Source organism: Halalkalibacter flavus (assembly GCF_036663575.1).
In the GTDB taxonomy this organism is placed as follows: domain Bacteria; phylum Bacillota; class Bacilli; order Bacillales; family Bacillaceae_D; genus Halalkalibacter; species Halalkalibacter flavus.
Map to the genome: position 1 here is coordinate 1 of NZ_JAWRVK010000004.1, position 57,671 is coordinate 57,671.

The 57,671-nt window shown below is 37.6% G+C and carries 57 protein-coding genes (1 of these 57 running past the window's edge); 41 read left to right on the plus strand and 16 right to left on the minus strand.

The window, feature by feature from the left end; genetic code table 11:
• Positions 1-188: 188 nt before the first annotated feature.
• The 4 genes from deoD to SAY88_RS03660 all read right to left on the minus strand — a co-directional run bounded on the left by deoD (position 189) and on the right by SAY88_RS03660 (position 3,229).
• Positions 189-893, minus strand: coding sequence for a purine-nucleoside phosphorylase (gene deoD, locus SAY88_RS03645; protein WP_332629388.1), 705 nt, complete (start codon positions 891-893; stop codon positions 189-191).
• 262 nt (positions 894-1,155) lie between these two features.
• The gene (locus SAY88_RS03650; protein ID WP_332629390.1) at positions 1,156-1,686 is read right to left on the minus strand and encodes a carbonic anhydrase; all 531 of its coding nucleotides are present in this window, start codon (positions 1,684-1,686) and stop codon (positions 1,156-1,158) included.
• Between the two features lie 18 nt (positions 1,687-1,704).
• Entirely contained in the window at positions 1,705-2,715 is a 1,011-nt protein-coding gene (locus SAY88_RS03655; RefSeq protein WP_332629391.1) for a sodium-dependent bicarbonate transport family permease, read from the minus strand.
• Positions 2,716-2,863: 148 nt separating this feature from the next.
• The gene (locus SAY88_RS03660; protein WP_332629392.1) at positions 2,864-3,229 is read right to left on the minus strand and encodes a Na-translocating system protein MpsC family protein; all 366 of its coding nucleotides are present in this window, start codon (positions 3,227-3,229) and stop codon (positions 2,864-2,866) included.
• 443 nt (positions 3,230-3,672) lie between these two features.
• On the opposite strand from SAY88_RS03660, the gene SAY88_RS03665 reads away from it, so the two are divergent.
• The 5 genes from SAY88_RS03665 to SAY88_RS03685 are packed head-to-tail and all read left to right on the plus strand — an operon-like array spanning position 3,673 to position 7,608.
• Positions 3,673-4,752 carry an iron-containing alcohol dehydrogenase family protein gene (locus SAY88_RS03665; protein WP_332629393.1) on the plus strand — a complete coding sequence of 360 codons (1,080 nt, stop codon included), beginning with the start codon at positions 3,673-3,675 and terminating at the stop codon, positions 4,750-4,752.
• 30 nt (positions 4,753-4,782) lie between these two features.
• Positions 4,783-5,598 (plus strand): MetQ/NlpA family ABC transporter substrate-binding protein, encoded by an 816-nt coding sequence (locus SAY88_RS03670; protein ID WP_332629395.1) that lies wholly within the window; start codon positions 4,783-4,785, stop codon positions 5,596-5,598.
• 59 nt (positions 5,599-5,657) lie between these two features.
• Complete coding sequence (locus tag SAY88_RS03675; RefSeq protein WP_332629397.1) at positions 5,658-6,671, plus strand: methionine ABC transporter ATP-binding protein; 1,014 nt, start codon at positions 5,658-5,660, stop codon at positions 6,669-6,671.
• A gap of 1 nt (position 6,672) precedes the next feature.
• Entirely contained in the window at positions 6,673-7,344 is a 672-nt protein-coding gene (locus tag SAY88_RS03680) for a methionine ABC transporter permease (RefSeq protein ID WP_332629399.1), read from the plus strand.
• An 18-nt stretch (positions 7,345-7,362) separates the two neighbouring features.
• Positions 7,363-7,608: an alpha-hydroxy-acid oxidizing protein gene (locus SAY88_RS03685; protein ID WP_332629400.1), complete on the plus strand. Its 246-nt coding sequence runs from the start codon at positions 7,363-7,365 to the stop codon at positions 7,606-7,608.
• Positions 7,609-8,113: 505 nt separating this feature from the next.
• Here the strand turns inward: SAY88_RS03685 and SAY88_RS03690 are convergent.
• The gene (locus SAY88_RS03690; protein ID WP_332629401.1) at positions 8,114-9,265 is read right to left on the minus strand and encodes an acyl-CoA dehydrogenase family protein; all 1,152 of its coding nucleotides are present in this window, start codon (positions 9,263-9,265) and stop codon (positions 8,114-8,116) included.
• A 127-nt stretch (positions 9,266-9,392) separates the two neighbouring features.
• Positions 9,393-9,887, minus strand: coding sequence for a L,D-transpeptidase family protein (locus tag SAY88_RS03695; RefSeq protein ID WP_332629403.1), 495 nt, complete (start codon positions 9,885-9,887; stop codon positions 9,393-9,395).
• A gap of 152 nt (positions 9,888-10,039) precedes the next feature.
• On the opposite strand from SAY88_RS03695, the gene SAY88_RS03700 reads away from it, so the two are divergent.
• A complete protein-coding gene (locus SAY88_RS03700) occupies positions 10,040-10,186 on the plus strand; it encodes a YycC family protein (RefSeq protein WP_070808098.1) in 147 nt (48 codons plus the stop codon).
• Positions 10,187-10,291: 105 nt separating this feature from the next.
• On the opposite strand, the gene SAY88_RS03705 is transcribed toward SAY88_RS03700, so the two are convergent.
• The 3 genes from SAY88_RS03705 to SAY88_RS03715 form a co-directional block, all read right to left on the minus strand.
• Positions 10,292-12,124: a dihydroorotate dehydrogenase gene (locus SAY88_RS03705; RefSeq protein ID WP_332629405.1), complete on the minus strand. Its 1,833-nt coding sequence runs from the start codon at positions 12,122-12,124 to the stop codon at positions 10,292-10,294.
• Positions 12,125-12,265: 141 nt separating this feature from the next.
• On the minus strand, positions 12,266-13,231 hold the full coding sequence (locus SAY88_RS03710) for a D-2-hydroxyacid dehydrogenase (RefSeq protein WP_332629406.1): 966 nt from the start codon (positions 13,229-13,231) through the stop codon (positions 12,266-12,268).
• A gap of 161 nt (positions 13,232-13,392) precedes the next feature.
• Positions 13,393-14,253 (minus strand): MBL fold metallo-hydrolase, encoded by an 861-nt coding sequence (locus tag SAY88_RS03715; RefSeq protein ID WP_332629407.1) that lies wholly within the window; start codon positions 14,251-14,253, stop codon positions 13,393-13,395.
• Between the two features lie 132 nt (positions 14,254-14,385).
• On the opposite strand from SAY88_RS03715, the gene gloA2 reads away from it, so the two are divergent.
• Both gloA2 and SAY88_RS03725 read left to right on the plus strand, forming a co-directional pair.
• Positions 14,386-14,778 carry an SMU1112c/YaeR family gloxylase I-like metalloprotein gene (gene gloA2 / locus SAY88_RS03720; RefSeq protein ID WP_332629408.1) on the plus strand — a complete coding sequence of 131 codons (393 nt, stop codon included), beginning with the start codon at positions 14,386-14,388 and terminating at the stop codon, positions 14,776-14,778.
• Between the two features lie 88 nt (positions 14,779-14,866).
• Positions 14,867-15,070 (plus strand): alpha/beta-type small acid-soluble spore protein, encoded by a 204-nt coding sequence (locus SAY88_RS03725; RefSeq protein WP_034628840.1) that lies wholly within the window; start codon positions 14,867-14,869, stop codon positions 15,068-15,070.
• Between the two features lie 66 nt (positions 15,071-15,136).
• Here SAY88_RS03725 and SAY88_RS03730 read toward each other — a convergent pair whose 3' ends face one another.
• Together SAY88_RS03730 and SAY88_RS03735 are read right to left on the minus strand one after the other, a co-directional pair.
• A complete protein-coding gene (locus SAY88_RS03730) occupies positions 15,137-15,910 on the minus strand; it encodes an alpha/beta hydrolase family protein (RefSeq protein ID WP_332629410.1) in 774 nt (257 codons plus the stop codon).
• Between the two features lie 150 nt (positions 15,911-16,060).
• On the minus strand, positions 16,061-16,831 hold the full coding sequence (locus tag SAY88_RS03735) for a hypothetical protein (protein WP_332629412.1): 771 nt from the start codon (positions 16,829-16,831) through the stop codon (positions 16,061-16,063).
• Positions 16,832-17,383: 552 nt separating this feature from the next.
• Between SAY88_RS03735 and SAY88_RS03740 the strand changes: the two genes are divergently transcribed.
• The 11 genes from SAY88_RS03740 to lysA all read left to right on the plus strand — a co-directional run bounded on the left by SAY88_RS03740 (position 17,384) and on the right by lysA (position 28,145).
• A complete protein-coding gene (locus tag SAY88_RS03740; RefSeq protein ID WP_332629413.1) occupies positions 17,384-18,547 on the plus strand; it encodes a D-alanyl-D-alanine carboxypeptidase family protein in 1,164 nt (387 codons plus the stop codon).
• Between the two features lie 163 nt (positions 18,548-18,710).
• Positions 18,711-19,061, plus strand: a complete 351-nt coding sequence (spoIIAA, locus tag SAY88_RS03745; RefSeq protein WP_250097112.1) for an anti-sigma F factor antagonist — start codon at positions 18,711-18,713, stop codon at positions 19,059-19,061.
• Between the two features lie 3 nt (positions 19,062-19,064).
• Positions 19,065-19,505: an anti-sigma F factor gene (gene spoIIAB / locus SAY88_RS03750; RefSeq protein WP_250097113.1), complete on the plus strand. Its 441-nt coding sequence runs from the start codon at positions 19,065-19,067 to the stop codon at positions 19,503-19,505.
• A 12-nt stretch (positions 19,506-19,517) separates the two neighbouring features.
• Entirely contained in the window at positions 19,518-20,282 is a 765-nt protein-coding gene (sigF, locus tag SAY88_RS03755) for an RNA polymerase sporulation sigma factor SigF (protein WP_332629415.1), read from the plus strand.
• Between the two features lie 256 nt (positions 20,283-20,538).
• Positions 20,539-22,437, plus strand: coding sequence for an asparagine synthase (glutamine-hydrolyzing) (gene asnB, locus SAY88_RS03760; RefSeq protein ID WP_332629416.1), 1,899 nt, complete (start codon positions 20,539-20,541; stop codon positions 22,435-22,437).
• A 210-nt stretch (positions 22,438-22,647) separates the two neighbouring features.
• Positions 22,648-23,112 carry a stage V sporulation protein AC gene (gene spoVAC, locus SAY88_RS03765; RefSeq protein WP_332629417.1) on the plus strand — a complete coding sequence of 155 codons (465 nt, stop codon included), beginning with the start codon at positions 22,648-22,650 and terminating at the stop codon, positions 23,110-23,112.
• A gap of 14 nt (positions 23,113-23,126) precedes the next feature.
• Positions 23,127-24,131, plus strand: coding sequence for a stage V sporulation protein AD (gene spoVAD, locus SAY88_RS03770; protein ID WP_332629418.1), 1,005 nt, complete (start codon positions 23,127-23,129; stop codon positions 24,129-24,131).
• A 2-nt stretch (positions 24,132-24,133) separates the two neighbouring features.
• Entirely contained in the window at positions 24,134-24,487 is a 354-nt protein-coding gene (spoVAE, locus tag SAY88_RS03775) for a stage V sporulation protein AE (RefSeq protein ID WP_250097118.1), read from the plus strand.
• A gap of 7 nt (positions 24,488-24,494) precedes the next feature.
• On the plus strand, positions 24,495-25,070 hold the full coding sequence (spoVAEA, locus tag SAY88_RS03780) for a stage V sporulation protein SpoVABEA (protein ID WP_332629420.1): 576 nt from the start codon (positions 24,495-24,497) through the stop codon (positions 25,068-25,070).
• Positions 25,054-26,541 carry a spore germination protein gene (locus SAY88_RS03785; RefSeq protein WP_332629422.1) on the plus strand — a complete coding sequence of 496 codons (1,488 nt, stop codon included), beginning with the start codon at positions 25,054-25,056 and terminating at the stop codon, positions 26,539-26,541. Before spoVAEA ends, SAY88_RS03785 begins: the two co-directional genes overlap by 17 nt.
• Positions 26,542-26,825: 284 nt before the next feature.
• Complete coding sequence (gene lysA / locus SAY88_RS03790; protein WP_332629423.1) at positions 26,826-28,145, plus strand: diaminopimelate decarboxylase; 1,320 nt, start codon at positions 26,826-26,828, stop codon at positions 28,143-28,145.
• Positions 28,146-28,357: 212 nt separating this feature from the next.
• Here the strand turns inward: lysA and SAY88_RS03795 are convergent, their stop codons facing one another.
• The gene (locus tag SAY88_RS03795; protein ID WP_332629424.1) at positions 28,358-29,353 is read right to left on the minus strand and encodes a LacI family DNA-binding transcriptional regulator; all 996 of its coding nucleotides are present in this window, start codon (positions 29,351-29,353) and stop codon (positions 28,358-28,360) included.
• Between the two features lie 114 nt (positions 29,354-29,467).
• On the opposite strand from SAY88_RS03795, the gene SAY88_RS03800 reads away from it, so the two are divergent.
• From SAY88_RS03800 to SAY88_RS03845, 10 genes are all read left to right on the plus strand, one after another.
• Positions 29,468-30,436, plus strand: coding sequence for a bile acid:sodium symporter family protein (locus SAY88_RS03800; protein WP_332629426.1), 969 nt, complete (start codon positions 29,468-29,470; stop codon positions 30,434-30,436).
• A 100-nt stretch (positions 30,437-30,536) separates the two neighbouring features.
• Entirely contained in the window at positions 30,537-32,033 is a 1,497-nt protein-coding gene (locus tag SAY88_RS03805) for a UxaA family hydrolase (RefSeq protein WP_332629428.1), read from the plus strand.
• Between the two features lie 37 nt (positions 32,034-32,070).
• A complete protein-coding gene (locus SAY88_RS03810; RefSeq protein ID WP_332629429.1) occupies positions 32,071-33,597 on the plus strand; it encodes a tagaturonate reductase in 1,527 nt (508 codons plus the stop codon).
• Between the two features lie 59 nt (positions 33,598-33,656).
• Positions 33,657-34,292 carry a bifunctional 4-hydroxy-2-oxoglutarate aldolase/2-dehydro-3-deoxy-phosphogluconate aldolase gene (locus tag SAY88_RS03815; protein WP_332629431.1) on the plus strand — a complete coding sequence of 212 codons (636 nt, stop codon included), beginning with the start codon at positions 33,657-33,659 and terminating at the stop codon, positions 34,290-34,292.
• Positions 34,293-34,467: 175 nt separating this feature from the next.
• A complete protein-coding gene (locus tag SAY88_RS03820) occupies positions 34,468-34,905 on the plus strand; it encodes a peptidylprolyl isomerase (RefSeq protein ID WP_332629432.1) in 438 nt (145 codons plus the stop codon).
• A 274-nt stretch (positions 34,906-35,179) separates the two neighbouring features.
• A complete protein-coding gene (locus SAY88_RS03825) occupies positions 35,180-36,097 on the plus strand; it encodes an NAD(P)/FAD-dependent oxidoreductase (protein WP_332629433.1) in 918 nt (305 codons plus the stop codon).
• A gap of 120 nt (positions 36,098-36,217) precedes the next feature.
• Positions 36,218-36,928, plus strand: coding sequence for a gamma-glutamyl-gamma-aminobutyrate hydrolase family protein (locus SAY88_RS03830; RefSeq protein ID WP_332629434.1), 711 nt, complete (start codon positions 36,218-36,220; stop codon positions 36,926-36,928).
• Positions 36,929-37,273: 345 nt separating this feature from the next.
• Positions 37,274-37,942: a hypothetical protein gene (locus SAY88_RS03835; protein WP_332629435.1), complete on the plus strand. Its 669-nt coding sequence runs from the start codon at positions 37,274-37,276 to the stop codon at positions 37,940-37,942.
• A gap of 110 nt (positions 37,943-38,052) precedes the next feature.
• On the plus strand, positions 38,053-38,385 hold the full coding sequence (locus SAY88_RS03840) for a hypothetical protein (RefSeq protein ID WP_332629436.1): 333 nt from the start codon (positions 38,053-38,055) through the stop codon (positions 38,383-38,385).
• A gap of 255 nt (positions 38,386-38,640) precedes the next feature.
• Positions 38,641-38,739 carry a YjcZ family sporulation protein gene (locus tag SAY88_RS03845; protein WP_332629437.1) on the plus strand — a complete coding sequence of 33 codons (99 nt, stop codon included), beginning with the start codon at positions 38,641-38,643 and terminating at the stop codon, positions 38,737-38,739.
• A 519-nt stretch (positions 38,740-39,258) separates the two neighbouring features.
• Here the strand turns inward: SAY88_RS03845 and SAY88_RS03850 are convergent.
• Positions 39,259-39,588: a hypothetical protein gene (locus SAY88_RS03850; RefSeq protein ID WP_332629439.1), complete on the minus strand. Its 330-nt coding sequence runs from the start codon at positions 39,586-39,588 to the stop codon at positions 39,259-39,261.
• Positions 39,589-39,885: 297 nt separating this feature from the next.
• Here SAY88_RS03850 and SAY88_RS03855 point away from each other — a divergent pair, with 297 nt between their 5' ends.
• From SAY88_RS03855 to SAY88_RS03870, 4 genes are all read left to right on the plus strand, one after another.
• Positions 39,886-41,640: a sensor histidine kinase gene (locus SAY88_RS03855; protein WP_332629440.1), complete on the plus strand. Its 1,755-nt coding sequence runs from the start codon at positions 39,886-39,888 to the stop codon at positions 41,638-41,640.
• A complete protein-coding gene (locus tag SAY88_RS03860) occupies positions 41,637-42,371 on the plus strand; it encodes a LytR/AlgR family response regulator transcription factor (protein ID WP_332629442.1) in 735 nt (244 codons plus the stop codon). Before SAY88_RS03855 ends, SAY88_RS03860 begins: the two co-directional genes overlap by 4 nt.
• A gap of 190 nt (positions 42,372-42,561) precedes the next feature.
• Positions 42,562-44,004, plus strand: coding sequence for a carbon starvation CstA family protein (locus tag SAY88_RS03865; RefSeq protein WP_332629443.1), 1,443 nt, complete (start codon positions 42,562-42,564; stop codon positions 44,002-44,004).
• A gap of 235 nt (positions 44,005-44,239) precedes the next feature.
• Positions 44,240-46,936 (plus strand): GTP-binding protein, encoded by a 2,697-nt coding sequence (locus tag SAY88_RS03870; RefSeq protein WP_332629444.1) that lies wholly within the window; start codon positions 44,240-44,242, stop codon positions 46,934-46,936.
• A gap of 86 nt (positions 46,937-47,022) precedes the next feature.
• On the opposite strand, the gene SAY88_RS03875 is transcribed toward SAY88_RS03870, so the two are convergent.
• On the minus strand, positions 47,023-47,373 hold the full coding sequence (locus SAY88_RS03875) for a hypothetical protein (RefSeq protein ID WP_332629445.1): 351 nt from the start codon (positions 47,371-47,373) through the stop codon (positions 47,023-47,025).
• Positions 47,374-47,604: 231 nt separating this feature from the next.
• Between SAY88_RS03875 and SAY88_RS03880 the strand changes: the two genes are divergently transcribed.
• The 5 genes from SAY88_RS03880 to SAY88_RS03900 all read left to right on the plus strand — a co-directional run bounded on the left by SAY88_RS03880 (position 47,605) and on the right by SAY88_RS03900 (position 53,920).
• Positions 47,605-47,832, plus strand: a complete 228-nt coding sequence (locus tag SAY88_RS03880) for a hypothetical protein (protein ID WP_332629447.1) — start codon at positions 47,605-47,607, stop codon at positions 47,830-47,832.
• Positions 47,833-47,882: 50 nt separating this feature from the next.
• The gene (adhE, locus tag SAY88_RS03885; protein WP_332629448.1) at positions 47,883-50,486 is read left to right on the plus strand and encodes a bifunctional acetaldehyde-CoA/alcohol dehydrogenase; all 2,604 of its coding nucleotides are present in this window, start codon (positions 47,883-47,885) and stop codon (positions 50,484-50,486) included.
• A gap of 201 nt (positions 50,487-50,687) precedes the next feature.
• The gene (locus tag SAY88_RS03890) at positions 50,688-52,007 is read left to right on the plus strand and encodes a S8 family peptidase (RefSeq protein ID WP_332629449.1); all 1,320 of its coding nucleotides are present in this window, start codon (positions 50,688-50,690) and stop codon (positions 52,005-52,007) included.
• A gap of 223 nt (positions 52,008-52,230) precedes the next feature.
• A complete protein-coding gene (locus SAY88_RS03895) occupies positions 52,231-53,577 on the plus strand; it encodes a flavin monoamine oxidase family protein (RefSeq protein ID WP_332629451.1) in 1,347 nt (448 codons plus the stop codon).
• 94 nt (positions 53,578-53,671) lie between these two features.
• Positions 53,672-53,920: a hypothetical protein gene (locus tag SAY88_RS03900; protein ID WP_332629452.1), complete on the plus strand. Its 249-nt coding sequence runs from the start codon at positions 53,672-53,674 to the stop codon at positions 53,918-53,920.
• A 67-nt stretch (positions 53,921-53,987) separates the two neighbouring features.
• On the opposite strand, the gene SAY88_RS03905 is transcribed toward SAY88_RS03900, so the two are convergent.
• Positions 53,988-54,233: an HPr family phosphocarrier protein gene (locus tag SAY88_RS03905; protein WP_332629454.1), complete on the minus strand. Its 246-nt coding sequence runs from the start codon at positions 54,231-54,233 to the stop codon at positions 53,988-53,990.
• A 273-nt stretch (positions 54,234-54,506) separates the two neighbouring features.
• On the opposite strand from SAY88_RS03905, the gene SAY88_RS03910 reads away from it, so the two are divergent.
• Together SAY88_RS03910 and SAY88_RS03915 are read left to right on the plus strand one after the other, a co-directional pair.
• Entirely contained in the window at positions 54,507-55,253 is a 747-nt protein-coding gene (locus tag SAY88_RS03910; RefSeq protein ID WP_332629455.1) for a Cof-type HAD-IIB family hydrolase, read from the plus strand.
• 198 nt (positions 55,254-55,451) lie between these two features.
• A complete protein-coding gene (locus SAY88_RS03915; protein WP_332629456.1) occupies positions 55,452-56,144 on the plus strand; it encodes a hypothetical protein in 693 nt (230 codons plus the stop codon).
• 89 nt (positions 56,145-56,233) lie between these two features.
• Here SAY88_RS03915 and SAY88_RS03920 read toward each other — a convergent pair whose 3' ends face one another.
• On the minus strand, positions 56,234-57,010 hold the full coding sequence (locus SAY88_RS03920; protein WP_332629457.1) for a LysM peptidoglycan-binding and 3D domain-containing protein: 777 nt from the start codon (positions 57,008-57,010) through the stop codon (positions 56,234-56,236).
• A 482-nt stretch (positions 57,011-57,492) separates the two neighbouring features.
• Between SAY88_RS03920 and SAY88_RS03925 the strand changes: the two genes are divergently transcribed.
• A protein-coding gene (locus tag SAY88_RS03925) for a hypothetical protein (protein ID WP_250097170.1) crosses the window boundary here: on the plus strand, positions 57,493-57,671 show its 5' portion. It continues 10 nt past the right edge of the window; the window shows 179 of its 189 coding nt (coding positions 1-179); it begins with the start codon at positions 57,493-57,495; its stop codon lies beyond the right edge, outside the window.

A 57,671-nucleotide genomic window follows, 5' to 3' on the forward strand; every position in this document is an offset into this window, starting at 1 on the left:
ACCGCCGTATACGGAACCGTATGTACGGTGGTGTGAGAGGGGCGGAAAGTTACTTAACTTTCCCCTCTACTCGATTGCAGGAAGTAAATCTAGCTTTATGACGTGTAGGAAGAGAGTTACGGCGAGTAACCTTCATAATAATCAAATAGGCATAAAGAGGGAAGCCTGCTTCATGCCTAAGAAATAGATTATTTTTTAGTGACAGCTTCAAGTGCAACTTCCATCATGTCACTAAATGTTGTTTGGCGTTCTTCAGAAGTAGTTTCTTCACCAGTTAAGATATGATCACTTACTGTAAGGACGGAAAGTGCTCTTCTGCCAAATTTAGCAGCAAGGGTGTAAAGAGCAGCCGATTCCATCTCAACAGCTAAAATGCCGTATTTCGCCCACTTCTCTAACTCTGCATTGTCATTATAAAACATATCTGCAGTGAAGACATTCCCTACTTTTAAATTTAACCCTTTTTCAAGACCGGCATCATACGCTTGTTTAAGTAAATCAAAATTAGCAGTAGGTGCGAAGTCTACTCCACCAAATGTTAAACGATTCATTTGCGAATCGGTCGAAGCGCTCATTGCTAAAATGACATCCCTTACTTTAACATCCTTTTGAATCGCTCCACAAGTTCCAACACGAACTAAGTTTTGAACATTGTATTCTTGCATTAGTTCATTAATGTATATAGAAATGGAAGGAACACCCATTCCTGTTCCTTGAACCGAGATACGCTCACCTTTATATGTACCGGTAAATCCTAACATGCCTCTTACTTCATTATAGCAAACAGCATCTTCTAAAAATGTTTCAGCTATATATTTCGCTCGTAGTGGATCCCCTGGAAGGAGAATCGTTTCTGCTATTTCACCTTGTTTTGCTCCGATATGTACGCTCATTTATATGCCTCCTATGACCTCTGGAAGGTAGGTTAGTTTCCTCATTACTATAACATAAACAAGCTCCATCTCAAATTTTAAAGTTGATGGAAGCACTTCATTTATGTTGGGAACAAGAAGGAGGTGTCTCAAAAGGTCTGTTATTGACCTTTTGAGACACCCCCTAAGACGAATGGAGCCATCGCCACCTCTGTTTAGGACTTTTGGGATTAGCCTCACAAAAAATCCTGCAACTGTACACCTATTTTAGGCTTAGCTAGCTTTAACAAATATCTTCTTCTGTCTTCTTAGAAGAAATGGAAGTGAAGTGCCCAGTAATTGTATTTACTGTAAAAGCTTCTATTATCACACGTTTTGGAATGAGAGGGTGATTCTCTAATAAGGTAACACTTGATTTTAATACGTCGTCGACGTCTCCATCAGGTCCTTTCAGCCAAGTAAGAACATCTTTATTTATAATACGGCTATACTCAAGGGTATCTATGAGTTCTTGATCAATTCCATCATTTTCAAACTTGTTAAGTAAAATTTGTTGATTAAACGTAGGACTTGCCTGTTCTTCGGGAGCAATCAGGTAAATTTGATCAATCCCTTTCTCATAGATAGCTAATATAATATTCCGTACCAAACAACCATAAGGCTGTGTTACAGAAGCGTTAGTGCTTGAAAGTACGAGCAATTGGTTTGATTCAATGTTAAGCCACTGTGGAAGTCGTTGAGTGAAATCATGTTCACAATCAGCAATAACGAGTACTTTGTTGGCTGTAATTGGCTGATTCAGTCGTTTTAACATTTGAATTCCTCCTTAAAATTAGATAAACCATTGAGCTAGTTGGTAATATAGTGGAATTCCAATGATCAGATTAAACGGAAACGTAATACCAAGTGCAAGGCCTAAATAGACGGATGGATTAGCATCAGGTACAGAAGTACGTAAGGCTGCAGGTGCGGCAATATAAGATGCACTCCCAGCAAGAACTCCCATTAAAGTCATTCCACCAAGAGAAAGTCCGATGACATTTCCTACTAGAACCCCTAAGATTCCACCTATGACCGGCATGATAATCCCAAAAAGAAATAGCTGTATACCATGCTTACGTACTTCGGGCAATCGTGCACCAGCAGTTAATCCCATGCTTAGGAGAAATAAAATAAGTACACTGCCATATAGATCAATAAACAATGGCTGGACTGTTGGAAGTGCCTGCTCCCCAGCAATGAGACCAATGATAAGGGCACCGAGTAATAGCAAAATACTTTTTCCAAATAAAGCTTCTTTTAATACTTCTTTATCTATCCAAGCTGTTGCAGGTGATGCAAAAGCAACAGTTTTTGGTGAATAGGTCTGTGCTTCTGATTTCTTTTGTTCCATCACTTTCAAGAGAATTAATGACACGATAATAGCTGGACTTTCCATTAAGACAACCATGGCATTCATGAATCCTTCATATGTCGTCCCGATTTGATCAAGGAAGGAAATGGCAGCTCCATATGTGACAATACTTACTGAGCCATATGTCGCAGCAAGAGCAATGGCATTCTTTTTATCAATTTTGATTGTTTTCAATAGAAGTAACGTCACAATAGGCAAAGTAGAACCTAGGAATAATGTGCCAATTACAGGAGAGATGACCTCTTCTAATGAATATTTGGATAACTCAATCCCTCCTTTTAACCCAATCGCAACAAGTAAAAATATGCTAAGTGTTTCACTGAGTGCACTTGGGAACTTTAAGTCAGACTTAACGAGAGCGGCGAATAAGCCTAGGACAAAGAACAAAACAACAGGTGACAATATGTTTTGAATCATAATTTCATACATCGTTTGAATCCTCCTTTATGACTATTTAAATATAAAAAAACCGCCGATTAGGAAGTCAGTTTCATCCGATGTAGACGCTACTGATTTCATAATTGGCGGTTTATCTTTAACGAGCCATTAACGCTTTTTAAAGATCTCCCTTTTTCATTTAAGTTAAAGTTTTCTCTAAGTCGGTTGCTAATTTAAAAACCATTAATCGTTCGCCTGTTTTTGTACTAATATCTGTATGAAGCGTAATGACTTCAATCCCTACAATTTCTTGGATTAGCTCACCTAATGCATCACGACCAGACTCTACAAGTTCACAGCGGACTTTTTTGATCGATATTCGGCCTTCATCTTTTTGACAAAGTGCATATTCAGCAGGGGTTAACACCCCTTTAAGTGTCACGATAATCATGTCACGTAGGATATCGGTTTTTACAGAAACGGATCCTCGTCCTAAGAAATCCTTTTCCCATTGGGTTAGGGATTTTGAGATTGACGCTTCTAATGATCCTTTTGTTCGTATCATTTAAGATACCTCCTAAAATGTGTAGACGAGAATGATACAAAAAAGGCATATTTCTTCAAGTGATAGGAAGAAATACGCCGATTTACCATAAATGTTTAAGTTAGAAGTTGTTTCAACTTTTTCATCTTATCGATTTACATCAATAAGACGCTAAAGAGAACAAGACTTCTTCACTTCTCCATTTGATCTCTCGGAATCTAATGTTACTTAAATAATAGCTTGATATTAATAAGGTGTCAATGCTTTTTTCTTAGAAAGGCAGATTTTTCAGAATGTTATGAGGAAAGATTGACATAATTTCTTTTTGTGAAATATTTTTTTCAAAAAACAATTGTCTAAATAGTAAATATTCATTATAATGATGAACAATGAGTTAAAACCAACTTGTTTTCTTGGTTTTTCCTGCTAAAGAAACTGAATGAATGGATAGGGGGAATCCAACGGTGAAGCAAATTAAAGTACAAGCCTCTCCTAGTTACTATGCTTGTGAAATAGGAGTATACGACCGCTTACCATCTCTCATGGTTGGGGGAAAAGTAGGGAGAGCTTTGTTGGTTCATGGACAAAGATCACTTGAAGCTGCTAAAAGTTTCTTACCTTCTTTTGATCAGATAGATGTTTATTTCGAACAATACGTTGGTGAATGTTCACTGATGGAAATTGAACGTTTAACAAAGCTTGGAAACGAAAAAGGCTGTGATGTCATTATCGGGTTAGGCGGCGGAAAAGTGATGGACTTAGCCAAAGCCGTTGCAAATGAGATGAATGTGCCAGTCGTTTTGCTTCCGACGCTTGCCTCACAGTGTGCAGCATGGACACCGTTAAGTGTGATCTATTCCGATGCAGGAGATTATTTAAAATATACTACTTTTTTGAAGAATCCGTGGGTTGTCCTCATTGAGCCAACGATTATTGCTTCCTCGCCTCTCTCGTACCTACGTGCGGGAATAGGAGATACATTGGCGAAATGGTACGAAGCTAAGTCCTTAACAAAAGAATTAGATAATATGCGAGTACCTGTGAAATTATCACTTCTAACAGCAAATCTTTGCCAAGAGCTGATCCTTAAGGAGAGCGAACAAGCTTTGGTTGCTCTAACGCAAAAAGAAGTAACATCATCCTTGTTAACTATTATTGAAACGAATATAATGGCAGGTGGTCTTGTTGGCGGATTGGGCGATGAGTTTGGTAGAATAGCTGCGGCGCATTCTATTCATAATGCTTTAACACAATTTGAAGAAACTCATCATTTTCTTCATGGTGAAAAAGTAGCTTATGGTATACTTGTTCAACTTGCACTTGAAGGTGAGCTGGAGGAGATAGAAAAGTTGCTTCCTTTCTATCAAAAAGTTGGCTTGCCAGTTTCCTTAAAGGAATTAGGCTTAAAACAAAATGGTGAAGTCTTTGAAGCAATAGCAAAAAAAGCATTGCTTCCAAATGAATCGATTCATTTTATGAGTCAGTCATTCACAACAACTCAGGTTGTTCACGGAATTCAAACCGTTGAAACATATAAAAAATAAATAGATAAAAAAAGGGTAGGAGAGAGAAAAATGAAAAAAGTATTAATTTCTACGTTAACAGCTTTATCGATGATCGGTCTTGCAGCTTGCGGTGGCGGTGGAGACACTGGTACTGGTGAATTAGCTGAAGATCAGCTAAAAGTAGGGGTAACTGCTGGTCCTCACGAACAAATTATGGAAAAAGTAATTGAATTAGCAGCTGAAGAAGGTCTTGAGATTGATATGACCGTTTTTACAGAGTATGTAATGCCAAATGTAGCGCTTGATGAAGGTGAATTGGATCTGAACAGCTTTCAACATAAGCCATATTTAGATAACTTTAAGGAAGAGCGTAACCTTGATTTAATTGATGTTGCCACAACAGTTAACTTCCCAATGGGAATCTACTCTATTGCAGTAACTGATGTAGCAGAATTGCAAGAAGGAGATAAAGTTGGATTACCGAATGACCCAACAAATGGAGCTCGTGCGTTAATCTTATTTGAACAAGCTGGTCTACTTACACTTGACCCTGATGCTGGAGTTACTGCAACAGTAAATGATATTACAGATAACCCACATAATTTAGAGTTTATTGAGCTTGAAGCATCACAAATCCCAAGACAATTAGATGAGTTAGCTGCAGCTGCTATTAATACAAACTTTGCAATTGAGCACGGGTATGTACCGACAGAAGATTCTATCTTTATTGAGCCTAGTGATTCACCTTGGGTGAACGTACTTGCCGTTCGTACAGAAAATGAAAATGATGCTGTGATTCAAAAATTTATTGAAATTTACCAATCTGAAGAAGTGAAACAATTTATTGAGGAAGAATTTGCCGGTTCAGTTGTAGCTTCATGGTAAGGTAATATGAGAGTGGGTGACAATTGTCACCCTCTTTTTCTATTAAGGAGTTGACGAATATGATCGAATTAAAGCGTGTGTCAAAAACATTTGCGTCAAAGAAAACAACGGTTAAGGCACTAGATGACGTTTCTATTCATGTGAAAAAAGGTGAAATATATGGAGTAATTGGATATAGTGGTGCTGGTAAGAGTACACTCATTCGGTGTGTGAATATGCTTGAAAAGCCGAGTGAGGGAGAAATCGTCGTTAATGGGGTGTCAATGACTAATTTATCGACAAATAAACTTCGTGAAGCAAGACAAAACATTGGGATGATCTTTCAAGGATTTAACCTTTTAAAAACAGCTACTGTCTATGATAATATTGCGATTCCATTAAAGTTAACAGGGATACCTAAAGCTGAAATTGATGAAAGAGTAAATAGATACTTAGCTGTAGTTGGCCTAGAGGCGAAAGCTGATTCTTATCCTAGTCAGTTATCTGGTGGTCAGAAGCAACGTGTCGCAATTGCACGAGCTTTGTCTCATGAACCAGATGTATTGTTAAGTGACGAAGCAACAAGCGCTCTAGACCCAGAAACGACTGAATCAATTTTATCTTTACTATTAAAGATTAATAAAGAATTTGGAATTACAATTTTGTTAATTACTCACGAAATGCATGTCGTTCAAAAAATTTGTGATCGAGTAGCTGTAATGGAGAATGGAAAAGTTATTGAAGAAGGAAAGGTCATTGATATCTTTTCTAAATCGACTACAGACACAACGAAGAAATTCATTAATAGTCTGTTTCCAGAAGATATTCCAGCTGAAGTTATTAATTCATTTAGTGAACAAGGTCCTGTCATTCGTTTGTCCTTTGTTGGGCAATCAACTGGTAAACCAGCTCTTGCTGAAGTATCTAAGAAGTTTGAAGTGTACACAAATATTTTATCTGGAAACATCGTTCAATTGAAAAATGAGCCTTATGGCCGAATGGTCATTCACCTACAAGGAACAAAAGAACAAACAGAGGCGGCCATTACGTATTTAGAAGCAGAGGGTGTACATGTAGAAAGGGTGAATTTGTAGCATGTTTCAAGTAACTGAATTTTTAGATCGTTGGGGAGACCCGATTTGGAAAGCGACCATTGAAACATTTCAGATGGTATCCATCTCTTTATTAATATCAATTATCATTGCTTTGCCTTTAGGAACACTACTTGTATTAACAAGACCAAATAAAAGTTTAGAAAATAAATATGTTTATCAAGTGTTAAATATTGTAATCAATATTACACGCTCAATTCCATTCATTATCTTACTGTTCTTTATTTTACCTTTTACAAAATTTCTTGTTGGAACGTCAATGGGTGTTAAAGGGGTAATTGTGCCACTAGTTGTTTACACTGCTCCTTACATTGCAAGATTAATGGAATCCGCTCTACTTGAAGTCGATAAAGGGGTACTAGAAGCTTATGAAGCAATGGGAATCAAGACAAGACATATCATTTGGCATGTTATGGTACGAGAAGCGCGTCCTTCTCTTATTTTAGGTCTGACCATTGCAACAATCGGGTTGATTGGTGCAACTGCAATGGCAGGGCTAGTTGGTGCTGGTGGTCTAGGAGACTTAGCATATCGTTTCGGTCATTTACGTTATGAACCAGAAGTTATGTACGCAACAGTCATTATCCTAATTATTCTTGTACAAGGTATTCAATCAATAGGAAACCGCGTTGCAGCTAGATTGAAGAAAGATTAAGAGAGGAAGGGGGCAATTATGTCACAAACTATCGGGTTTAGATCTCCCGAGGAGTGGGAGCAAGTTGCAAAAAACAGTTTAGATAAAGGTGCCTTTGAATACATTCAAAGTGGCGCTGGTGTGGAAGAAACCCTTCAGGCAAATATTGAAGGATTTAGGAGATTGAAAATTGTTCCTCGTGTTCTACGTGACGTGTCAAAAGTTGACGTGACAAAAACCATTTTGGGAACTTCTGCTCCGGTACCATTTGCTCTAGCTCAGTAGGATTTCAAACGATCGTCCATCAAGAAGGGGAGCTAGCTGCAGCAAAAGCCGCTGCTGCCCACCAACTTCTTTTTCTTCTTTTGAAGGGATCTTCGCCTTCTCTATAAAGACAGAATCTGTTAAATAATTTCCTAGACCTTGCCCATTTCTTAATGGAAAGTATTGATTTTCTTTGTCCTGCTCTACAACAGATAAAATTGATAAAAGTATAAATACAAAAAAAGAGTGCCTTTTTATTAATCAATTAATGATGTGTTGTAAGAGTCATGGTTGAATAGTAAACAGGCACTTTTTTTGTGGAAATATGAAAATATTATAATTGTCTAGATTGGTAGTATAATAATATTTCTAGGGAATAATAAAAAGAGAGTCGAGCCTCACCGAAGTACGGAAAGAAGCTATTTATTGAGGGGGGCGCGTAGCGAACGGAGCCATTGCCTCCTCAGTTCCGGACTTTTGGGACAGCCCCCTCTTTTTAGTTTGAAATCCACCTCTTAACATGCTTTTATTCAGGACGTTCAAAAGCTTCTGAAGCAAGTGAGACTAGCGTTCGATCATCCATTGGCGGATTATGTAGCCCAGCACGAACATCGCGATAGTAGCGCTGGATCGGATTTTCTTTAAATAAACTTTGAGCGCCAACTACTCGCATTGCTCGGTCGACAATGTTTACCGCACTGTTAACAACATGATATTTTACCGAACTTAATTCAGATTGCATCGCGAGGCGTTCATTTTGAGAACTTGTATCCCATTTTTTTGCTACACCATAAAGGAAATAACGCGCCTGAATTAAATCCGCCTCATTTTCTCCTATTTTGACTTGAACGTTGGGGAGATCTTTTATAGACGTTGATAAGCTATTTGGAGAATAGTTCTTTGCGAATTCAACAGCAAAGTTTTGAGCAGCTTGGGCTATCCCTAAATAACAAGCCGGAATATGTAAGAGCCAGCCAGCTGGACTTTTTTTTCCAGGATGAATGATTTCGAGAAAATGATCTGCTGGTATACGAACATTTTTTAAATAGAGATCGTGACTAGCTGTTCCTCTCATGGCAATGGAATTCCATGTTTCTTCAATTTTTACTCCTGGGGCTGTACGATGAATTAAAAAATTTCCTACCTGACCGTCTTCCATCGTTGCTGAAACGACAAAATAATCAAGCGCTGGTGCCATAGATGTAAAGCTCTTTCTACCGTTAATAACCCAGCTATCTTTTTCGTTTTTGGCAGTGGTCGTAGGCTTTCCACCGCGAGTAGGACTGCCTGTTTCAGGCTCTGAAGCTGCGGCATTTAATAACTTACCTTCATGTAACACCTCATAAAGGACGCGATCTAGAATATTTTCAGGCCATGATCTATTTTCAATAATCTGAGTAATGATTCCCATATGCCAGCCAATTGATAAGGAAGTTGAACCGTCATATGTAGCAATCACTTCTTGTAAAGAAAGCCAGTCAGTTAATGGGAGACCTGCTCCTCCAAATTCTTTTGGAATCGTTAGGGTCGTATAGCCAATTTCTTTAAGTTCTTGAATGTTTTCCATTGGAAATGTATTTTCTTCATCATGTTTTTGTGCACGAGACAAAAAGGCTTGAGCAGTTTGATGAACGATAAGCTTTCTCTCTTCGTTTGTATTTACTGTTTGTAGTTTCATAAATCCTCCTCCGTTCACTCGGTTTTTACCAGTTTATCACAAAGGAGGGGAGATTAAGAATGAATTGCACGCAATGGAAATTGTCCAAAAAATAAGAGTCAAGTACAAAAGATCAATCTTTGCGATGTTAAGGCCTGATAAATACAGACGTACCTATTGGAACGGTGTGAGCTAATTCTTCAACATCGTGATTAAACATTCGAATACAGCCCCGTGAGACATAATGTCCAATTGATTGAGGATCGTTTGTACCATGAATTCCATAGTGTTTCTTTGACAAACTCATCCACATTGTACCAAAAGGTCCTCCTGGGTTTGGTGCTTTATTAATGATAATAAAATCCCCGACGGGTGTTTCGTGAAGAACTCGACCTACACCAACAGGGTAAACCTTTTGAATCTGATCTTGAACCATTAAGGTCAACGTTCGATTGGTAAGTGAGACATGGATAGAGAAGGGGATCGTTAGGGGAGAGGGAAGGCCTGGTATATTTAGCCTTTGCCCAACAAGAATAAGATCTGGATTTATCCCGGGATTGGCTGCAACTAACTCTTGGAAAGGAATTCGATAGTCTTCTGAAATTGAAAACAATGTCTCGCCTGCTTGAACGGTATGAATCATGCACATCCTCCTTTTTACTTTGTATCAACCTATGTAAACTTTCAGTGAATAGAACGTTATAGAAAAGATTACAGAAATAAGGTGATCATTGTATCTCTTTCTATTCATATGGTTTAATAAAGGTAACATGGAAAGGAAAGGGAGGTTATATTATGAGACCATTGCAAATTTCAGCAGAAACTGCACAGAAGCTTTCAGAGTCATTAAATGTGCCCATTGAACAAATTATGCATATGCCTCAGCACATTTTGTTAGCGAAACTTGCTGAGTTACAAGAAAGCGAGAAGAAGGATAAATAACCCAAATTTTAAAAAACAGCTTGTATGAACATTGCACATTTAAAATTGAAACAAGCTTATTGAAGGGCACTGAAAAAGGTTGATTTTAACCTTTTCGTGCCCTTCCTAGTTGAATTCCCTTTTTGAATGGAAAAAGCGATAAGAAAAGATGAGTCCAATGAGGTAGAGAACGAGAGCAAAGTATGCTGGTAGCAAGTGAATGAAGGTTGTATAACCAATTGCAAAATGAACAGAGATTCCACTAAAAAATGCCGGGAATCCTCCAATCAATAACATCCACCAAACCCAGCGGCTACCTTGATGATACCCCCATAATGCAACCATTAATACAAGAAGACCAACACTTAAGAGTGCACTGCCAAAACCGGCTCGATCATGAGCAATGACAGGGATGAGTCTTTCATTAAACGATTGTAGCATATCAGCTGGCATACATAGGTATTGTAAATCTGTTTGAACAAATACACTCGTAATCCCAATATAGGAAATGATGATACCACCGATGACGAAAGAAAAGCCGAGTATGACAAAACAAAATTGCCCGTATAAACTATTTTTCCAATGGTGATCGTTGTCTCGATTCGAAGACGAGGGTGTTCCTCTTAGTTTATTTGTTTGATGATAGCCGATGCAATAAAATGGCAGCAACACGAGCCAAAATAGCATGTGAAGCCAATCAAAATATCCGTAGCCAATAAAGAGAAAAATACCTAAAAATCCAATAATAGCGGCAATGTCCGTTGCCTGTTTCGCCCAAAGCATTCCATTACGAATACCATATCTAGCTAAAAACATATAAATGGTCCCGCCGGAAATCATTGTTCCCGCAAGTGTCATTCGATCGTGAGCCATAAAAAATAGGATGCGTTCGTTGAAATAATAAATCGATTCACGAGGCATGCCTAAGAAATACTCATCATAGGGAAGGATAATTGTCGTCATACTAAGAATTAGAGCAAGTAACCCTCCAACCATAATAAATAACCCAAAAAGCCAATACCACCCCCAGCCTTGATAAGATACAGGAGCTACGTTAATCTCATCAAGCTGCGCCTCTTTAATTCTCTTTGGCAGTCCCGGACCAGCAAAGACGTAACCGTGAGATAAAAGAAGCATGTCCGAACCCGCATGTAATAGCTTTAATGCATCCCTAGGTTGTAAAATCCCTCCAACAGTGATGATTGGCAATGAAAAGTGATGTTCTCGCAAAAATTTTAACGTTTTTACGTGTGAAGAAAGAGTTTCCTCATTTTCTTGCTGATTTCCCTCTTCTAGAACCAGACCTGAAAAATTTTCTACAATCTCATGCAACGGTAGGTCTTCAACTTGATTTTCTCCGATAGCAAGTAAGGTTGGTTTGCTCGTAGCATGAGATAGTGATAGTGAATGAATGTCAGTGTCGATTAGAGAGTGATTTGTCATATCAATAATAAAACCATCAGTAAATGGCGCTAAGCGCTTAGTGATTTCTTCTAAATGCTGATCGTTTTCAGTTAACCGAATAAAAATAGGCTTATTTACATTGTACTTTCTTAATTTCGTTATAGCTTGCTCTACACTTAACGTTGGAGTGGATTCACTGAAATCAATTCGTTGTTCTAAATGGTGAATGATTAGATTCTTTTGACTTGGGATAGACTTTTTGCCTACTGGGCCAACTTCGATAAAGCCAAAGCCTAGATTGGCAAAAGCTTGCGTTCCTGATAAGTTGGGGTCTATTTTACAGGACAGGCCGATAGAATTCTCAAGTTCTATTTGCTGAATGTTTTTCTTAAGGAGGTGGGAAGATTCTTCTCTCCCTAAAAAGTGAATCACCTGTTTCCCACCAGGCGTAGTAGCAATTCGGTTCATCGTTTTATGAATAAATTCCCGCGATATCTTTGCCGGAAGTTTTGATAATACTGGTTTAAATAAAACATGATAGGACCAATCCGGCATTCTCGATTCCTCCCATATAAACAGTATTATCATTGTAGCATCTTACTAGATAAAAGAGTGACATCTAATAAAATCAATGTAATAAAATGTTTCATATAAAAAAAGAAGTGCCCTCTTTAAGCACTTCTACACTCGATTATTTTAGTAGCCTTTTTTGTAATCAACGAGGTTGACAGAAAACGGTTGATGTCTTACATAATTGTTTAGATTTGGAATGAGAATTTCATCCATTACACGTTTATCGTAATACTCGGTTGAACCAGCTGTATGCGGAGTAATAATAACATTGTCATGATCCCAAAGCTTCGATTCTTCAGAAAGAGGCTCCTGTTCAAATACATCTAAGCCAGCCCCGGCAATCTCTTCGTTCTCAAGGGCAGCTAGTAAATCAGCTTCAACAACAATTTCCCCACGGCCAATATTAATCAAAAATGCGCTCCGCTTCATCAATCTAAATTGCTCAGCAGCAAATAGATGTTGCGTGTCTGTTGTAAGTGGTAGTGTGATGACGACATAGTCGCATCTAGGCAGAATGTCGTTTAACTGACTTGATGTATAAATTTCATCTACATTAGGGGATGGCTGTCCTGAATGTCGAATGCCAATGACATGCATGCCGAAAGCTTTGGCAATCTTTGCTGTTTCTTGACCAATCGCACCTACCCCAATAATACCAATTGTTTTCCTATGAATTTCAAGCTTCATATGCTCATGGTGCCATGTTTTAGATTGTTGATTTTTTACATAGGTATGTATTTTTCTCGTTAGGCTAAGCATTAATGCAAATATCGTTTCTGAAATAGGATAAGCATGAACGCCGTTTGCGCTGGTGATGTGAACTCCTCTCAATTGTAATTCAGAAAGAGGAAGGTGATTTACACCAGCAGACCAAGTTTGGATCCACTTAAGGGGTGTTTGGTCTTCTTGGAAAAGGAGGTCCTCCATTTCGGCTTTCCACCCTGCTATGATTTCAGCATCTTTAATATGTCCTCCCCAAACCGAACGATCTCTTCCAATAATTATTTCCCATTCAGGTAGGATTACATTTAATTGTTGTACATAAGTGTCTTCAATATTTTGTGTGATAACTAATTTTCTTTTTGTCATCTCATAACCTCCTGAAAATGTTGTTTCCCTTATATTATCAGAAGTTTACATATAAAGAGACGAATGTTCGCTAAAACATTGATGATAAATTTAATAAAAAGGGTGACAGGCTATTAATTTCTCAGAAATTCTTTGAGCCACCCTTTTTATATTTCATTAAATTAATGAATGTTTGGATCGACATAGCGCCCATAGTCAGGAATCGCTATCTTATCAAAATCTGCTGCAAGTTTATCGAGGCTTTTAGTTAGTTCTTCTCCGTACATCGGTAGGCCATGTCCGGTAATAGCAACAGTAGGCTCGAGATGTTTTAAAATACCAACTGACTCCCATGCTGCTTCCCAATCAGTCGTTAAATACCTAGGAGGACCATTCATCTCTTTTTCTTGTGCTAGTACTTTATAAAGTGAGTCTTGTTTGACAGTCACAAAGGCATCGCCGGCAATTAGCGCGTTGTCTTCAATTCTGATGAATGAGCAATGGCCAGGAGTATGACCAGGAGTGTGGATCCAACGCCAGCCAGGCATTTCTGGAATGCGGTGATCTTTAGGTAATTCCTTTAGACGGTTTCCAAGTTGTATCGGACCATTCGGGAATATGGACGACATTTTTGCAATTAGTCCGCCTTCCACGCTCGTATCTGGCTCAGGATAACTTCTTTCACCTGTTAAGTACGGAAATTCTGCTGAATGGGCATAGATTGGGACATCCCATTCCTCAGCTAATTCAACAATTGCTCCAACGTGGTCAAAATGACCGTGAGTTAAAACAATTGCGCGAGGGGGCTGTACTGAACCAAATTTTTCTGTTAAAGCATTTTGAATGTTATCTGCAGATTTTGGCATGCCCGCATCGACTAATACCCACGCATTGGCTTTCGTTGGGTCTCCTACAAAACAAACATTTACTACTTGAACAGGCAAACAATAGATTTGTGGAGCTACTTCTTGAATGACACCATCAGTAACAGATGTAATCGGAATAAATTTATTATCTTCGCTATAATGCATTTCCTGATCCACGTAAAGATCCCTCCTAAATGTTCAGTTTGACCGCTTTTAGTTTTTAACCTATTTAAAGTTTTATGTAACGGACAATAAAAAAGCTTGTAAGAAATGCTATAATGGAGAATATTTTTCTAGGAGGACGTTACAGTGTTGAAACACATCCATCATGTAGCTATCATTTGTTCAGATTATGTGACATCGAAGCATTTCTATGTGAATATTTTAGGATTGAAAATAATTAACGAAACGTATCGAAGCGAGCGAAACTCATATAAATTAGACCTTCAAATTGGAAACAGTCAAATTGAATTATTTTCATTTCCGGAGTCTCCGGAAAGACCGAGTTATCCTGAGGCAAGGGGATTACGGCACCTTGCTTTTAAAGTAGATGATGTCCAAGAGTATAAAAAATGGTTAGAGGAGCAGGGGATAGAAGTAGAGTCAATTCGAATCGATGAAACAACCGGAAAGAAATTTACCTTTTTTTCTGATCCAGATGGATTGCCTCTAGAGCTCTATGAAGCCAATAGCAATCAATAAGTAAACTTTTCCAACAATAAAGTTGCATAAGCTGATACGTTTCTCACACAATAGTTACTGAAAACGAACAAAGCGAGGTGAACTAAAAATGGCAAGCAACAACAGTAGTAACCAACTATTAGTACCTGGGGTTGAACAAGCTCTAGATCAAATGAAGTATGAAATCGCTTCTGAATTTGGTGTACAACTAGGTGCAGATGCAACTGCACGTGCGAACGGTTCTGTTGGCGGCGAGATCACCAAGCGTCTAGTTCAACAAGCTGAGCAACAACTTGGCGGTTCACAGTTTTAATTAAAACTTTACCCTAGCCCACAAATGTTATCATTTTGAAACCCCGTCATCATGACGGGGTTCTTTTCACCTTACTGTCTGAAGCCAATCAAAGGACTTATTAAAAAGTTCATTTTCCCATTTCGTATTGGAGAATGTATGATCAGCCTCATTGATAAAGCTATATCCGAACTTTTGATGCTCTGTTTCAGGAAGGGCTTGTATATAGCTTTCTGCATGTTGGCAAGGAATATCTTCATCGCTTGTTCCATGAACAACAAAAACGGATCCAGGAAACGATTGTATCGTTTTTAGGGGCTGATGATTTTTTAAATCATTAAAAAAAGACTTGCTTAATAAGAACCCTTTATAATCGGAATAACCTTGTATTTGAGCAGTATGTTCCGCTTCTTTCCCTGTAATCGAAGTAATATCAGTATAAGGATTGGCAACAGGTGACCATAGAATAATGTCTTTGATAAGTGGAAATTGATAGGCAGTTAGTGCAGTAAGTGCCCCGCCAAGACTATGTCCAATAATAATGATGTTATTAGGATCTACTTCTATCATTTGTGATACGTAATGAATAGCGGATTTCAATTCATCAATTTGCTTGGAAACCGTGACATCTTTATAATCTCCTTCACTTTCCCCGCAACCACTAAAGTCAAATCGAAAGCAAACAAAGCCTTTATTAGAGAAGTAATTAGCTGCTTTCACGAACATTCGATGTTCTCCGACTTTGCTTCCGATAAACCCATGAACAAAGATAATAGCCGGAGAAGGTTGTTGTTGATGATCTGGTTTATGAAGAACAGCCGATAATGTATTTGAATGGAAACGAATTGCTTTAGTCGTCATTTCTGGCACCTCTTTAAAGTCTTATAATTAGTAAGTATAAAGGAAGAGGGGGCTGATCTCAATTAAAATATACTAAAAAGATCGGATTTCTATGTATTATTTCATAAAAAAAAGTTTGCCTCAAAAAAATTGAGACAAACCGGTAACTACCTAATCTTCAAATTGAACTTCTCCATCTATCGTATACGTGATATCGTTATAACTTGCTTCTAGTGATTTACTTGTATAGTCCATTTTATCCTTTGGCAAAAAGTAATTAGACGACTGACCGGTGAGTAACAATACATCTTTAAAGACATAGTAAGACTGAAGCCTGTTTGGATCAGCTATAACTGTTTCGTCTAACTGAATAGTAAAATGGCTGTCATTTTTACAAATTGTTACCTCGATGTGTTCGACGCATTCATTCTCCTCTAGCATGTTGAAATGAGAGTGGAGAGGATATGCATTATAGAGAGCATGTAAAGCCTTTTCAACATGTTCTTTATGTTCTGTTTCGACTTGCTGTTCGAGGGTCGAAAATTCATCCAGCTTCTCGGCACTTGGCAAAAATTCAGTACGGAAAAAACGGTCAAAGTAACTTTCTTCTGTGTAGAAAAGCAACATTTCTGTTTCGAGTGTCGAATAAGTCCGATCCCATGTAAATAGCCACGATGAATCCTCTACTTCTGACTCTGGGATGTCTGCAGCTGCCTCGGTGTATGTATGATAAGCGTTTTTTATATCATCAAGAGAACGAACAAATGGATCGGGAAGTAACGAGACATATATATAGATGTATATGATCCCGATTAAGAGAACAGACACATATTTAAGACGATTTTCCTTTTTGCTAATGAAAAACAAACCGATATAGGCAATTACTGATAACAGCAAGCTAACAAGAAACATAGGGTATGAAAGATAGGCTTCAAAGAACATGCCTAGCCCTCCAAGAGTAAGCATTGCTAAAAAAATAGCAAACTTCCACAATTTTTTGGTAATCGTCACATACCAGAAAATGAGTAAGGCAATTATGATAAAACCAATTTGTAAGTAATGTAAGATAATGAATCAGTCCTTTAATGTAATGTTATAGCCTCTTAATGGAAGAGCCGTTTTCTATTATAAATGTATCTCCATCATATTCCCATGATAAAAACTCTAAGCTATATCTTTATTAGACCATAAGGTACATAGTAATCATCTTCGCCATTATGTATAAAAAATTATTCTGATAATAAAGCAGAGGAGCTTATCTAAAAAGTAATCATTTACTAAATCTATTCCTTTTTTGGGGGTTTCTCTTATCCTCTCATACGCTTTAGTAGTTCACTGGTTTTCAGAAAGTGTCAAGAAAACTTCCAGAAGTTGTATAAATACAACGAGATTGGGAAAAATGGGGGGTAGCCAACTTGGGTGGGGTTTCCTCTTTTGGAAATGGTAAATTACGCCTGAGGACGACTATGAATATGAGATGGAGGTCGGATGGAGATGAGGAAAGTTCTATCCAGTATTTTAAGCGTATGCCTTGTTTTAAGTTTGATAGTACCTATGGCAAGCGCTGCAGAAAAACAAGCAAAGTTAGCGGAGAATGCCTCTTCAGCGATTGTCATTGAACGTGATACGGGAGAAGTTATTTTTGACAAAAATAGTCATGAGAAGCTTCCTCCTGCAAGTATGACGAAAATAATGACGATGCTCTTAATTATGGAAGCCATTGATAAGGAAGCGATTGCTTATGAAGATATGGTTCGTACAAGTGAGTATGCAGCTTCCATGGGAGGTTCTCAAATCTTCTTAGAACCTGGCGAGGAAATGAGTGTAGAAGATATGCTAAAGGCAATTGCCGTCGCTTCTGCAAACGATGCATCCGTTGCAATGGCTGAACATTTAGCTGGAACCGAAGAAGAATTTGTTGCCATGATGAATGACAAAGCGAAAGAGTTAGGACTTGAGAATACAAATTTCATTAATACAAATGGTCTTCCGGCAGAAAATCATTATACAACTGCTTATGATTTAGCGATGATTTCAAAAGAACTCCTAAAGTATGATGAGATAACGAAATTCACAGGCATTTATGAAGATTATTTACGGGCTGATTCAGAAGAAGATAAATTCTGGCTTGTTAATACAAATAAATTAGTTAAGTTCTATCCTGGTGTAGATGGATTAAAAACAGGATATACGAGAGAAGCCATGTATTGTTTAACGGCAACCGCTGAGAAAAATGGGATGCGAGTCATTACGGTTATTATGGGTGCACCATCTCCGAAAGAACGAAATGCTCAAATTACGTCGATGCTTGATTATGCATTTAGTCAGTTTCAAGCACATAAGCTTTATGATCGTGAGCACGTATTAGCTGATGTTGAAGTAAGCAAAGGGGATAAAGACCAAATACCTGTCGTTACGTCTGAATCTGTTTCAATCCTAACGAAAAAAGGAGTGAAAATAGACGATGTGACAGAACGTCTAGAAATTGAGGCTAATTTACGTGCACCTGTCAAAAAAGGAGACGAAGTTGGAAAGCTCTTCATTGAGAAAGAAGGGGATATATTAAGTGAAACGCCTTTAGTTGCGGGCGATGATGTTCTTGAAGCCTCTTGGTGGAAATTGTTTAAACGAACGCTAGCGAAATTTGGAGCAGCATAACTTGTTTTGACAACTTTTTACGAATACAGACTAGTTTTGTCACCTTGCAGGAAGCGCAAAGGGAAAAGGCGAAATTCTCTCTAGCAAAGACCTATAGTGAACTGTAAAAGAACATTCACTATGATAACTCATACTTGTGAGCGAACTAGAGGGAGTGATTGAAATGAGTTTACAAATTGATTTAGAACAAAAAGGTAGTGTGTTACTCGTAAGGTTGCAGGGCGAACTTGACCACCATACGGCAGAGGAATTACGAGGTCAAGTTGAACAAGTACTCGCTGATGGTCAGGTAAAGCATATTGTCTTAAACTTAGAGTTATTATCGTTCATGGATAGTTCTGGTTTAGGTGTTATTTTAGGTAGATATAAACAAGTAAAAGCAAATAGTGGGGAAATGGTTGTTTGTGCAATCTCTCCATCTGTGAAACGCTTGTTTGAAATGTCAGGATTGTTTAAAATTATCCGCTTAGAAGACAGTGAACAATTTGCTTTACAAACTTTGGGGGTGGCTTAAGCGATGCAAAATGTAATGGATTTAAAGTTTTCAGCCCAGAGCCAAAACGAGTCGTTTGCACGTGTGACAGTGGGAGCGTTTATTGCTCAGCTAGATCCTACTATGGATGAGATGACGGAGATTAAGACGGTTGTATCTGAAGCTGTCACAAACGCGATCATTCATGGATATCATAATCAGCCGGACGGAATGGTCTATATTCATTGTACGCTTAACAATGGAACGATAGAACTCACAATTCGTGATGAGGGGATGGGCATTCAAGATATTGAGGAAGCGCGCCAGCCTCTCTTTACAACAAAGCCAGAGCTTGAACGTTCAGGCATGGGCTTTACAATCATGGAAAATTTCATGGATGAACTGCAAGTGGTATCTGAACCGATGATTGGTACAACTGTCTTTGTAAAAAAAACACTTACAAATAGCAAAGCTATGTGTAATTAAGGAGTTTTGCCTATGGATGTCGAGGTAAAACAACAAAAGAAGAAACAGGCACATTTTTCTGATTCCGAAGTAAAGGCGCTCATTGCTAGGAGTCAGGAAGGGGACCAAGATGCTAGGGATTTAATTGTTAATCGTAACACGAGACTTGTTTGGTCTGTTGTTCAACGTTTTATGAATCGGGGCTATGAAGCTGATGATTTGTTTCAAATTGGCTGCATAGGGCTCATCAAATCAGTTGATAAATTTGATTTGTCCTATGACGTAAAATTCTCAACCTACGCTGTTCCTATGATCATTGGTGAAATTCAACGTTTCCTTCGTGATGATGGAACTGTTAAAGTAAGTCGTTCCATTAAAGAGTTAGGAAATAAAATCCGCAAAATGAAGGATGAAATGACGAAATCATTAGGACGAACACCGACAGTGAACGAAATTGCTGAGGCATTAGAAATTACACCAGAAGAAGTTGTGTTTGCAGGGGAGGCGAGCAGATCCCTTTCTTCTATTCATGAAACTGTCTATGAAAATGATGGAGATCCAATTACGTTGTTAGACCAAATAGCTGATCAAACGGAGACAAAATGGTTTGATAAGATTGCATTAAAAGAGGCCATTCGTGACCTTGATGAGAGGGAGCGGCTGATCGTTTATCTTCGTTATTACAAAGATCAAACACAATCAGAAGTGGCAACAAGGTTAGGAATATCCCAAGTTCAAGTATCAAGGCTTGAGAAGAAAATTCTTGAGCAAATGAAGCTTGAAATGGGAGATATGTAGATAGAAAGAGTACTTATAGGGCACAAAAAGGTAAAAATCTTTTCTGTGCCCTTTTTTTGTATTGCATTTGTTGCCTTTAAGTGATGATGTGCAGTTTATTTTAATTGTTAAAATATAGCCTGTATTTCCAAGTGAAAAAAATTTATACATATATGAATCCTCTCTACGAAAACCTACGTCTAATGAATGAATACGAGTTGTAGTTACTCCTCATACTACGAAAAGTATATTTTAGAAGAAAAGTAGGTGCAAGTTTATGTGTGGCTTTGTAGCCTGTATTTTTAATGAACCTCAAAAAAGTGTTTATAAACTTAAAGAAATGAACAAAATGATTCCTCATCGTGGTCCGGACCAGGAAGGGTATATGAATGGAGACCATGTTCAATTAGGATTTAGCCGCTTAAGTATTATTGATTTAGAAGGTGGCTATCAGCCTCTTTCCTATATGAATGGGCGATATTGGATCGTTTTTAATGGAGAGATTTATAATTATGTTGAATTAAGACAAGATCTTTTAGCTAAAGGCAAGCACTTTGAAACGGATTCGGATACAGAAGTGATTCTTGCTCTATATAGTGAAGTAGGGGAACAAGTTATACAGTATTTACGAGGAATGTTTGCTTTTGTTATATGGGATAGTCATGAAAAGAAGGCGTTTGCTGCGCGTGATCATTTTGGAATCAAACCTTTCTTCTATAAAGAAGGTAAAGACAGTTTCATCTGTGCTTCTGAAAAGAAAAGCTTAGAAATTGACGAAAATTCAGAAGTTAATTCACAGGCTCTTCATCATTATTTGTCCTTTCAGTATGTGCCTGAACCATACTCACTTACTAAAGATATTTTTAAGCTAGAACCTGGACATTATCTTGTTAAGAAAATAGGGCAGGAAGCAATTATAAAATCATATTTTAAACCGATGTTTAGCCCCGTTAATAAAACGGAGGAAGACTGGGTATCGCAAATTAGAGAGAAGATGTATGAGTCTGTCGAAAAACATATGCGTAGTGATGTAACAGTTGGATCATTCCTTTCAGGAGGAATTGATTCCACAATCATCGCTTCCATTGCTAAAGATATTAAACCGGATCTAGAAACATATTCGGTTGGGTTCAGCCAAGATGGCTATAGTGAATTAGATGTGGCAAAAGAAAGTGCAGAAAAGCTTAATATTAAAAATTATAGCAAAGTGATTACAGCGCAAGAGTATTGGCAGGAGTTACCTAAGATCATGTGGCACATGGATGATCCCTTAGCTGATCCGGCTTGTGTTCCACTTTACTTTGTTGCCAAGGAAGCAAGTGAAAGGGTGAAAGTCGTCCTTTCTGGTGAAGGAGCAGACGAACTTTTCGGTGGGTATAATATTTATCGAGAACCGCAAAGTCTAGCTTGTTTTCAGTACGTTCCAACAGTACTAAAGAAAAAGCTGCGGAAACTAGCAGCAATTTTGCCAGAAGGTATGAAAGGTAAGAGTTTTCTTGAACGTGGGACAACCCCACTGGAAGAACGATATATTGGCAATGCAAAGATGTTCACAGAATTAGAAAAGGAAAAGCTCCTTATTTCTTACAATGCGGGGTTTTCAAATGAATTAATAACGAAAAAAATCTATGAACATTCTAGTCAGCAGCATTCTGTCAATCGCATGCAGCATTTAGATCTATACACTTGGTTACGTGGAGATATATTAGTAAAAGCTGATAAAATGACAATGGCTCATTCGCTCGAATTACGCGTGCCATTTTTGGATAAAGAGGTGTTTGAGCTAGCCTCTCACATTCCCGTTGAGTGGAAAACGACAAATGGGACAACAAAATATATTTTACGGAAAGCTTTTGAAGGAATTGTACCAGACCATGTATTTATGCGTAAGAAGCTAGGCTTTCCAGTACCTCTTCGTCATTGGTTAAAAAACGAATGGTATGACTATGCCAAGAAGTTAATTTCAGACAGTGAGACAGATGCTTACCTAGATAAAACGTATGTTCATCATCTCCTTGAAGAACATTGCTTAGATAAAGCAGATCGCAGTCGGAAAATTTGGACTGTCTTATCCTTTATGATTTGGCATCAAGTCTATATAGAACAGAAATATGATTACACAAGTTGGTTAAAAGAGCGAAATATGGAAGATAAAATGGTGAAGGTCAGTATTTAAATGTATGGACCGAACAAGGAACATAATGTTCCTTGTTCGGTTTTTTTATTCCATTTCTTAAAAAAGGACCCATTGCTAGAATGATATGTCGATGCAATAGTCATACTAACGTTACAGCAACCATCTATATTATTTATACCTCACTAAGATTACTGATTTTTTCGTGTGGTAAGTAAGGGAAAGGTTGTAATTAGGAGGCGGGATAGGAAAATGGCAGTCGATGAGCAACAAAAGAAATTGTATCAAAAAAATATAAAGCTTTATCAACCAAAGAGTCATGTTATAAAAAATGGCTTAAAAGCTTTTTTAATAGGTGGCTTAATTTGTACGATTGGACAAGGAATTAGCCGAATATATATGACTTTTTTGCCTATTACACAAGAAGAAGCAATGAGTCCGACTTTGGCAACGTTGATTTTATTGGCCGCTTTAGCAACAGGGTTCGGAATTTACGACAAGCTTGGTCAGTTTGCTGGGGCTGGTTCGTTGGTTCCTGTGACTGGATTTTCGAATGCAATGACGAGTGCTGCTCTAGAGCATAAAAGTGAAGGATTAGTGTTTGGGATTGGTGCGAATATGTTCAAATTAACTGGAGCCGTAATTGCATTTGGTGTGCTTTCTGCTTATTTAGTAGGGCTAACTAGGATGCTTGTTGAAATGTTGATTAATTCGTAAAGGACGTGTTTGAGTTGGAGAGACGAGGGAAGCAAACATGGCATTTTGATCAACCTGTATACATACAGGGGGCTGGAACTGCAGTTGGCCCAGAAGAGTTAAAAGGTCCCCTCGGAAGCTGTTTTGATGTGAGCTACGATAATTTGTATGCCGGGCAAGAAAATTGGGAGTTAGCTGAGCGTCAGTTAATGCAAGATGCAGTAGAGGTTGCATTAAAGGAGGCAGAAAAGAAAAGCGAGGAAATGGATTATTTTTTTGCTGGTGATCTACTCAATCAAATTGTTACATCTAATTATTATGCAAGGGAAGTAGATATTCCCTATTTTGGTTTGTTTGCTGCTTGTGCAACAGTTATGGAAGGAGTAGCACTAGCGGCACTTTTTGTAGATACAGGTACAGCAAATTTAACGTTAACTGCCGTAAGCAGTCATAATGCAACTGCTGAGCGTCAATTTCGTTATCCTACTGAATTTGCAGGGCAACGTCCTGATTCATCTACATTTACTGTAACGGGAGCAGGTGCTGTCGTCATTGGTAAAAAGCCTTCTTTGATAAAAGTGACAGATGCAACAATTGGGAAGGTGAGAGATTATGGAATTAAACAGCCTTTTGATATGGGGTCAGCGATGGCGCCAGCTGCTGCAGATACTTTAATTACACATTTAAAAGAGACGAGACGTGATCCATCTTATTATGATGTGATCGTAACAGGTGATCTCTCACGTGTAGGAAGTGGAATATTGCGCAAGCTAGTACAAGATAAGGGAATAACACTTGATCGGTATGAAGATTGCGGTGTGATGATTTATCACCAAGAGCAGCCTGTTTTTTCAGGAGGTAGTGGAGCCGCTTGTCCAGCTGTTGTCACATTTGGACATCTCTTTAAAGAAATGAAAGAAGGCAGGATTAAGCGAATGCTTGTTGTTGCAACAGGAGCGCTATTAAGTCCTTTAATGATCCAACAAAAAGAATCAATTCCAAGTATCGCTCATGCAGTTGCATTTGAACGGGAGGAGTAGGCATGTTTGAGTATCTTGCAGCCTTTGTCGTAGGAGGGTTTATTTGTTTTCTTGGGCAGATGCTGATGGATATTGGCAAGTTGTCCCCGACTCATACTTTAAGCACGCTAGTAGTAGCGGGAGCTTTGCTTGATGGATTTCATTTATATGATCGATTGATTGACTTTGCTGGAGCTGGTGCAACGGTTCCTATTACTAGCTTTGGACATGCTCTTGTTCATGGAGCGATGTCAGAAGGGGACCGCTATGGATTTTTTGGAATTGGTATGGGTGTTTTTGAGGTTACATCAGTCGGAATTTCCTCAACGATTTTGTTCAGTTTTTTAGTAGCAATCTTCTTTAAACCAAAGGGGTGATCAAATAATGGAGAGACGAAAAGTGATACTGATTACAGATGGAGATGAACACGCCAAGCAAGTTGTTGAATTTGTAGCTAAAGAAATAGGCGGGAGATGTATAAGTTACTCATATGGGAATCCTACCCCTATTAGTGGGGAAGAGATCGTCTCTCTCATTATGAAAACTCCTTATGATCCTGTTCTTGTTATGTTTGATGATTGTGGCCAGCGAGATGAGGGAGTCGGAGAAAAGGCGATGCACTTTGTAGCGACTCATCCACAAATAGAAGTACTCGGAGCCATTGCTGTAGCTTCTTCAACCCACTCTAGTGAGTGGACTCATGTAGATATCAGTATAGACAGGTATGGCCATTTAACAGAATTTGGAGTCGATAAGGAAGGAATACCAGATTTAGAAATAGGAAGAATAAATGGCGATACGGTCTATATTTTGGATGAATTAGATATTCCTGTTGTGGTTGGTGTAGGGGACATTGGGAAGATGGCTGGATTTGATGCATTAAAAAGAGGAGCCCCTATTACAAAGCAAGCAGTGGAAATCATTTTGGAACGGAGCGGATATCATGAGTCAAGCACATGAGAAGAAAGAGACCCCGATATCACGAAATATTGTTGAAAATGAGGCTGAGCTGAAAAAAAGACTTGGTTTTGGTACATCGTTTGACGTTGGGGTTCGAACATTAACAGTTCTTGATAAGCATATTCAAATTTACTTTGTTAATGGATTGTGCGACATTCAGTTCATTATTGAACAGATTAGGGAATTGATGCTGTTAGAGTCCCGAGGGAGAGTAAATGAAACGACGAATGTACAACAAGCAATTATAAATCACCTACCCCATGTACAAGTGGAATTCGTTGATAACTTAGAAGATGCGACGACTCAAATGCTTTCCGGTCTTGTTTTCATTCTAGTGGAAGGTGAAGATCGGGCAATTGTCATTGATGTTAGAAGTTACCCAACACGTGGACCAGAAGAACCTGATACAGAACGAGTTGTACGTGGATCTCGTGATGGTTATACGGAGAACATTATTATTAATACAGCTCTTACTCGTCGACGTATTCGAGACGATCGGCTAAGAAATGAAATCATGAGAGTCAGTCAACGATCACAAACGGATATTTGTATTTCCTATATTGATGGGGTAGCGGATCCGAAAATGGTTGAAATTCTAAAAAAAGAATTAAAAGCGATTAACATCGATGGTTTGACAATGTCAGATAAAGTAGTTGAAGAATATATTGTGAAACAAGGATTTAACCCATTTCCTCTCGTTAGATATACAGAGCGACCTGATGTTGCGGCGAATCATTTACTTGAGGGGCATGTACTCATTATGGTCGATACGTCACCAAGTGTAATTATTACACCAACAACATTCTTTCACCATGTTCAACATGCTGAAGAGTATCGCCAAGCACCGTTTATAGGGACAGCTTTACGATGGACACGGTTTATTGGGATTATGTTTTCGTTACTTATTTTACCATTTTGGCTGTTGCTTACGATGAATCCAAATCTATTGCCACCAGCTTTAGATTTTATTGGTCCAAATGAAACGACCAACATTCCTGTATTTTTACAAATACTATTTGCAGAACTTGGAATTGAACTACTGAGGATGGCAGCCATTCATACACCTTCTCCATTAGCTACAGCTCTTGGTTTAGTGGCAGCTCTTTTAATTGGGGAAATCGCGATTGAGGTTGGCTATTTCACACCGGAAGTTATTTTGTATGTAGCGATAGGTGCCATTGGTATGTTTGCAACACCAAGTTATGAATTAGGGGTTGCCTTACGTGCTATTCGAGTGTTCCTACTTGTTGCCGTTGCTGCCTTTAAAGCACCTGGGTTTATAATTGGGATGACCATATTTGTTCTATTCTTAGCATCAATTAAAACATTTGCAAAACCATATTTGTGGCCATTTCTGCCATTTGACCCAGTCTCTGCTTGGCACATACTTGTTCGTTCATCGGTACCATCCATGAGATATCGACCTACTTTTCTTCACCCGCAAGATCCAATCAAGCAAAAATCAGAATAATGTATACAGACCCCGCTTTAGTGAGATAAAGCGGGGTCTGACCCCTACTCCGAGGGGTATATACATAGTCTTGATCAAAACTCGTTATTATGATAAAGTATAGACATTCATTTTTAATTTTCATGACTTAAATATCACTGCAAACTGTAGTGGAGAATAAATGCCATTTAAGCAGCTAGTGTAGTAGCATTAGCTGTTTTTTTATAGGACTAAGGGTTGGTGGGGAAGCTGCCATTTTCAGCGTGAGTCAACTCTGTTGAAACAGATAAAAGGAGAGACCATGGATGTATACACACGGAACGAGTCAAATTAGTGAACAAGGCCATTTAGTAATAGGCGGTGTTAATACAGTTGAACTTGCAAAGCAATATGGAACACCATTATTCGTTTATGATGTTGCACTTATTCGTGAACGCGCTTTGCAATTTCAAGAAGCATTTAAAAAGGAAAATGTCCCATACCAAGTAGCTTATGCGAGTAAAGCATTCAGCTGTATGGCGATGTTCCAACTTGCTGATGAGTTGGGATTAAGCTTGGATGTCGTTTCTGGAGGAGAACTATTTACAGCAATTGAAGCCGGTTTTCCAATGGAGCGTGTACATTTTCACGGCAATAATAAAAGTTTAGAAGAGCTCGAAATGGCTGTTGAAGCTCAAATTGGTTGTGTCGTAGTTGATAATTTTTATGAACTAACTGAATTAAGTCGTATCAGTAAAGAAAAGAATTACAAAATGAATATATTACTTCGAATCACACCAGGGGTCGAAGCTCATACGCATGATTACATTTCAACAGGACAAGAAGATTCAAAGTTTGGCTTTGATCTCGTAAGTGGTCAAGTGCATGAAGCTGTTCAAACTGCTTTTGAAGATGAGTGGTTGAACCTGTTGGGTGTACACAGTCATATCGGTTCTCAAATTTTTGAAACAACGGGCTTTGTCATGGCCGTTGAGAAAATGTTTGAATTAGTAGTTGAGTGGAAAGAGCGCTTTGGCTTTATCCCAACCGTTTTAAATTTAGGCGGTGGCTTTGGAATTCGTTATATTGAAGGAGATACTCCGCTTCCAGCCGGTGAATATGTGACAAAGATGATTGAAGTTGTTAAGCAAAAAGCTGCTGAAGCTAATCTTACGATGCCAGAAATTTGGATTGAACCCGGCCGTTCACTTGTTGGGGATGCAGGGACGACGCTCTATACGATTGGTTCTAAAAAACATATTCCAAATGTTCGAGATTACCTTGCTGTTGATGGTGGAATGAGTGATAACCTTCGTCCAGCATTGTATCAGGCAGAGTATGAAGGAGTTCTAGCAAATCGAGCAAATGAAGAAGCGACTGAAACATTTTCCATTGCAGGTAAATGTTGTGAAAGTGGCGACATGTTAATTTGGGATTTGCCTTTGCCAAAAGCAAACCATGAAGATATTTTAGCTGTATTTTGTACAGGCGCTTATGGTTATGCAATGGCTAATAATTACAACCGAATTCCTCGTCCTGCTGTTGTGTTTGTTGAGGACGGAGAGGCGTTTGAAGTGATTAGACGTGAGCGTTATGAAGATTTAATTCGTTTAGATTTACCACTTGTAAAAAAAGTAGCAAAATAGCTGACTGAATTTAAAGGAGACTGCCAACATTACAGGTTGACAGTCTTCTTTTTGTCCGGAACAAAAGCGGAAATGCTCCGTTCGCTACTCAGCTTGCGAGAAAAGACCCAGTCCTTACAAGGAGTATAAAAAGATATAGAGATTCCGGTTATTGCTTAGGGGGTGCCCAAAAGTCTATTTTTGACTTTTGACACCCCCTAATACTCGTTTAATCAGTCATACCACCCAAAAGGAGCACAAGAGTTAGCAATATTTAATTCAGGCTCTAAAATAATGGAGTCTTGAATGTCATTCCCTTCTATGATAGATAGAAGGGCTTCATTAATTTGCTTGGCAATTCTAGTTACAGGTACACCTACAGTAGATAACGTTACCTCTAAGTTGTCTGACTGTGGAATATTGTCATAGCTAATAATAGAGAGATCCTTTGGCACGTGAAGAGCCAGCTCGCTAGTTGCTCGAAGAATCCCACGTGTTAAATCATAGCTCCCGCTAATTATGGCTGTTATATCCGTATTATTTGATAGTAAAGTTTTTGCAGCATGAAATCCGTCATGAACTTCTAGACCATTAGTAGGGATTACTAAGTCAGGTAATTCGGAAGCTCGTTTAACGTTCATCGCTTCAAAAAAACCGATTGCTTTCTCTTTTTGAAGAGGATCAACGTCTGATAAGTCACCTATAAAAGCAATTTTCTTATGACCAATTTCTTGTAAGTAATTCACAGCTAATTTAATTGCCTTTCTTCGATTGACATCAATCGTTGGATACGTTGAGTTTTCTTTCAGTCCGTAATAAAGAATCGGAACGGTTGTCTGAATAGAAGAGTCACTAAGAACGGTTTTATTTTCTCCGAAAACTAAGATAGCGTCTACTTGAAACCGGTTGAATGTAGCAATCGCTGATTCAACTTTGTTAATAGACAAAAGTGTTGTATAGGATTTTTCTTCTAAAAGGTCGTTTATTTTTGTAATCAAAATTGACGGGGCAATTCTTTCGACACTTGGCCAAACGACTCCGATTGTAAACGACTTTTTTTGCACAAGGCTTCTTGCCGCTACGTTCGGTTGATACCCTAATTCTTCTGCTATTTTCATAATTTTTATTTTCGTCGGTTTTTTCACTAATGGACTGTCTCTTAAAGCCTTTGATACCGTTGAGTAGCTTACTCCTGCATGCTTGGCTATATCCTTTATTGTTATCCCCATAGTCTGCCTCCAATTAAAATTACAACGTTGTTAATCTATTTACTTATTATATCAAAGTAAAGTAAGATTTATAAGTGAAACGTACGAGTTGGAATTAAAGTGAGGAGTATGAGTATGATTCAGACTATAAATCAGCATTTAGAAAAAGCGATGCCCTTTATAACACCAAGTAGTGTCGTGTTAGGTTTGGTTTTATCCAATTACATTCAGTCGTGGGTTGTTTTCGTTCCATGGGTTTTTGCCTTTATTACTTTAGCGAGTAGCATTGGGGTAAGAATAGAAAAGATTAAGACTGCGATCGTACACCCTAAACCGATTTTTCTCTCACTGGGGATCATTCAACTTCTAATGCCATGTATTGCTTTTCTGTTAGGACATTTGTTTTTTCCAAGTGATTATTTAACCGTTGTAGGATTAATTATTGCCTTTATTATTCCAACAGGAGTAATTAGTTTGATGTGGGTTTCGATTTATAAAGGAAATTCCTCTGTTTCATTATTAATTGTCTTAGTGAACACACTTTTAGCCCCATTTGTTATCCCATTTTCTCTGCACCTGTTTGTTGGTGCGAGCATTGACATTAATACATGGAGTTTAATGTCGAATTTGTTTTTAATGATTGTTATTCCATCGTTATTAGGGATTGCTTTAAATTATATTCCAGCGCTAAAGACGAAAGATGTGAAAGGGACACTCGCTCCTTTTTCTAAACTGGGCTTATTTTTTGTTATTGCCGTTAATAGTTCCGTAGCAGCTCCTGTTTTAGGCTTTAATTGGAAACTTATCTCTATTGCAATGATTGTTTTTTGTATCGCGTCACTAGGTTACTTACTTGGTGTCGTTTTAGGGAGGCTCTTAAGATTTGAAAACGATGTAATCATAAGTTTATTGTTTAATAGTGGGATGAGAAATATAAGTGTCGGGGCGACTATAGCTATTTTATATTTTCCAGCTCCTGTTTCCGTACCTATTGTCCTCGGAACGCTTTTTCAACAAACGCTGGCAGCATTTTATGGTCGGATTCTTTCAAATTATTTACAGAAGAAAGAGCAAGATCAAAAGCAGTATAAGTTAGTAAATTAATTTTTTCTTAATTGATATTTACCGTCCCCTTTTATAAAATTAAAATAACAACGTTGTTATTTTTCTTGAACTCTATGAAAATAATAAAAAGGAGGTCAATATGAGCTCAAATTATCTTTTAGTTAATAAGGCTGATAATGTAGTTGTCACACTTAAAAATTATGAAGCTGGGGAGACCTTGCAATTTGAAGATAGAAACATTCCTTTAAAGGTTGCTATTCCAACAGGACATAAAGTGGCGATAGCAACAATAGAAAAGGATCAAGATATAAGGAAGTATGGATTTCCAATTGGGCATGCAACAGAAACAATTGAAGTGGGGGATTGGGTTCATACTCATAACACGAAAACGAATTTATCAGGAACATTAGAATATACGTTTACTCCAAACGAAACCTCTCAGTCAATTAGTCAAGCAGAGCAACGAACGTTTAAAGGTTATGTTCGAGCAAATGGCGAGGTTGGAATTCGAAATGAAATTTGGGTTATAAACACAGTAGGTTGTATTAATAAAACGGCGGAGCTTTTGGCGAAGATGGCTGATAGTCAGTACAGGGGCGAGGGCATTGACGGTGTATATCATTACCCGCATCTGTTTGGCTGTTCCCAACTTGGGGATGACCTTCACAATACGCAGAAGATATTAAGTAATCTCGTACATCATCCTAATGCTGCAGGTATTCTAGTACTTGGTTTAGGTTGTGAGAACAATCATATTGCTGAATTCAAAAAAGTGATTGGTGATTTTGATGAGAACAAAGTGAGATTTTTAAGCGTACAAGAAGCTGATGATGAGTTAGAGGAAGGGTTAGAACTACTTGATGAGATTGTTTCCTATGCAAAAACGTTCACACGTGAAGAAGTACCTGTATCAAAATTAAAGGTCGGTTTGAAATGTGGAGGCTCTGACGGCTTTTCAGGAATTACAGCGAACCCACTTGTAGGGTCCTTTTCGGATAAATTAATCGAACACGGAGGTACATCGATTTTAACAGAAGTACCTGAAATGTTTGGAGCAGAAACACTTCTCATGAACCGGGCAAAAAATGAAAAGGTTTTCAGTATGATTGTTGATTTAGTCAATGACTTTAAAGAATACTTTATTAAGCATGAGCAAGTAGTCTATGAAAATCCGTCACCAGGTAATAAAAAAGGCGGTATTACAACGTTAGAAGAAAAGTCACTAGGCTGTGTTCAAAAAGGAGGATTCTCTCCTGTCAACGATGTATTGCCATACGGAGGACGCGTAACGGAGCCTGGGCTGAATTTAGTTCAAGGACCTGGGAATGATCTTGTATCGGTTACGGCGTTAGCAGCCTCAGGAGCACATATCGTCATTTTTACAACAGGAAGAGGAACTCCGTTTGGTGGACCTGTTCCAACAGTAAAAATGTCAACGAACAGTAAGCTCTTTGAGAAGAAGAAAAACTGGATTGACTTCAATGCTGGTGAACTTATTTATGGAAAAGAAATGGATGAACTGACAGATGAATTGTTTGATTACATCATTGAATTAGCTTCAGGAGACGTTCGTACTAATAATGAAAAGAACGGATTTAAAGAGATTTCCATCTTTAAAGATGGTGTCATTTTATAATTCTTTTTCGCAAACTCAACTAAGGAGTGATTTTTAATTGGAACAATTAAGCCTTTCAATAAAATTAGAAAACCTTTCTGCTCAAGTAACATATGAAAATCAAGATCACTTGCCAGAAAAAATTGTTCAATTTGGAGAGGGGAATTTTTTAAGAGGATTTGTGGATTGGATGATTCATGAATTAAATAAACAAGGGTTGTTTAATGGGAAAGTGGTAGCGATACAGCCAACACCTTACGGGAAAGTTGTACCAAAGCTTAATGCTCAGGATGGGTTATACACTCTTGCTCTAAGAGGGATTGAAAATGGGCAGATCGTGGAACGTAACGAAATTATTTCATCGATCTCTAGAGGTATTAATCCATATAGCAATTGGGACGAAGTTTTAAAGGTAGCAGAATCACCCGACATTCAGTTTGTTTTTTCTAATACAACTGAAGCCGGCCTTACCTACTTAGAAGAAACATATGATAAGCAAAAATCGCCTTTATCTTTTCCTGGAAAGGTTACAGCCTTTTTGTACCATCGTTATAAGGTGATGAACACAAAGCCTGAGGCAGGTTTAGTCTTAATCCCGTGCGAATTAGTAGAAGGAAATGGTGACGTACTAAAAGAGCTTGTTCTACGATATGCAAAAGAATGGAATATGCCTAAGGAGTTTATTACTTGGGTCAACAATCATAATCAGTTTTGCAATACATTAGTCGACCGGATTGTGACAGGATATCCTAAAGACAATGTTGAGGAGTATAGAGACCTTCTTGGGTATGAAGATGTTCTTTTAACAGCCGGAGAACCGTACCATTTATTTGCCATTGAGGCAGGGGAGGATGTGGCAGAGCGCTTACCGTTTCATCAAGCTGGTTTAAATGTGAAATGGGGTCCGATTACGCCATATCGTGAATTAAAAGTTCGGTTATTAAATGGCCCTCATACAATGATGTTTTCGGTTTGTTACCTATCTGGTGTTGATACCGTCTTAGAAGCGATACAGGATCCTGATTTAGGTGAATTTGTGAAAAACGGTATGATTGAGGAGATCTTTCCTACTGTGAAGATGGATGAGAAGGAAAAGAGATTGTTTGTTGAATCAGTCATAGAAAGATTTGAAAACCCATATAACAAGCATTTTTTAACGGATATCGGTATGAATGCTGTTTATAAATACAAATCAAGACTCATTCCTTCTATGTTGGATTATATAAAGCAAACAAAGAAGTTGCCGCAATCGATATTGTTTTCACTAGCAGCTCTCATTGTCTATTATCGTCCTGATCGAAATGATGGAGATTTTCTAATTGGACGACGGGGCAATGACGAATATACGATTCGTGATAATAAAGAAGCACTTTCGGCGTTAACAAAAGCGTGGGAGCAATTTGAGAATGACGGTGCAGATGTTTCCCGCTTAACAGCGTCGGTATTAGAAGATGAAGAGCTTTGGGGTATAAAATTAAATGAAATAGAAGGACTTAACGAATTGGTTGCAAGTAATGTATCAAGCATATTACTGTATGGCATGAAGAAAAGTGTAAGGAAACTTGCTAAAGCAGCTACAAAATAAGCAACTATTGACAAAAATAACAACGTTGGCATTGTGACGTTATTGAATTGGAGGAAGCGATGAGTTTATTGGAACAGATTACAGAAAGTGGAATCGTTGCAGTAATACGTGGTTCAAAGCCCGAAAATATTGTTGAAATAGGTAAAGCGTTAAGGGAAGGGGGCGTTAAGGCCCTTGAAATTACAGTGGAAACACCAAGAGCCATGTCAATTATCGAGAAAGTAGCAATAGAGCTTGAGAATGATGATGTGATCGTAGGGGCGGGGACTGTCTTAGATCCAGAAACGGCACGAGCAGCCATTTTATCTGGAGCAAGATTTGTTTTTTCTCCAACGGTTAATGCAGAAACAATTAAGCTGTCTAAGCGATATGGCGTACTAAGTATTCCTGGTGCCTTTACTCCGACAGAGATTTTGACTGCTTATGAAAATGGTGCTGATCTAATAAAAGTGTTCCCAGCAAATACTGTTGGACCTTCATATATAAAAAATATTAAAGGTCCGTTACCTCATATTCCATTAATGGTGACAGGAGGCATTGATTTAGCGAATGCGGCCGATTACATTAAAGCGGGTGCAGTAGGCCTAGGTGTTGGGAGTACCCTTGTACCAGCTACGATTAATGAGGAGGCACTTCATTCTATAACGGATAAGGCTAAGAAATTTGTGGAAACTGTCAAGCTAGCAAGAGAGTAAGAGATATATGGTAAAGCTGTTGAGAAAATATTTTCAACAGCTTTTTGATTAGAGGTTGGACAATATCAATAGCTCAAATTATTCATAAAATGTTTACGTTAATCATTTCAATTTCACATTGGAATCTGAATCGTGTACAATAAAGTGAATCTAAATCAAATTGGAGGCTATACATATGAAAAAAGGTTCTATTTCGTTTGAAAATGGTGAAAAGCTCGTTATTGAATTTTATCCAGAAGCTGCACCAGGTCACGTTGAAAATTTTGAAAAGCTAGCGAATGAAGGGTTCTATAACGGATTAACTTTCCACCGTGTTATTCCAGGGTTTGTAGCTCAAGGTGGCTGCCCAGTTGGAAATGGTACTGGAGGTCCTGGTTACACAATCAAATGTGAAACACAAGGTAATCCACATAAGCATGTTGCAGGTGCTCTTTCTATGGCACATGCAGGAAAAGATACGGGCGGTAGCCAATTCTTCATCGTGCATGAGCCGCAACCTCATTTAGATGGTGTGCATACAGTATTTGGACAAGTTGTAGAAGGTCTTGATTCTGTATACCGTATTAAACAAGGCGATACGATGCAAGAAGTAAAAGTTTGGGATGAAGAGTAATACGTGAGAATTAGGGGCAGACTAGGGAAGCCACAAAAAAAGGTAAAATTCAACCTTTTTCTACGGCTCGATTAAGTAGCAATGGCTCCGCACGCTGCAAGCCTGCTATGAGAAAATCACTCATGGTAGGCTTTTTTTAAAAAATAGCAGCGGCTTCGCACATTGCTTAGAGGGCACTGAAAAAGGGAAAAACACCCTTTTTCAGTGCCCTCCAGACTAGGTCTGCCTTTTTTATTTTGCTTTTTTAGAAGAAAAGGAAGAAAGGAGATTAGGGATGGAACATCGAACGGTTGATGTGACAATTGTCGGCGGTGGACCTGGTGGTTTAAGCGCGGCATTAGTGCTTGGCAGATCATGTAGAAGCGTTGTGTTGATTGATTCAGGACATCCTAGAAATGAAGTAACATATGAATCCCACGGATTCCTAACACGTGACGGAATTAAACCCTTTGAGCTGAGAGAAATAGCTCTTGAACAGATGAAAAAGTATGACAAAGTGACGATTATAGACGATCTAGTTGAAGATGTTAAAAATGATAATACTCGTTTTAAAACAACGACACGAACAGGGAGAATCATCTCTAGTCGAAAAATCATTTTTGCCACTGGATTAAAGGAACACTTACCAATGATTCGCGGGTTAGAACAAACGTATGGAAAATCGGTTTTTTCATGTCCTTATTGTGACGGGTGGGAGCATCGTGACTTACCTCTTGCTGTTATTGGAAATCAAAAAGATCTCATTCACTATATCCGTTTGATCTATAATTGGAGTCAAGATTTACTCGTCGCCACGAATGGGCCGGCCGAACTTAAAGAAATAGAAAAAAAAGAGGTTGCCGAACACGGTATCCGCTTAATCGAAACAGAAATAAGAGAAATAACTTCTACAGATGGTTTATTAAAGGAATTTGTCTTTACGGACGGCGAAACGATTAACAGAAAAGCGGCTTTTATCGTTAATACAGGTGCTGAACAAGCGACAATGCTTCCGGAAAAACTTGGTGTAACCCTAGCAAAAAATGGAGCATTTGAAACAAAGGAACATGGCAAGACTAGTGTAAATGGCCTCTACATTATTGGCGATGCAGCAAAACGATTTACTGGGTTAATGGGAGCGGCAGCCGAAGGGTATGAAACAGGCGTAAATATGAATCATGAATTTGTTGAGGAAGATTGGCTGAAAAAGTAAATAAAGATCATGTGCCTGCATCTTGGTTGCAGGCTTATTTAAGTATAAAGATGGAAAAACGTAATAAATATTTGTTAAATGCACCTTCGTTATCTACAAAGCTTGAGGAGTTGGTACGAATTGAAACCTTTGATAGGAATTTCAACATCAGAAGATAATAAGGAGAGTATGCTTTCTCACCAATATGTAAAAGCAGTGACAAACGCAGGAGGAATCCCGGTCGTTCTTCCAAATATTGTTGAACATAATTCACTTGAGTCACTTGTAGAGCTTCTTGATGGACTCCTTCTTTCGGGTGGTGGTGACATTGATCCAACATTGTTTGGGGAAGAGCCTCATCCTAAACTTGGGTTAATACGTCCTAATCGAGATAAATTTGAAATGCACATGATTAAGGAGTTTTTAATAAGAGATAAACCAATTTTAGCAATTTGCAGAGGTTGTCAAATATTGAATATCGCTGTTGGCGGAGACATGTTCCAAGATATCTATAGTCAAATAAACAAGGACCTTCTCCAACACACACAACTTGCACCGATGACGCATGGATCTCATTATGTCCATGTGAAGGATGGATCTTTGTTACACCAAATTACAGATATGTTGAAGTTTAAAGTTAATAGCTACCATCATCAAGCAAATCGAAAAGTCGCAGCCAATTTTCAACTTAGTGCAACCGCTAGTGACGGAATAATTGAGGCAATTGAAAGTAAAGTACACTCTTTTGTATTAGGGCTCCAATGGCATCCTGAAGGAATGTTACCAAATGGGGATAATGATAATTATGCACATGTAATCTTTGAATCTTTTTTACAAGCATGTAAGAATTAAAAGGTGTTCTGGGTTGGTCCTAAATACTTTTTGTTTTTAAGCTCTACTTTTTAGGTGGTCGTTCTTATTCAATATTGGTGCTACGAATAAATAAATTTTGCATATTGTAGAGTCAATAAAGCGTTTGATATAATTAATTTAAATTATTAAGTAGTTATTTATAACCATATTCCACTTTTGCTTCAACATAAGACCCGCCAATACTGTATTCATATGTTAAACGTATAAAATGACATATTTAGTTAATAATAAAAAGATCTATCAATTATTTGACAACGTTGGACAGTCCTAATTTTGAAGTAGGACTGTCTTTTTTCAGTGATACTTTAAGAAAGTTGGTGCAAGATGAGCAAATACCGATATGCTGAGTATTGGAAGGAAAAAGCAAAGAGTGGCGATAAATGGTTATCTCCGTCAACACAAATATATAAACAAAATGATTTAATTTTTGTAGGACAGATTTTGAATATTTATTCAGGACAACAGGAGTCAATTCGACTACTGTTTCCAAACATTAAAGCTGTAACAGGATTCCTACAATATATCTTTTTGCCAACGGCCTTCATAGGATATTTTATGATCCATGAAATGGATCCGAAGACAATTATGCTAGGTGATGGAACGTTCTCTTCGTTAATTGACCAATTGCCACTACGGGAACAATTTGAACCTAATACAAAAGAAACGATGCAAGAAGTATTATCTTTCGTGCAAACGGCCTGGACAAAAGATGATGAAACAGCCTTTTTTCAATTAGAAAAAGCTTTAAGGTTGCTTGAATCTATTAATGTTGAACATGTTGTTACATCTTTTAATATCCTTCGCTCTCCAAGTGGACTAGCCAGTTGGTTAGTGAATGAATATGAAAATGAGCCAGTTTTAGGAATCAACTCACTTGAAGAAGAAGTGAACATGAATGTTAGTGAGTTTCTTCAATTAAGTCGAGATGCGGAATCACAACCTTTTCAATCAAAGCGTTTTTTTCATACATTAGACAGTGTAATGATTTTGTAAGCTATAACTTTTCTTGAAAATGTTAAAAAAGGTGCTCATATACCCAATCATTCCGTGTCATTTCTCCATATGGTAATACCATATCGAAAAACTTTGGAGGAGATTTGAAGATGACACAAAAGAAAAAGCCTTTAGAGCAATTACAGCCGTTAGCAGAGCGTAGAAGTCCTATGCCGCTACAGCCTCTTCATGACAGAAAAGAACCAAAACCAACTAAGCCGATTGAGGATGTAAAAAAGCCAATTGATGATTGTAAGCCTGACGATAAGAAGAAAATTCCTGATAAAAAGAAACCTGAAAAGCCGGTCGAAGATAAGAAAGAAGAGCCAAAGAAAAAAGAAATAGTTGACCCTTGGGCAAGACTTTTGTTTGGGCCTCCTAGAAAAGTAGAATCAAGTCCTGATGAGGATGATAAGCCCCGTAGAGGATTTTCTTGGATTTAAGTGTAGTGCAGGTTGCTTGCAGAAATCATACAAATAAATAGCAACGAGGAAAAAGGGGTAGTGAGGTGCGAATACTATCCCTTCTTGGGTTACTGTTTTAATTAGAAAATCCTTTTTAATTAGTCTGAAAACACATTCAGGATAATTCTAAAAAAACAATTAATTAACCCAAACAAGTTGAAAGTAAATTGCATATAGTACCAAGAATAGCAGTTAAGTTTTGCTATTTGACCTAACGTAAAGGGGGTGTTACGCATGTCAGGATTTGCACACGGAGGTGGCTTTGCGTTAATCGTTGTATTGTTCATCTTGTTAGTTATTATCGGATGTGCTTGCGCAGGGTACGGTTACTAAAATGAGTTTTAAATGATGAAAGAATGACTGTCTCAAAACGTTTTGAACGGTTTTGGGGCAGTTCTTCGTTACTAGACGGAGAATTTATATATACAATGGTCGGCTAAATGTTTAACCGAACATACATACAGTAATCCCAAATAAGGTTGTGGTTTCATTGGAGGCACGTCATAAGGATGCGGAGGTCATATCAGAGGTGGAGCTACATAGCGCAGAGCAAGCGGACTGTATTATCAACCAGAGGGAGTGTCAGATCAAATTAACAAAAATGTGGTCACGTGATACAGTTTGGTTTGACGAAGATCTGGCCAATTTACTTGAGATGTCAACTAAATTATGAGGCTATTCTTATAAGATGATGATTAGTGGAGCTGGACATGATGCACAATGTGTATAGACAATTGCGCCAGCTGTGTTAAAGATCTTAATAATTAGAAAATAAACGTTTATGTAAACATACACAAATCCTTAAGGGGAGATGTGTATGTTTCCTACTAATCACAGGATTATTTGCAGTCTTTATTTCTTCTTTTTCTTGTTTTTCTTCTTTTTCTTCTTCTTTTTGTCTGTTGAATCAAGAATTTTATCACTTTCTTCGTTGTTTTGACTAAGAGTTTCAGGGTTAGCTAGATCATGTTGTTCATCTTGACTAAGAGTGGCATGGCCTTTAAGTTCAGATTCCTTAGGAAGGGTATCGCCTGCTAATTTCTCTTGTTTCCTTTTTTGTAATTTTACCAAACAGAGTTCCATGAATTTTTTATTGAAATCTTCTACTAAATTAACATCTACATTAAGTTTATCTAGGTCAATTCCTAGATCATATTCAAATTCTAATTTTTCCTTTTTCATTATTATTCCTCCTTATGTCCTTTCCGCTATTAGTCTATGCAATTTGTCTAATGGAGGAAAGGGTGTTTGTCTTTATGTGAAACACCTATTTTTTATAAATAATCACAATTGACGAACTGGATGAATGAATATAGTTTGTGATAATCACTAAATAATAGGGTGTCTTGTAATTTACCTAATGAAACTCTTTAGTAAGAGGATGCTTTAGAATGATATAGAGTATAATTAGTAATAAGATTACAGAAGGTTGTTCCTAGAGTAACAGCTTAATGACAATGCAATTTAGGAGATAGAACGATGTGGGAATTAATATTAGTCATGCTTGAGCGTTTAGGAATCATTGTTACAGTGGCTTTTGTTATGACTCGGTTTAAGTTTGTACGTCACTTAATCGAAAGGCGTGAAATTTCCAAAAGATCAAGAATGAGTGTCATTGCTATTTTTGGGTTATTTGGAATTATTGGTACATATACAGGACTGAAGATTAACCCTGAACAAGCTACGTATTTCCGCTGGGTAATCGATTTGGGAGATGGTGAAGCGATTGCAAATTCCCGTGTGATAGGGGTTGTTGTAGCAGGGCTATTAGGTGGGTGGAAAGTTGGAGTGGGAGCAGGAGTAATTGCAGGAGCTCACCGTTATTTACTAGGTGGCTTTACAGGTTTTGCCTGTGGGGTGTCGACAATTATTGCCGGGGCAATTGCAGGCTATTTTTATAAAAAGAAAAAAAACACTCGAATCATCTCCTTACAAACAGCATTAATTGTAGGAATGCTCGCAGAAGCAGTTCAAATGGGAGTCATTTTATTACTTGCACGCCCTTATGATCGTGCCTTGTTATTAGTTCAGGATATTGGTGTTCCGATGATCGTTGCAAATGGGATTGGGACAGCTATTTTTATTTTAATTATACGTAATGTCATCCAAGAAGAAGAGAGAATGGGCTCCATTCAAGCTCAAAAGGCATTAAAGTTAGCAGATTTAACATTGAAGTATTTACGGAAAGGATTAACGGAACAATCTGCTTTCCCTACGTGTCAAATTTTATTAAAAGAAATCCGAGTTGATGCCGTTTCTATTACCAATCACGAAAAAATCCTTGCATTTGCAGGTGTAGGGGAGGATCATCATCTACCTAATAAAAAGGTACAGACCGTTGCAACAAAGCGAGTCTTAAAAGATGGGAAGCTTGTCATTGCCAAACAGGAGGAAATAGATTGCGGGGAAAATCACTGCTTGTTACAAGCTGCAATTATTGCCCCTTTAAAAATCAAGGAACAAACGATTGGCACGTTAAAATTTTACTTCAAGAATGAAAAAGGTCCTTCCCCAACAACCATTGAATTAAGCAAAGGGTTGTCAACATTATTAAGTCATCAGCTTGAACTCTCTGAAGTAGAACGTCATTTGGAGCTCGCTAAGCAAGCTGAGATTAAAGCTTTACAGGCCCAGGTCAGTCCTCATTTTTTATTTAACGCTTTAAACACTATTGTTGCTTTAGTAAGAACTGATCCTATGAAAGCGAGAAAACTGTTAATTTCACTTTCGCATTTTTTTAGACAAAATTTAGCTGGAACGACTGCGACTGAAACCTCTTTAGAAGAAGAAATTAAACATGTGAAAGCTTATTTAGAAATTGAGCAAACTCGTTTTTCGGATAAATTGTCTGTTCAGTATGAGATTGATGATGAGGCACTAATTGGCAGGGTACCGCCAATGACGTTACAACCAATTGTAGAAAATGCCATTAAGCATGGATTAAAGAAACTGCAACAGGATAGTCTTCTATCTATTATTGTAAAGAAGCAGAAAGATGTAGTGTGCATCTTAATTTGTGATAACGGGACAGGAATAGAGGCTGGGCGAATACAAGAACTAGGAAATGAAAAGGTGACGTCCAAAACAGGTACAGGGATAGGGTTAGCTAATATTAATAGAAGGTTAGAGATGATGTATGGGAGTGAATCGACACTACGCATTGATAGTGATCTTGGAAAAGGCACAACCGTTTCATTTTCAATACCGGTAAAAAGAAGAGAGGTGCGCAATTGAAAAAAACATTAAAAATTGTCATTATTGATGATGAACCCTATAGTCGTGATGAGTTAACCTTTCTCTTAAATCAATATGAAGAAGTGGAGATTGTTGGCGAAGCCGATTCCGGGGAAAAAGGACTAGAAGTTGTCATGCGAAAAGAGCCTGATGTTGTATTTATAGATATCGAAATGCCACAAATGTCTGGCTTAGATTTAGCTAAAGCACTACAAAATATGAAGCACGTTCCATTAATTGTTTTTGCAACCGCATATGCTGATTATGCTGTAAAAGCTTTTCGTGTTCAAGCACTAGACTACTTAGTTAAACCGTTTGATGATGAACAAATAGATGAAGTGTTAAAACGAATGAAGGAACGACTCATTGCATCCTCAAATGGAGCAGAACTAACTGCAGGTGTAGGTAAATTAGCAGTAGAAGATGAAGGGCGAATTGTTTATCTTTCTCCTAAAGATATTGCTTATCTGTTTCGGGAAGATCGCGAAACAATGATCTGCGCCAATGAGAGAAAATATAGTTCAAGGACGCCAATTAAAGATTTAGAAGAGAAATTAAAAGGGTACCCCTTTTTCCGAACTCACAAAAGTTACTTAGTGAATTTAGACAAAATTGAAGAGTTAATCCCTTGGTTCAATGGTGCATATCAATTAAAAGTGATTGGGCAAAAAGAAGAAATTCCAGTTAGTCGAAATTATGTAAAGGCGCTAAGAGAGCGTCTAGAGTTGTGATATCCATTAAGGTGAATGCATAATGTGGGGTGCATTCATCTTTTTTATTATTTTGAACAACTTTTATTGCATGTGGGACATTATTTTAAACATGTTAGTCACTATTTTAAACACGTTATCATAATTTCGACACAAAGAGGGTGTAAAAAGATATAATGAAAGCGTATTCAAAAGAAAGAGGTGTTAAACAATGATTACATTTCTAGTATCTATTGCACTATTAATTATAGCTTATTTTACGTATGGTAAATTCATTGAAAAAATGTTTGGGGTTAAGGAATCAAGACCTACTCCTGCTTATAGCATGAAAGACGGTGTCGATTATATTCCGATGGGAACAAATCGAAATTCGTTAATACAGCTATTAAATATTGCGGGTGTAGGACCTATTTTTGGACCAATTATGGGAGCGCTTTACGGACCGGTGGCTTTTATCTGGATTGTTGTCGGTTGTATTTTTGCAGGGGCGGTTCATGACTATTTAACAGGTATGATCTCGATTCGTAACAAAGGGGCGCATTTACCTCAATTAGCTGGTAAGTTCTTAGGGAAATCAATGAAGCATATTGTCAATGCAATTGCTGTTCTTTTGTTACTTCTTGTTGGAACCGTTTTCGTAACAGCTCCAGCAGGACTATTGTTTAACTTAATGGATGGGTTAGTTACACTAGGAATAATCACAGCGGTTATTTTCGCTTATTATATTTTAGCAACGATGTTGCCTGTTGATAAAATCATTGGAAAAGTTTATCCAATCTTAGGAGCACTATTAGTTATTAGTGCGATTGGAATTGGAGGAATGTTAATTTTCACTGGTGCACCAATTCCTGAATTAACACTTGAGAATATGCATCCAGCTGGAACAGCCGTATTTCCAATTCTTATGATTACCATTGCTTGTGGTGCGATTTCAGGATTTCATGCAACACAATCACCGATTATTTCAAGAACACTTCAAAATGAACAGAATGGTCGCAAAGTATTTTACGGCATGATGATTGTAGAAGGGATTATCGCAATGATTTGGGCAGCAGCTGCAATGAGTTTATTTTACGGAACGGATTTAGCTGCTTTAATTGACTCAGGTGGTGCTGGACTTGTTGTTAGTGAAGTTGCTTTCACATTGTTAGGAGCAATTGGTGGAACGTTAGCTGTACTTGGTGTCATTGTTCTTCCAATCACATCTGGTGACACAGCCTTCCGTTCGGCTCGAATGATTATTGCTGATTATATTAAAGTTCCGCAGTTGAAGATTACTAGTCGTCTTTGGATTGCGTTACCATTATTCGTGATTTCGTTCATCCTGACTACAATGGACTTCACTTTATTATGGAGATACTTTGGTGTAACTAATGCAGCAATAAGTGCAATTGCCTTATTTGTTGGTGCTATGTATTTAGCTATTCAATTTAAATTTCATTGGGTTGCAACAATACCAGCAACATTTATGACGATGGTTTCGTTAACATTTATCTTCAATGCACCAATCGGATTTGGTCTGCCAATGGGAACATCTTATGTTGCTGCAACAATTGGAACAATAATTATTCTAGCTTTATTTGCTTACAAAATTAAATTAAATCGCGCCGAAGTGAATTTTGAGTTAGACGAAGACGAGAGCAAGGCAGCGTAACATATGAAACCTGTATCCGCTTGGAGGATGCAGGTTTTCCCTATTTTTTAAGCTTATTAAATCGAAATATGTAAAAATAATGATTTTAGTTTGATATTTTACATAATATTTCCGTTCAAATGAAAACAAACGGACATTAGGAATCAAAAAAATCTGTTATAATAATTGAAATATCGTTTGAAGTAAATTCATAGTAGTGATTAGACATATCTACAGCAAGGGAAGGATGCGACATATGAGAAAAGAGAATGAACTGATTAAAAAGCATTACTATAAACATTTTGTAGAAGAAAGAACAAATCAACCAATCGCCGTTCTTGCTGAAGCGATGTTAGAAGAGAATGAGGAAGAAACAAATTCCTCCATTCGCTATGCTCAAGGAGAAGTCTATTATCATAATAAAGACTACGAAACAGCCATTTTTAAGTGGGAGAAGGTTCAATGTGAATTAAAGTCATGGGCAATGAAAAACATTGCTGACAGTTATTATGAGTTAGGGGCACTCTCACAAGCTGAAGAAGGGTATTTAGCCATACATACAGAGAACTTGATTTTAAGAACTGAAATAGAATTACAACTATTTTCACTATATATGGATCAACAACAATTAGATCAAGCTGCAAAAGTAATTAAAAACGTTGTGTCGTTAAATCCAGATTATTTAGATGTTACAGAAATTGCTCGTTCATTTTTTGAAGAGTATAGAGACTGGGATAGTGCAATTGATTTAGCGATAAATGAAGCAATCCGAACAGAATCTATTGATTGGTTTGAAATCGTTCAAAAATATATTGATAGAGAATTAACTAAAACAATAGAACCATCTTATTTTTTACAGGCTCTAAAAACGTTATATTCAATTGATGTTAAGAAATTTGAACAATTAGCTGTAGTACTTTGGAAAAGCTACAGAAGTGAAAAATTATATTTCAAGTGGTTGACTGAGTTTAATGATCTTTTATTACAGCTTAATATTGACAAAACTGTATCTTGGTTAGATTTATCAAAATTATATGAACAAACTTATTTTGATCTAACAGCCGGTAAGTATTTCATTAAAGAGATTGAACATATTGTCCCTAACTTTCTAAGCAATTGGATTCATAGTGCGACAAAATCTCAAGCTATAGCTGCCGCAGGAGCTGTTCTTTCGTGGAATCAATTTGTATCAAATCTTAATACAAATACTGTTAATGAAGCAAAAACAATCTTAAGTCATGACCGATCGGCAACAACTGACTCGATTGTACAAAGTTTGGAGTTATATGAATCTATCATTCGTTGGGCACAGGAACATGATTTAGAAATTGGCGGTCGCATACAGTGGAAGGTTCAACAACTGGTAGATTTTGATCGTAATTATTTAGTTGTGGCAGGGTCAGATACAAAAGGTAAAACAGCTATGGTCAATCATTTACTAGGACATGAAGTATTAAGTGAAGAACTACCTGCAACGTTTATGTTTAGAAATGCTAGTGAAACGGTACTTCAAGAAATTACTGAAGAAGGTCATATTCATCCCGTTAACAAAGAATTGAGCGACATAGATCTTCAAGACAAAATGTTTGAATATGTGTTGCCAGCTTCTTTTTTAGAAAAGAATAAGCTAACCATTTTATCGACAGAGCGGAATGAAGAATTAAAAAACTACGTAGGTATGGCTGATGTGTTATTGTTTATCATAGATGCGAACTCAAGAATAACAAAATCTGATTATGAAGTTCTTACAAAAATCAAAGATGAATATCCAAGCCTATCTATTCATTTTGTTATTAATAAAATGAATGTCATTTATAATGAACAAGAGGTTCAACGAATTGTTGAGGAAACAGAAGCAGCTATTAATGAGAACTTTCCAAATGCACAGATATACACAACTGAATCACGATTTGACGGCTTGAACCCAGTAATAAGTGGTCTATTTAAAAATAGAATGATAGAAAAAGAACGAAATGAAAAAATATTAAAGGTAATTCAAGAAGCCATCGGTCATCTTCTAGAAAAGCGAGTAAAAATGGAAAAGAACTTAATGAATTCTGTTACTTGGAATGAAGAAGCTGTTCTAAAGCTGACAGGTGCCATTAATCAACTAATAGATATAGAAAAAGAAAAGATACAAGAAATAAAAGAGTCATATGTAGTCATTACTGATGAAATGAAAAAGAATTTAAGAGTGAACATCCCGAAAATATTGCGTGAGTGCTCAAGTTTTATTAAGGAAGATAGTGATTTTAAAAATATTCATGTTGAACTTAATAGAAAAATGAATGAGCAAATTTCCATTTATTTAGAACAAACATTTTTACCAAAATTTTCGAATGTCTTGCAGGAATGGTTAGAAGTTTGTAATGTCGAGTTCATTCAAAGTCAGTCATATTTAAAGGAAATGACTGAAGGGTTTAATCGGTTATATGAAAAGGAACGCTTTAAATTGCAATGTGATTTCCGTGTGCTTGACGATTGGTACAGAGATGTTGACCGAATGACAAATGGTGTGCATTTAGAAGACGTCAATATTTTGTTAAGATTAACACCTTCACAACTTCTATTAAAAAGTTCAGGGAAATTTTTTGGAGTACTTCCTACAAATAAAGCATTAGTATTTAAAATGTACAAAAAATTTATTGAAAATGAAGAGTATAAGCAGGTTACCGAAACGATTATGAATCAGTATATGCTCCAGTTTGACTTATTTGGAAAGTCAATAGAGCGCGATATGAACTTATTCTATAGAAGTCCGTTTAGTATACTAAACGAAGCAATCGCAGAAGCACAATCAGAAATAGAGGGGCATAATGATGCGCTAGATTCGTTACGAGCTAATCCGGAAATTTACAAAGATCCGCTAACCTTATTTAAGGTTCGAGTTCATCAATATGAGTTAATGGAGTGTAGGAATTTGAACAGAACTCAAAGCTTAGCAGTAAGGTAAGTGGCCGCTGAACTCTTTCATAATAATGTAAAACAGCAGGGGCATTAAATGCTCCTGCTGTTTCTTTAGGGGGCTTTGTAGTCATTTTAAAATCCATCTTCTCCTGCAGTGTATGGGATATTCAGATTGTTTTCGACTGTGCGTAAACGTTGGTTTAACCTGGTCATTCGATCAAAATGACGCTCATCATTTTGGTTTAAACGAATGATCTCTTCGTTTATTCGGCCAATTTCGGCATTTAATCTTTGAATTTCTTCGTTTTGGCGTGTTAATTCTGTTATTTGCTGTTGAATTTGGCTTTCTAATTGGGCCACTCTTGATTCTAGTGTTGGTTGCCTGTAATGAGATAGTGGTTGTTGACGAGGGGGATAATAGGCATAAGATGATGACTCGTTTGGTTGCTGAACAAATCGAGAGTTATATTGATATGGGTTCATACGGCAGCTCTCCTCTGTAGTATATTAGTCTAGATGACACTTTTATAGCCTATGTAGAAACTCCTTAGTTGACAGGGCTTATGCCTAAATTGTTTAACGAATAAAAAAGTCATAAATTTATTTTTGAGTAAAATTAAAATTTGTGATAAAAATCACTTTCAATGTACATGACTGGGAGTATGATCTATTTAGAAAGAGAAACAACTTGAAATGATAGGAGATGAGGAGGAAATGATTTTATGTGAATGGAAAAACTTTCAGACTGATACTGAAACATATTCTCAGGCTGACTTTGAGGAGTTGGTCAATGATGAATTTGAAGCAATGATGTTTGAGGATGATGAAGAGATTCCTGCTTACATTTGGACAGTCAACTATGTATGTATTATAAAAAAGGGTACAAGAATGATTGCTGATATTTCTGTTACAAAGATTCCTCGAAATCCAGTTTGCGCATAATTTTTTTAAAATTATATATGTGAAAAGTTTCACAAATGGAGGGTTTTAGCATGGTTGTAGATCAAAAACAATTAGTAGAAAAAACGGATGTATTAAAAGCGGTAGATCAGTTAGTTGACAATGGAAAAAAAGCCTTAAAAGAATTTTTAACGTTTAATCAAGAGCAAGTTGATGAGATTGTGAAGAAAATGGCTTTGGCTGGACTTGAACATCATATGGAATTAGCGAAGCTTGCTTTTGAAGAAACAAATCGTGGTGTATATGAGGATAAGATTATTAAGAATTTGTTTTCTACAGAATATGTGTACCATAACATTAAATATGACAAAACGGTCGGAATCATTCATGAAAACGAACATGATGGTTTGATTGAAATTGCTGAACCAGTTGGAGTTGTAGCCGGCGTTACACCTGTTACCAATCCAACATCTACAACGATGTTTAAAGCACTCATAGCAATTAAAACGAGAAACCCAATTATTTTTGCTTTTCATCCTTCTGCACAAAAATGTAGTAGCGAAGCGGCAAGAGTATTACGAGATGCAGCGATTTTAGCTGGTGCACCCGAACATTGTATCCAATGGATTGAAACACCTTCAATTGAAGCAACGAAGGCATTAATGAACCATGAAGGGACAGCATTGGTACTAGCCACAGGAGGCGCTGGAATGGTTAAATCAGCTTATAGTACAGGGAAGCCTGCGCTTGGAGTTGGTCCAGGTAACGTTCCTTGCTATATCGAAAAAACAGCGAACGTCAAGCGAGCAGTAAATGATTTGATCCTATCAAAAACATTTGATAATGGGATGATTTGTGCATCTGAGCAAGCGGTTATTATTGATGATGCCATCTATCAAGAAGTAAAACGGGAGTTAACTAATAATAAATGTTACTTCTTAAACGAAGAGGAGCGCGCAAAAGTAGAGAAGCTGGTGATTAATGAAACAACATGCGCTGTAAATCCAGATATCGTTGGAAAGCCAGCTGCATTTATTGCAAATTTAGCTGGTGTTACGGTCCCAGAAGATACAAAGATCTTGCTGGCGGAACTTAAAGGTGTTGGACCACAGTATCCATTATCTAGAGAGAAGCTTAGCCCAGTCCTTGCGTGCTATCGTGTACGCTCCACAGCAGAAGGATTGAAACGAGCGGAAGAAATGCTTGAATTTGGTGGTCTAGGACACTCTGCTGTCATTCATACAAACAACGAAGATGTAATCCGACAATTTGGTATGAGAATGAAAGCATGCCGAATTATTGCAAATGCCCCTTCTTCTCAAGGTGCGATTGGCGACATTTATAACGCCTTCTTACCATCACTCACGCTTGGTTGTGGTTCTTATGGGAAGAACTCTGTATCTTCAAATGTTGGGACAGTTAACTTAGTAAATGTAAAAAAAGTAGCTCGGAGGAATGCAAATATGCAATGGTTTAAAATTCCACCGAAAGTGTATTTTGAGAAACATTCAACACAATATTTAGCGGTCATGCCTAATATTACAAAAGCGTTCATTGTTACTGATCCTGGTATGGTTAAGCTTGGATACGTCGATAAAGTGTTGCATTATTTACGTCAAAGACCAGACTATGTCCATTGCGAGATCTTTTCTGAAGTGGAGCCTGATCCATCTATCGAAACGGTAGAAAAAGGTGCAGCAATGATGAGAAGTTTTGAGCCGGATTGCATTATCGCTCTTGGTGGAGGATCTGCAATGGATGCTGCAAAAGGAATGTGGTTATTTTACGAACATCCAGATACAGATTTTCTGGGTTTGAAACAAAAGTTTCTTGATATTAGAAAGCGCGTATTTAAATATCCAAAATTAGGAACACAGGCTCAATTTGTTGCGATTCCTACAACGTCTGGTACAGGTTCTGAAGTGACATCATTTTCAGTTATTACTGATAAAAACCAAAACATTAAGTATCCGTTAGCTGATTATGAGTTAACTCCTGATGTGGCCATTATCGATCCGCAATTTGTTATGACTGTTCCTAAACACGTAACGGCAGATACAGGAATGGATGTGTTAACCCATGCGATTGAAGCTTATGTGTCTATTATGGCAAACGACTATACAGATGGTTTAGCAATTAAAGCCATTCAGCTAGTGTTTGAATATTTACCTCGTGCTTATCGTAATGGCAGTGACGAGGTAGCGCGTGAGAAAATGCATAATGCATCAACCATTGCAGGAATGGCCTTTGCGAATGCATTCCTTGGCATTAATCATAGTTTGGCTCATAAATTAGGAGCTGAGTTCCATATTGCTCACGGCCGTTCAAACACAATTTTAATGCCACATGTTATTCGTTATAATGCGAAAAAGCCAACGAAATTTGCAGCATTTCCAAAATACGAACACTTTGTGGCAGACAAGCGCTATGCAGAGATTGCTAGAGTACTAGGCTTACCATCAGCAACGACAGAAGAGGGAGTCGAGAGTCTCATTCAAGCCATTATTAAGCTAGCAAAAGAAATGGATATTCCTATGAGCATTAAAGAAAATGGAGTCAATGAGAAGGAATTTGAAAGCAAAGTCAACTATCTAGCGGAGCGTGCATTTGAAGACCAATGTACAACGGCGAATCCGAAATTGCCTCTAGTAAGTGAATTAGCTGAAGTCTATCGTTTAGCGTATAAGGGTGTGTAAGTATAAATAGTTAACTAGGGTGTTCCAAGGTCTAGAAGGATCAGTGGAACACCTTCTTTTAGATTGGGGAATAGATTGTTTTATTGTTAGCAGTTTCTTTATAGATACTAGCATATTTTTACTAGAGAGAGGCAAGTACCGAGCCGAAACTTTTCAAACCTTCATAGACTAATATAATCTTAATCTAAGGAGGTTAGAACGTTGTTTGGTTTTCAAATGGTACAAATGGTGAGGAAGTATTCACATAAGCTGGATAAGCCATTACGTGATAAGGTTTTAAATTTGTATAAACCGTTTAAGTGGACACCTTGTTTCATGCATAACATGTTTGAAGGTGTTTTGAAAAGAACGAGGAGAATGAGGGTGATCATTGAATTTGACGAAGGCTGTTATAAAGAAGGTTGTTTGAATATGAATCAAATATTCAATAGCCGCCTTGGTTGTAAAATGAGAAACGAATTTCAGATTATCTCTTGTTGTAGTGCAGATCTTACACCTGCTGTTTTAGAAGAATTGCTTATGAACTGTCCTCAAATTAAAAAGATTTCCTTAAATCGTGAAGTTCGCGCTTTGCTTGATACAGCAGTGATCTCTGCGAAGGCTAGAAATGTCGTTCGAAATGGAACAGAACTGACAGGAAAAGGAATAACAGTTGCGGTTATTGATACAGGTATTTACCCTCACAATGATCTTTCGGGAAGGATCATTGATTTTGTTGACTTTATCAATCAAAGAAGCGAGCCGTATGATGACAACGGACATGGTACTCATTGTGCTGGAGATGCTGTTGGTAACGGGGCAGCCTCGTCAGGTGTTTATATGGGTCCAGCACCTGGTGCAAATGTGATTGGGGTAAAAGTATTAAATAAAATAGGTTCTGGATCGTTGGAAACGGTCATGCAAGGAGTACAGTGGTGTATAGACTACAATGAAAGAAATCCTGAGCAGCCCATTCATGTCATTAATATGTCATTAGGTTCTCCAGCTCAGAGATATGCAAACGAAAGTGAAGATCCGATGATTCGTATCGTTGAGAGCGCTTGGGAAAGTGGAATTGTCGTTTGCGTAGCGGCTGGGAATGAAGGCCCTGAAGAAAGAACTATCGCAAGTCCTGGAATAAGTCAACAAGTTATCACGGTAGGAGCTCTTGATGATCGAAATACGATTGACCGAAGTGATGATGGTGTCGCTAGCTTTTCAAGTCGTGGGCCAACCATTTACGGAGCTCAAAAACCCGATTTGCTTGCTCCCGGAGTGAGCATTGTTTCATTACGCTCACCAAGATCCTATTTAGATAAATTACAGAAAGCGAGCAGAGTTAATTCTGAGTATTTCATTTTGTCAGGGACATCAATGGCCACACCAATTTGTGCAGGAATTGTTGCACTTATGCTTGAGTTTGATCCAACATTGACACCTGTGGAAATAAAAAAACAGTTGCTTAACGGGACTGATTTATGGACAAACAGAGATCCAAATATTTATGGAGCGGGCTATATTAATGCAGAAGGTTCACTTTAGTGAACTAACTCAGTAAAGAGGGGTCTGACCCCTACCTATAGGGGTATGCAGAACCGGATAAAGGGAAGTTTTGTTAGAGGGCACTGAATTGGTGAAAGTTGACCTTTCAGTGCTCTATTTCTGCATTTTTAAATAAGTATATGTGAGAGTGAATAAAAAGAATGGAAATGTCCGTATCCTTTTAAAGAGCAGCTTTTTTCGATACAGAAAGTAGGGAGATCTCATGCAAGGGCTAAATGAAATTGACGTCGTGATTGTCGGTGCTGGATTAGCAGGATTAACAGCAGCTCACGAGTTAAAAAAAAGAGATGTTTCTTTTATTATTTTGGAAGCGCGAAGCAGAGCAGGTGGTAGGGTTTATAGTACAATGTCAGAAGAGAATCTTCCTATAGACTTAGGAGCACAATGGATTGGGCCAGGTCAAAAGAGAATGATGAGGCTTGCTGAAGAATATAAGCTACAACTTACACCAACTTATCAAAAAGGAAAAACACTTTTCCACTTAAGAGGAAAGCAGAAAAAGACAAAAGGGAATGTGCCTGGACTATCAGCGTTTTCCATACTTGATATAATGATTCTTAAAAAGAAAATAGATAAGTTAAGTAAACAAATTCCAATTAATGAACCATGGACTTCAGAGCTCGCTAAGCAGTTAGACAAAATGACATTAGAGGAATTTATACAAGTTCATTCACATTCAAACTCTGCATTGGCTTATTATAGATTAATTATAGAAGAACTACTCTGTGCAAAATTATATGAAGTCTCAGCTCTTGACTTTTTCTGGTGCATCAAGTCTGCTGGTTCAATAGATGACCTGTTAGCGGCAGAGAGTTTTTGGTTTAAAGATGGTGCAGGGAAGCTTATTGATAAATTAATAGAGCCACTTACAAAATTTGTTTATTTTGATCACCCTGTCCAACGTATTATATACGAAGAGAAGAAAGCTGTTGTTTATGCCGGAAATCAGTCATGGACAACCTCAGAAGTAATCATAACCATTCCACCTAATTTTATTACAAACATTCACTTTGACCCACCTCTGCCATCAGATCGAGTGCAACTAAGTGAACGAGCAGGCTTACCTTCTGTCACAAAGTTTATTTTTATTTATGACCGACCTTTTTGGAGGGAGTTAGGACTAAATGGAACGGTTTATAGTGATCAACCTCCAGTAAACTTGACGATTGACAGCTCACCAGAAGATGAGAAAAGAGGAATATTAACTGTCTTAATAGGTAGTAAATCAGCTAGAGATTTAGCTAGTATGAAGGCTGAAGCGCGGCATGATTTAGTAAAAAAGGCGTTAATTCGCTTCTTTGGAAAGGAAGCTGATTCACCTCTTCGGGTATTTGAGAAAGATTGGACAGCTGATATGTGGACCCGTGGTGGATATGGGACTCATTTTCCAACAGGAGTAATTAGTCACTTTGGACCATCTCTTATTGAACCAGTTGGGCCAATACATTGGGCTGGAACAGAAACAGCTTTTGAGTGGAGAATGTATATGGAGGGGGCTGTTCAATCAGGAGAAAGAGTAGTTAGTGAGGTTTTAAATCGTTTGAAGTGAATAGGTATAGGTATGAGTGGAGGAATAAACAGTCATACTGTATAAAACATCCTTGTCATAGAAGGAAGCCCTTAAAAGGAAAGAGGAGAGACTAATGACTATAATAGCAGGTTCCGATTATCAAATTTCTCAAAATATTCAAGGGAATTTTAATTCAGCAGAGATTTTAACGGTTATTCGTCAAAGTGGAAACAGTGTGCAGTTTACCCTTGGTAATGGAAAAGGTCATGGCTCTATGCCACTGGACCATATGCAGTTTTTACTGAAGAAGAATGAATTACGGTACGTTCCTAATAAACAAAAAATGGTAAAAGAAGAAAATAACGAGGAACAAATTAGTTAAAAGAAAAATCAAGAAGAGGGGGTGACTCAATAGGTCAAAAATAGACCGTTTGAGACGCCCCCTTATTTTATATCTTTTTAAAAAAGCCTGTTGAAAGCAAGGCCTCAATGCCTTCTGTTTTACTACTGTCATGTACTTTTAATTCAATTTCTTGATTCGGTTGTAGAGAGATGGCTAGTAACCCTAATAAACTTTTTGCGTCAATCTCCCAATGGTCTTTTTTGATGAGAATGGTTTCAGGAAACTCGCTTGCTTTGTTTACAATTTGACTAGCTGTCTCCGCTACAATAGGTTGTAATACCTTTACACGCATGGTGTTCACTCCCTTTATTTTATATAATGACTAAGTAACTTTATATATATTTGATAATATATTTGCAAACCTAAGAAAAATGCTAAAAAACTTGTAAAGAGTATGGAAGAAAAGATTACATCTTTTCAAAATGTACTCTAGAGAAAAGAAGGGTCATATGAGGAGGGCTCTGAAAAAGTGATTTTCCTTTCAGGGGCCTCTAAATGAGTACGCCCTTTTTATCTGAAAATTTGTTAATATATAAATAAGTACAGTTTTTAGTAGGAGGCAGCAATGGAAAAACAGGACCATAGACCAATCAAATTAATCGCAATTGATATGGATGGCACTCTTTTAAATGATCAAAAAGAAATTTCTTTGGAAAATCGGAAAGCAATTAAAGAAGCTGAAGAAAAAGGTGTACATGTCGTAATTAGCACAGGAAGAACGAGAATGACATGTGATGACTTAGTGAATTCTCTTTCTTTAAATTCTTATCTTATCACCGTTAATGGAAGTGAAATATGGGATGAAAATGGTGAATTGATTGAAAGGAAACTGCTAAATACGTCATATATAGAACAAATGTGGAAGTTAAAGCAGACACACGAAACAATTTGTTGGGCTGCCTCTGTTGATAATGTGTGGAGGGATTTTTTCCCAGAGGATTTATCTAAACATCAATGGATGAAATTTGGCTTCGATATTAAAGATGACCAAGTGAGAAACATCGTTTTAGAGGAACTTTCCAAAAATCCTGATCTTGAGATTACCAATTCAAGTCCTACGAACCTAGAGATTAACGCTGCTGGGGTTAATAAAGCAAGAGCAATCGAGAAAGTGTGCAATCGGATTGGAATTACAATGGACAATGTCCTTGCACTAGGTGATAGTTTAAATGACTTAGCGATGATTAAAGAAGCTGGAATAGGTGTAGCAATGGGGAATGCACAGCCATATGTGAAAGAGTCTGCTAATTGGGTTACTTCAACAAATGAAGAAAATGGTGTAGCAAAAGCGATACGAAAATGGGTGTTGTAAAAAGGGGTATCCCAAAAGGTTAAAATCAGACTTTTTTGGGATAACCCCTTTCCATTTTCTATGCAAGATAGAACTAGGTGATTAAAAAAGATGAAAATCGTCTAAATAAGTAAAGAGAGAAATTATCTAAAGGATAATGAGAATCTTAGTAGAATTTGACATACAATATGAAAATCCAAAAAAAGAAAGGGAGAGACGATGAAAAAAAGAACGTTAGTATTTGTTGGAGGTGTCCTGGCAGCGGTCTTCCTTGCACTAATTATATTTGCTTCAACTGGTGGTGAAAGTGTTCAGCATGATGAGGAAAGTATAGAAGAACAACAACAGTCTAATGATAAAAATATTGATAAGAACGAGGAAATCGAGCAAGTCGAACAAACAGAAAATGCAATAGAAACGTACCGAGTTTTTAATGATTATCAGCTTGATCATATTGGATATTTAAGTGAAGGGCGCACTTTTTACAACAGTGATGAGGATGTTTATGTACTCGGATATGGACACGAGGCACACGCAGTTAATCGATATGAACTGTTCGAAATAAAAGAAGATGAGGTTTCGATTATTAGAAGTTTAACCGAAGACAGCGAGCATTTTGAAAATATTGAATCCATAATTTTAGAAGAGAATTGGGAAGAAGAAATGGTCACGTATTTACTAAATAGTGTTGCCCCTCAAGATGAGTTATTTTTTTCATATGATCCAACAATTGACGAAGTAGAAGTTATCTTAGAACAAGGTTCATATACATTGTATCCTGTGATGGTAGGGGAAAAAACATTATATTTTAAACAAAGCAAAGGCTTGTGGGCAAAAGAATATTGGGATGATTTGACCATCGATATGTATGGAGAGAAACAGTTTGCTGTGCGCAAAAACGAAACGAACTAAGTAGGAAGGGGGATCCTAAAAGATCGTTTTATGACCTTTGGGATACCCCCTTACTCTGTTCCTAACTTCCGGAGAAAAATCGTTTGGAATTAATGATAAACTTTTACATTTACTTCTTGTACACCCCAGTTAATAGCATCTTGCTGATTTGGGATGAATAAATCAATTTTGTTTCCTTTAATGGCTCCGCCAGTATCACCAGCTATTGCATGTCCGTATCCTTCAACATAGACTTTTGAACCTAATGGGATGACAGACGGATCAACGGAGATCACTTTTTTATCTGGGTTATCAATTAGGTTCAAACCTGTTGCAGTTATTCCGGAGCAGCCATTACATGATGCTGTATAGGCTGTTGCAGTCATCGTTAGCTCTTGGGCAACATCCTCATTAGTGTTGGAATTGTTTGATGTTGGTGATGTTTCTGTTTTTTGTGTTTGTTCACTTGTTTGAGTTGCCTCTTTAGCTGATCCATTAATTGTAAGAGTCTGACCAGCAATGATTATGTTAGGGTTAGAGATTTGATTCCACTCTTGTATCTGACTAGTTGTTACTCCATCAAACTTTCGAGCGATTGAAGTGAGGGTATCTCCTCTTTTAATAGTATATTTCTCTTGCTCGTTCGTTGACTCTGCTTTTTCTTTTCCAGGGCGAGAAACTTGTAGACGATCCCCTGGGAATATAAGATTACTAGAAAGACTGTTCCACTCTTTTAACTCATCTAATTGAATATTTTTATTATTGGCAATTGACCACAACGTATCTCCCTTATTGACGGTTACTTCTTCTGCTGACGCGCTCATTCCAAACCCTAAAGATCCAACGAGTGCCGCTGCTGTTACTAATGAAACGATGCTTTTTCTCATAAATAGAATACCTCCAAAATTCATTATGTAACTTACTGAACTGATTCTATCATGGATTTTCTCGAGACAAAGAACAAGCTAGTAACAATTAGATTACGAATGTAACAGAGGTATGGGAAATTATGTACAAATTTGGTCATCTGCTGAGTAAATCTTGTTTGGAATATGGTAAAAAATTGGTGTTATCACTACTAAGCTCGTAAGTACGGCGCATAAATTTGCAGCTATTGCAGGAAATCTATCTTCAATAGACTAAAGGTGGAATAAGTCACCATGTAATGATAGGTAAGAATTTTAAGACAATTCTATTTATTTTTGTTATAATTTAAGTAGAAAGAACATGCAAATTTAAGTGACAGAATTTTTTTGAAAAAGAAATCATATGCCTATACATCTATGAATAAGCTGAAAATAAATAGAAGTAAGTGCAAAAAAGTTGACGAAGGAACAGTTTCAACAATATGTGCTAAGGAGGGTAAGCAATGGATTATATTATGTTTTGTGATCATTGTGGGATGCCCAAGCCAATTGTAGAGCACATCATGAGGGAATACTTTTGGATAGCTCACCAAGTATATTGCAGTAATTGTGAGAAGCCTAATCAAATCCCAAAATATTTACAAGAACTAGCATTAGAAATGCATAAACAACATTATGGCAA

Coding starts and splice junctions, on each gene's coding strand:
- spoVAEA (WP_332629420.1), top strand. CDS start 24,495: ATGGAGAGACGAAAAGTGATACTGATTACAGATGGAGATGAACACGCC.
- SAY88_RS03900 (WP_332629452.1), top strand. CDS start 53,672: ATGACTATAATAGCAGGTTCCGATTATCAAATTTCTCAAAATATTCAA.
- deoD (WP_332629388.1), bottom strand. CDS start 893: ATGAGCGTACATATCGGAGCAAAACAAGGTGAAATAGCAGAAACGATT.
- SAY88_RS03910 (WP_332629455.1), top strand. CDS start 54,507: ATGGAAAAACAGGACCATAGACCAATCAAATTAATCGCAATTGATATG.
- SAY88_RS03865 (WP_332629443.1), top strand. CDS start 42,562: ATGATTACATTTCTAGTATCTATTGCACTATTAATTATAGCTTATTTT.
- SAY88_RS03740 (WP_332629413.1), top strand. CDS start 17,384: ATGAGGAAAGTTCTATCCAGTATTTTAAGCGTATGCCTTGTTTTAAGT.
- SAY88_RS03710 (WP_332629406.1), bottom strand. CDS start 13,231: ATGACAAAAAGAAAATTAGTTATCACACAAAATATTGAAGACACTTAT.
- SAY88_RS03680 (WP_332629399.1), top strand. CDS start 6,673: ATGTTTCAAGTAACTGAATTTTTAGATCGTTGGGGAGACCCGATTTGG.
- spoIIAA (WP_250097112.1), top strand. CDS start 18,711: ATGAGTTTACAAATTGATTTAGAACAAAAAGGTAGTGTGTTACTCGTA.
- SAY88_RS03820 (WP_332629432.1), top strand. CDS start 34,468: ATGAAAAAAGGTTCTATTTCGTTTGAAAATGGTGAAAAGCTCGTTATT.
- SAY88_RS03835 (WP_332629435.1), top strand. CDS start 37,274: ATGAGCAAATACCGATATGCTGAGTATTGGAAGGAAAAAGCAAAGAGT.
- SAY88_RS03915 (WP_332629456.1), top strand. CDS start 55,452: ATGAAAAAAAGAACGTTAGTATTTGTTGGAGGTGTCCTGGCAGCGGTC.
- spoVAC (WP_332629417.1), top strand. CDS start 22,648: ATGGCAGTCGATGAGCAACAAAAGAAATTGTATCAAAAAAATATAAAG.
- SAY88_RS03690 (WP_332629401.1), bottom strand. CDS start 9,265: ATGAAACTACAAACAGTAAATACAAACGAAGAGAGAAAGCTTATCGTT.
- SAY88_RS03735 (WP_332629412.1), bottom strand. CDS start 16,831: ATGTTCTTTGAAGCCTATCTTTCATACCCTATGTTTCTTGTTAGCTTG.
- SAY88_RS03730 (WP_332629410.1), bottom strand. CDS start 15,910: ATGACGACTAAAGCAATTCGTTTCCATTCAAATACATTATCGGCTGTT.
- SAY88_RS03920 (WP_332629457.1), bottom strand. CDS start 57,010: ATGAGAAAAAGCATCGTTTCATTAGTAACAGCAGCGGCACTCGTTGGA.
- SAY88_RS03795 (WP_332629424.1), bottom strand. CDS start 29,353: ATGGGGATAACAATAAAGGATATAGCCAAGCATGCAGGAGTAAGCTAC.
- SAY88_RS03670 (WP_332629395.1), top strand. CDS start 4,783: ATGAAAAAAGTATTAATTTCTACGTTAACAGCTTTATCGATGATCGGT.
- SAY88_RS03700 (WP_070808098.1), top strand. CDS start 10,040: ATGAGACCATTGCAAATTTCAGCAGAAACTGCACAGAAGCTTTCAGAG.
- lysA (WP_332629423.1), top strand. CDS start 26,826: ATGTATACACACGGAACGAGTCAAATTAGTGAACAAGGCCATTTAGTA.
- SAY88_RS03850 (WP_332629439.1), bottom strand. CDS start 39,588: ATGAAAAAGGAAAAATTAGAATTTGAATATGATCTAGGAATTGACCTA.
- sigF (WP_332629415.1), top strand. CDS start 19,518: ATGGATGTCGAGGTAAAACAACAAAAGAAGAAACAGGCACATTTTTCT.
- asnB (WP_332629416.1), top strand. CDS start 20,539: ATGTGTGGCTTTGTAGCCTGTATTTTTAATGAACCTCAAAAAAGTGTT.
- SAY88_RS03840 (WP_332629436.1), top strand. CDS start 38,053: ATGACACAAAAGAAAAAGCCTTTAGAGCAATTACAGCCGTTAGCAGAG.
- SAY88_RS03655 (WP_332629391.1), bottom strand. CDS start 2,715: ATGTATGAAATTATGATTCAAAACATATTGTCACCTGTTGTTTTGTTC.
- SAY88_RS03660 (WP_332629392.1), bottom strand. CDS start 3,229: ATGATACGAACAAAAGGATCATTAGAAGCGTCAATCTCAAAATCCCTA.
- SAY88_RS03675 (WP_332629397.1), top strand. CDS start 5,658: ATGATCGAATTAAAGCGTGTGTCAAAAACATTTGCGTCAAAGAAAACA.
- SAY88_RS03895 (WP_332629451.1), top strand. CDS start 52,231: ATGCAAGGGCTAAATGAAATTGACGTCGTGATTGTCGGTGCTGGATTA.
- spoVAE (WP_250097118.1), top strand. CDS start 24,134: ATGTTTGAGTATCTTGCAGCCTTTGTCGTAGGAGGGTTTATTTGTTTT.
- SAY88_RS03825 (WP_332629433.1), top strand. CDS start 35,180: ATGGAACATCGAACGGTTGATGTGACAATTGTCGGCGGTGGACCTGGT.
- SAY88_RS03705 (WP_332629405.1), bottom strand. CDS start 12,124: ATGCCGGATTGGTCCTATCATGTTTTATTTAAACCAGTATTATCAAAA.
- SAY88_RS03805 (WP_332629428.1), top strand. CDS start 30,537: ATGAGCTCAAATTATCTTTTAGTTAATAAGGCTGATAATGTAGTTGTC.
- spoIIAB (WP_250097113.1), top strand. CDS start 19,065: ATGCAAAATGTAATGGATTTAAAGTTTTCAGCCCAGAGCCAAAACGAG.
- SAY88_RS03875 (WP_332629445.1), bottom strand. CDS start 47,373: ATGAACCCATATCAATATAACTCTCGATTTGTTCAGCAACCAAACGAG.
- SAY88_RS03650 (WP_332629390.1), bottom strand. CDS start 1,686: ATGTTAAAACGACTGAATCAGCCAATTACAGCCAACAAAGTACTCGTT.
- SAY88_RS03725 (WP_034628840.1), top strand. CDS start 14,867: ATGGCAAGCAACAACAGTAGTAACCAACTATTAGTACCTGGGGTTGAA.
- SAY88_RS03855 (WP_332629440.1), top strand. CDS start 39,886: ATGTGGGAATTAATATTAGTCATGCTTGAGCGTTTAGGAATCATTGTT.
- SAY88_RS03815 (WP_332629431.1), top strand. CDS start 33,657: ATGAGTTTATTGGAACAGATTACAGAAAGTGGAATCGTTGCAGTAATA.
- SAY88_RS03880 (WP_332629447.1), top strand. CDS start 47,605: ATGATTTTATGTGAATGGAAAAACTTTCAGACTGATACTGAAACATAT.
- SAY88_RS03685 (WP_332629400.1), top strand. CDS start 7,363: ATGTCACAAACTATCGGGTTTAGATCTCCCGAGGAGTGGGAGCAAGTT.
- adhE (WP_332629448.1), top strand. CDS start 47,883: ATGGTTGTAGATCAAAAACAATTAGTAGAAAAAACGGATGTATTAAAA.
- SAY88_RS03845 (WP_332629437.1), top strand. CDS start 38,641: ATGTCAGGATTTGCACACGGAGGTGGCTTTGCGTTAATCGTTGTATTG.
- SAY88_RS03905 (WP_332629454.1), bottom strand. CDS start 54,233: ATGCGTGTAAAGGTATTACAACCTATTGTAGCGGAGACAGCTAGTCAA.
- SAY88_RS03695 (WP_332629403.1), bottom strand. CDS start 9,887: ATGATTCATACCGTTCAAGCAGGCGAGACATTGTTTTCAATTTCAGAA.
- SAY88_RS03800 (WP_332629426.1), top strand. CDS start 29,468: ATGATTCAGACTATAAATCAGCATTTAGAAAAAGCGATGCCCTTTATA.
- SAY88_RS03785 (WP_332629422.1), top strand. CDS start 25,054: ATGAGTCAAGCACATGAGAAGAAAGAGACCCCGATATCACGAAATATT.
- SAY88_RS03870 (WP_332629444.1), top strand. CDS start 44,240: ATGAGAAAAGAGAATGAACTGATTAAAAAGCATTACTATAAACATTTT.